52 protein-coding genes, 6 tRNA genes and 1 other RNA gene (2 of these 59 running past the window's edge) are annotated in these 55,839 nt (G+C 66.3%); 47 read left to right on the forward strand and 12 right to left on the reverse strand.

Annotated elements, in window-relative coordinates:
• The 7 genes from clpX to AC06DU_RS05255 form a co-directional block, all read left to right on the forward strand.
• Window positions 1-1,149, forward strand: the 3' portion of a protein-coding gene (gene clpX, locus AC06DU_RS05225; protein WP_003483788.1) for an ATP-dependent Clp protease ATP-binding subunit ClpX. The gene continues 138 nt to the left of window position 1, outside the view; 1,149 of the gene's 1,287 nt are visible here — the last part of the coding sequence; its start codon lies beyond the left edge, outside the window; it ends in the stop codon at window positions 1,147-1,149.
• 145 nt (window positions 1,150-1,294) lie between these two features.
• The gene (gene lon / locus AC06DU_RS05230; protein WP_104553644.1) at window positions 1,295-3,766 is read left to right on the forward strand and encodes an endopeptidase La; all 2,472 of its coding nucleotides are present in this window, start codon (window positions 1,295-1,297) and stop codon (window positions 3,764-3,766) included.
• Window positions 3,767-3,980: 214 nt separating this feature from the next.
• Window positions 3,981-4,253, forward strand: coding sequence for an HU family DNA-binding protein (locus AC06DU_RS05235; RefSeq protein WP_024938423.1), 273 nt, complete (start codon window positions 3,981-3,983; stop codon window positions 4,251-4,253).
• A gap of 11 nt (window positions 4,254-4,264) precedes the next feature.
• A tRNA-Val gene (locus AC06DU_RS05240) sits at window positions 4,265-4,339 on the forward strand.
• Window positions 4,340-4,367: 28 nt separating this feature from the next.
• A tRNA-Asp gene (locus AC06DU_RS05245) sits at window positions 4,368-4,444 on the forward strand.
• Between the two features lie 95 nt (window positions 4,445-4,539).
• Window positions 4,540-4,616: transfer RNA gene (locus tag AC06DU_RS05250), tRNA-Asp, on the forward strand.
• A gap of 165 nt (window positions 4,617-4,781) precedes the next feature.
• On the forward strand, window positions 4,782-6,752 hold the full coding sequence (locus AC06DU_RS05255) for a peptidyl-prolyl cis-trans isomerase (protein WP_478203719.1): 1,971 nt from the start codon (window positions 4,782-4,784) through the stop codon (window positions 6,750-6,752).
• 646 nt (window positions 6,753-7,398) lie between these two features.
• Here the strand turns inward: AC06DU_RS05255 and AC06DU_RS05260 are convergent.
• The gene (locus AC06DU_RS05260; protein WP_478203721.1) at window positions 7,399-8,583 is read right to left on the reverse strand and encodes a lytic transglycosylase domain-containing protein; all 1,185 of its coding nucleotides are present in this window, start codon (window positions 8,581-8,583) and stop codon (window positions 7,399-7,401) included.
• Complete coding sequence (gloB, locus tag AC06DU_RS05265; protein WP_024938426.1) at window positions 8,580-9,347, reverse strand: hydroxyacylglutathione hydrolase; 768 nt, start codon at window positions 9,345-9,347, stop codon at window positions 8,580-8,582. The genes AC06DU_RS05260 and gloB overlap by 4 nt, the downstream gene beginning before the upstream one ends.
• 12 nt (window positions 9,348-9,359) lie before the next feature.
• On the opposite strand from gloB, the gene AC06DU_RS05270 reads away from it, so the two are divergent.
• The 3 genes from AC06DU_RS05270 to dnaQ are packed head-to-tail and all read left to right on the forward strand — an operon-like array spanning window position 9,360 to window position 11,254.
• Window positions 9,360-10,016: a hypothetical protein gene (locus tag AC06DU_RS05270; protein WP_478203723.1), complete on the forward strand. Its 657-nt coding sequence runs from the start codon at window positions 9,360-9,362 to the stop codon at window positions 10,014-10,016.
• 31 nt (window positions 10,017-10,047) lie between these two features.
• A complete protein-coding gene (rnhA, locus tag AC06DU_RS05275) occupies window positions 10,048-10,500 on the forward strand; it encodes a ribonuclease HI (RefSeq protein WP_024938428.1) in 453 nt (150 codons plus the stop codon).
• Between the two features lie 19 nt (window positions 10,501-10,519).
• Window positions 10,520-11,254: a DNA polymerase III subunit epsilon gene (gene dnaQ / locus AC06DU_RS05280; RefSeq protein WP_024938429.1), complete on the forward strand. Its 735-nt coding sequence runs from the start codon at window positions 10,520-10,522 to the stop codon at window positions 11,252-11,254.
• Window positions 11,255-11,851: 597 nt separating this feature from the next.
• On the opposite strand, the gene AC06DU_RS05285 is transcribed toward dnaQ, so the two are convergent.
• Window positions 11,852-12,556: a PP2C family protein-serine/threonine phosphatase gene (locus tag AC06DU_RS05285; RefSeq protein WP_024938430.1), complete on the reverse strand. Its 705-nt coding sequence runs from the start codon at window positions 12,554-12,556 to the stop codon at window positions 11,852-11,854.
• A gap of 197 nt (window positions 12,557-12,753) precedes the next feature.
• Between AC06DU_RS05285 and AC06DU_RS05290 the strand changes: the two genes are divergently transcribed.
• Window positions 12,754-12,844, forward strand: a tRNA-Ser gene (locus AC06DU_RS05290).
• A gap of 258 nt (window positions 12,845-13,102) precedes the next feature.
• The gene (locus tag AC06DU_RS05295; RefSeq protein WP_102252645.1) at window positions 13,103-13,507 is read left to right on the forward strand and encodes a DUF6165 family protein; all 405 of its coding nucleotides are present in this window, start codon (window positions 13,103-13,105) and stop codon (window positions 13,505-13,507) included.
• Between the two features lie 238 nt (window positions 13,508-13,745).
• Here AC06DU_RS05295 and AC06DU_RS05300 read toward each other — a convergent pair whose 3' ends face one another.
• Window positions 13,746-14,795, reverse strand: a complete 1,050-nt coding sequence (locus AC06DU_RS05300; protein ID WP_024938432.1) for a glycosyltransferase family 9 protein — start codon at window positions 14,793-14,795, stop codon at window positions 13,746-13,748.
• A 20-nt stretch (window positions 14,796-14,815) separates the two neighbouring features.
• Between AC06DU_RS05300 and AC06DU_RS05305 the strand changes: the two genes are divergently transcribed.
• The 6 genes from AC06DU_RS05305 (at window position 14,816) to AC06DU_RS05330 (ending at window position 18,607) form a co-directional block, all read left to right on the forward strand.
• Window positions 14,816-15,565: a 3-deoxy-D-manno-octulosonic acid kinase gene (locus AC06DU_RS05305; protein ID WP_024938433.1), complete on the forward strand. Its 750-nt coding sequence runs from the start codon at window positions 14,816-14,818 to the stop codon at window positions 15,563-15,565.
• Window positions 15,565-16,314, forward strand: a complete 750-nt coding sequence (locus AC06DU_RS05310) for an MBL fold metallo-hydrolase (RefSeq protein WP_024938434.1) — start codon at window positions 15,565-15,567, stop codon at window positions 16,312-16,314. The genes AC06DU_RS05305 and AC06DU_RS05310 overlap by 1 nt, the downstream gene beginning before the upstream one ends.
• The gene (gene moaA, locus AC06DU_RS05315) at window positions 16,314-17,345 is read left to right on the forward strand and encodes a GTP 3',8-cyclase MoaA (protein ID WP_047128243.1); all 1,032 of its coding nucleotides are present in this window, start codon (window positions 16,314-16,316) and stop codon (window positions 17,343-17,345) included. The genes AC06DU_RS05310 and moaA overlap by 1 nt, the downstream gene beginning before the upstream one ends.
• A 76-nt stretch (window positions 17,346-17,421) precedes the next feature.
• Window positions 17,422-17,919, forward strand: a complete 498-nt coding sequence (moaC, locus tag AC06DU_RS05320) for a cyclic pyranopterin monophosphate synthase MoaC (protein WP_024938436.1) — start codon at window positions 17,422-17,424, stop codon at window positions 17,917-17,919.
• Entirely contained in the window at window positions 17,916-18,161 is a 246-nt protein-coding gene (locus tag AC06DU_RS05325) for a MoaD/ThiS family protein (protein ID WP_024938437.1), read from the forward strand. Before moaC ends, AC06DU_RS05325 begins: the two co-directional genes overlap by 4 nt.
• Window positions 18,158-18,607 (forward strand): molybdenum cofactor biosynthesis protein MoaE, encoded by a 450-nt coding sequence (locus AC06DU_RS05330; RefSeq protein ID WP_065031967.1) that lies wholly within the window; start codon window positions 18,158-18,160, stop codon window positions 18,605-18,607. Before AC06DU_RS05325 ends, AC06DU_RS05330 begins: the two co-directional genes overlap by 4 nt.
• Window positions 18,608-18,854: 247 nt before the next feature.
• Here the strand turns inward: AC06DU_RS05330 and ffs are convergent.
• Window positions 18,855-18,951, reverse strand: an RNA gene (ffs, locus tag AC06DU_RS05335) — signal recognition particle sRNA small type.
• Window positions 18,952-19,020: 69 nt separating this feature from the next.
• Window positions 19,021-19,113: transfer RNA gene (locus AC06DU_RS05340), tRNA-Ser, on the reverse strand.
• Window positions 19,114-19,348: 235 nt separating this feature from the next.
• Here AC06DU_RS05340 and dnaX point away from each other — a divergent pair.
• The 4 genes from dnaX (at window position 19,349) to AC06DU_RS05360 (ending at window position 22,854) form a co-directional block, all read left to right on the forward strand.
• On the forward strand, window positions 19,349-21,379 hold the full coding sequence (gene dnaX, locus AC06DU_RS05345; protein WP_478203724.1) for a DNA polymerase III subunit gamma/tau: 2,031 nt from the start codon (window positions 19,349-19,351) through the stop codon (window positions 21,377-21,379).
• Between the two features lie 6 nt (window positions 21,380-21,385).
• A complete protein-coding gene (locus tag AC06DU_RS05350) occupies window positions 21,386-21,706 on the forward strand; it encodes a YbaB/EbfC family nucleoid-associated protein (protein WP_005913896.1) in 321 nt (106 codons plus the stop codon).
• 97 nt (window positions 21,707-21,803) lie between these two features.
• Window positions 21,804-22,397: a recombination mediator RecR gene (gene recR, locus AC06DU_RS05355; protein WP_016902529.1), complete on the forward strand. Its 594-nt coding sequence runs from the start codon at window positions 21,804-21,806 to the stop codon at window positions 22,395-22,397.
• 106 nt (window positions 22,398-22,503) lie between these two features.
• The gene (locus AC06DU_RS05360; RefSeq protein WP_016902528.1) at window positions 22,504-22,854 is read left to right on the forward strand and encodes a histidine triad nucleotide-binding protein; all 351 of its coding nucleotides are present in this window, start codon (window positions 22,504-22,506) and stop codon (window positions 22,852-22,854) included.
• 110 nt (window positions 22,855-22,964) lie between these two features.
• On the opposite strand, the gene AC06DU_RS05365 is transcribed toward AC06DU_RS05360, so the two are convergent.
• Genes AC06DU_RS05365 through AC06DU_RS05380 form a run of 4 tightly spaced genes read right to left on the reverse strand, consistent with a single transcriptional unit; the run spans window position 22,965 to window position 27,355 of the window.
• Complete coding sequence (locus tag AC06DU_RS05365) at window positions 22,965-23,498, reverse strand: Slp family lipoprotein (protein ID WP_016902527.1); 534 nt, start codon at window positions 23,496-23,498, stop codon at window positions 22,965-22,967.
• The gene (locus AC06DU_RS05370) at window positions 23,495-25,447 is read right to left on the reverse strand and encodes a transglutaminase TgpA family protein (protein ID WP_478203725.1); all 1,953 of its coding nucleotides are present in this window, start codon (window positions 25,445-25,447) and stop codon (window positions 23,495-23,497) included. The genes AC06DU_RS05365 and AC06DU_RS05370 overlap by 4 nt, the downstream gene beginning before the upstream one ends.
• Window positions 25,440-26,396: a DUF58 domain-containing protein gene (locus tag AC06DU_RS05375; protein ID WP_478203726.1), complete on the reverse strand. Its 957-nt coding sequence runs from the start codon at window positions 26,394-26,396 to the stop codon at window positions 25,440-25,442. Before AC06DU_RS05375 ends, AC06DU_RS05370 begins: the two co-directional genes overlap by 8 nt.
• A 5-nt stretch (window positions 26,397-26,401) precedes the next feature.
• Window positions 26,402-27,355, reverse strand: a complete 954-nt coding sequence (locus AC06DU_RS05380) for an AAA family ATPase (protein WP_016902524.1) — start codon at window positions 27,353-27,355, stop codon at window positions 26,402-26,404.
• A gap of 36 nt (window positions 27,356-27,391) precedes the next feature.
• On the opposite strand from AC06DU_RS05380, the gene AC06DU_RS05385 reads away from it, so the two are divergent.
• From AC06DU_RS05385 to AC06DU_RS05395, 3 genes are all read left to right on the forward strand, one after another.
• Window positions 27,392-29,233 carry a glycosyltransferase family 39 protein gene (locus AC06DU_RS05385; RefSeq protein WP_478203728.1) on the forward strand — a complete coding sequence of 614 codons (1,842 nt, stop codon included), beginning with the start codon at window positions 27,392-27,394 and terminating at the stop codon, window positions 29,231-29,233.
• A 63-nt stretch (window positions 29,234-29,296) separates the two neighbouring features.
• Window positions 29,297-30,235, forward strand: a complete 939-nt coding sequence (locus AC06DU_RS05390) for a glycosyltransferase (RefSeq protein WP_478203729.1) — start codon at window positions 29,297-29,299, stop codon at window positions 30,233-30,235.
• Entirely contained in the window at window positions 30,235-32,067 is a 1,833-nt protein-coding gene (locus AC06DU_RS05395) for a hypothetical protein (RefSeq protein WP_478203731.1), read from the forward strand. Before AC06DU_RS05390 ends, AC06DU_RS05395 begins: the two co-directional genes overlap by 1 nt.
• 135 nt (window positions 32,068-32,202) lie before the next feature.
• Here the strand turns inward: AC06DU_RS05395 and AC06DU_RS05400 are convergent, their stop codons facing one another.
• Entirely contained in the window at window positions 32,203-32,778 is a 576-nt protein-coding gene (locus AC06DU_RS05400) for a Maf family protein (RefSeq protein WP_054590838.1), read from the reverse strand.
• A 110-nt stretch (window positions 32,779-32,888) separates the two neighbouring features.
• Between AC06DU_RS05400 and AC06DU_RS05405 the strand changes: the two genes are divergently transcribed.
• The 14 genes from AC06DU_RS05405 to AC06DU_RS05470 all read left to right on the forward strand — a co-directional run bounded on the left by AC06DU_RS05405 (window position 32,889) and on the right by AC06DU_RS05470 (window position 44,165).
• Window positions 32,889-33,398 (forward strand): YceD family protein, encoded by a 510-nt coding sequence (locus AC06DU_RS05405; protein ID WP_046341941.1) that lies wholly within the window; start codon window positions 32,889-32,891, stop codon window positions 33,396-33,398.
• Between the two features lie 97 nt (window positions 33,399-33,495).
• Window positions 33,496-33,690 carry a 50S ribosomal protein L32 gene (gene rpmF, locus AC06DU_RS05410; RefSeq protein ID WP_003483870.1) on the forward strand — a complete coding sequence of 65 codons (195 nt, stop codon included), beginning with the start codon at window positions 33,496-33,498 and terminating at the stop codon, window positions 33,688-33,690.
• 90 nt (window positions 33,691-33,780) lie between these two features.
• Entirely contained in the window at window positions 33,781-34,758 is a 978-nt protein-coding gene (locus AC06DU_RS05415; protein WP_024938452.1) for a beta-ketoacyl-ACP synthase III, read from the forward strand.
• 60 nt (window positions 34,759-34,818) lie between these two features.
• Window positions 34,819-35,601, forward strand: coding sequence for a BUD32 family EKC/KEOPS complex subunit (locus AC06DU_RS05420; RefSeq protein WP_016902517.1), 783 nt, complete (start codon window positions 34,819-34,821; stop codon window positions 35,599-35,601).
• A gap of 104 nt (window positions 35,602-35,705) precedes the next feature.
• A complete protein-coding gene (fabD, locus tag AC06DU_RS05425; RefSeq protein ID WP_039523903.1) occupies window positions 35,706-36,650 on the forward strand; it encodes an ACP S-malonyltransferase in 945 nt (314 codons plus the stop codon).
• Between the two features lie 82 nt (window positions 36,651-36,732).
• Complete coding sequence (gene fabG, locus AC06DU_RS05430; RefSeq protein ID WP_448121191.1) at window positions 36,733-37,476, forward strand: 3-oxoacyl-ACP reductase FabG; 744 nt, start codon at window positions 36,733-36,735, stop codon at window positions 37,474-37,476.
• 155 nt (window positions 37,477-37,631) lie between these two features.
• Window positions 37,632-37,871: an acyl carrier protein gene (gene acpP, locus AC06DU_RS05435; protein WP_002814322.1), complete on the forward strand. Its 240-nt coding sequence runs from the start codon at window positions 37,632-37,634 to the stop codon at window positions 37,869-37,871.
• Between the two features lie 141 nt (window positions 37,872-38,012).
• A complete protein-coding gene (fabF, locus tag AC06DU_RS05440) occupies window positions 38,013-39,248 on the forward strand; it encodes a beta-ketoacyl-ACP synthase II (RefSeq protein WP_104582330.1) in 1,236 nt (411 codons plus the stop codon).
• A 181-nt stretch (window positions 39,249-39,429) separates the two neighbouring features.
• On the forward strand, window positions 39,430-40,785 hold the full coding sequence (locus AC06DU_RS05445) for an aminodeoxychorismate synthase component I (RefSeq protein WP_478203732.1): 1,356 nt from the start codon (window positions 39,430-39,432) through the stop codon (window positions 40,783-40,785).
• A gap of 60 nt (window positions 40,786-40,845) precedes the next feature.
• Window positions 40,846-41,910, forward strand: coding sequence for an endolytic transglycosylase MltG (gene mltG / locus AC06DU_RS05450; protein ID WP_478203734.1), 1,065 nt, complete (start codon window positions 40,846-40,848; stop codon window positions 41,908-41,910).
• Window positions 41,907-42,866, forward strand: coding sequence for a DNA polymerase III subunit delta' (locus AC06DU_RS05455; protein WP_039523908.1), 960 nt, complete (start codon window positions 41,907-41,909; stop codon window positions 42,864-42,866). The genes mltG and AC06DU_RS05455 overlap by 4 nt, the downstream gene beginning before the upstream one ends.
• Window positions 42,863-43,216 carry a PilZ domain-containing protein gene (locus AC06DU_RS05460; RefSeq protein WP_024938459.1) on the forward strand — a complete coding sequence of 118 codons (354 nt, stop codon included), beginning with the start codon at window positions 42,863-42,865 and terminating at the stop codon, window positions 43,214-43,216. The genes AC06DU_RS05455 and AC06DU_RS05460 overlap by 4 nt, the downstream gene beginning before the upstream one ends.
• Before the next feature lie 241 nt (window positions 43,217-43,457).
• Window positions 43,458-43,532: transfer RNA gene (locus AC06DU_RS05465), tRNA-Val, on the forward strand.
• Window positions 43,533-43,838: 306 nt separating this feature from the next.
• Window positions 43,839-44,165 carry a hypothetical protein gene (locus AC06DU_RS05470; protein ID WP_039523911.1) on the forward strand — a complete coding sequence of 109 codons (327 nt, stop codon included), beginning with the start codon at window positions 43,839-43,841 and terminating at the stop codon, window positions 44,163-44,165.
• Between the two features lie 205 nt (window positions 44,166-44,370).
• Here the strand turns inward: AC06DU_RS05470 and prpR are convergent, their stop codons facing one another.
• Window positions 44,371-45,972 carry a propionate catabolism operon regulatory protein PrpR gene (prpR, locus tag AC06DU_RS05475; protein WP_478203735.1) on the reverse strand — a complete coding sequence of 534 codons (1,602 nt, stop codon included), beginning with the start codon at window positions 45,970-45,972 and terminating at the stop codon, window positions 44,371-44,373.
• A gap of 146 nt (window positions 45,973-46,118) precedes the next feature.
• Between prpR and prpB the strand changes: the two genes are divergently transcribed.
• From prpB to AC06DU_RS05515, 8 genes are all read left to right on the forward strand, one after another.
• Window positions 46,119-47,015, forward strand: coding sequence for a methylisocitrate lyase (gene prpB, locus AC06DU_RS05480; protein ID WP_478203737.1), 897 nt, complete (start codon window positions 46,119-46,121; stop codon window positions 47,013-47,015).
• A gap of 75 nt (window positions 47,016-47,090) precedes the next feature.
• The gene (gene prpC / locus AC06DU_RS05485; protein WP_102256895.1) at window positions 47,091-48,245 is read left to right on the forward strand and encodes a bifunctional 2-methylcitrate synthase/citrate synthase; all 1,155 of its coding nucleotides are present in this window, start codon (window positions 47,091-47,093) and stop codon (window positions 48,243-48,245) included.
• 175 nt (window positions 48,246-48,420) lie between these two features.
• Window positions 48,421-51,012, forward strand: coding sequence for a Fe/S-dependent 2-methylisocitrate dehydratase AcnD (gene acnD, locus AC06DU_RS05490; RefSeq protein ID WP_478203738.1), 2,592 nt, complete (start codon window positions 48,421-48,423; stop codon window positions 51,010-51,012).
• 91 nt (window positions 51,013-51,103) lie between these two features.
• Entirely contained in the window at window positions 51,104-51,346 is a 243-nt protein-coding gene (locus AC06DU_RS05495) for a type II toxin-antitoxin system ParD family antitoxin (RefSeq protein ID WP_029220676.1), read from the forward strand.
• Between the two features lie 20 nt (window positions 51,347-51,366).
• The gene (locus tag AC06DU_RS05500; RefSeq protein ID WP_221434536.1) at window positions 51,367-51,660 is read left to right on the forward strand and encodes a type II toxin-antitoxin system RelE/ParE family toxin; all 294 of its coding nucleotides are present in this window, start codon (window positions 51,367-51,369) and stop codon (window positions 51,658-51,660) included.
• Window positions 51,661-51,753: 93 nt separating this feature from the next.
• The gene (prpF, locus tag AC06DU_RS05505) at window positions 51,754-52,953 is read left to right on the forward strand and encodes a 2-methylaconitate cis-trans isomerase PrpF (protein WP_478203740.1); all 1,200 of its coding nucleotides are present in this window, start codon (window positions 51,754-51,756) and stop codon (window positions 52,951-52,953) included.
• 188 nt (window positions 52,954-53,141) lie between these two features.
• Window positions 53,142-55,358 carry a TonB-dependent receptor gene (locus AC06DU_RS05510; RefSeq protein WP_039523923.1) on the forward strand — a complete coding sequence of 739 codons (2,217 nt, stop codon included), beginning with the start codon at window positions 53,142-53,144 and terminating at the stop codon, window positions 55,356-55,358.
• 107 nt (window positions 55,359-55,465) lie between these two features.
• Window positions 55,466-55,839: the 5' portion of a nucleoside hydrolase gene (locus AC06DU_RS05515; protein WP_478204366.1), read on the forward strand. The gene runs 604 nt beyond the window's last position; the window shows 374 of its 978 coding nt (coding positions 1-374); it begins with the start codon at window positions 55,466-55,468; its stop codon lies off the right edge, out of view.

A 55,839-nucleotide genomic window follows, 5' to 3' on the forward strand; every position in this document is an offset into this window, starting at 1 on the left:
TGCAACGACATCATCCGCGAGGAACTCGAAGAGAAGGCGCAGTCGGCACGCTCCAGTCTGCCCAAGCCGCGCGAGATTCTTGAGGTGCTGGATCAATACGTGATCGGGCAGTTGCGCGCCAAGCGCACGCTCGCCGTGGCGGTGTACAACCACTACAAGCGTATCGAGAGCCGCAGCAAGAACGATGACGTCGAGCTGGCGAAATCCAACATCCTGCTGGTCGGTCCGACCGGCTCGGGCAAGACGCTGCTGGCCGAAACGCTGGCGCGCCTGCTCAATGTGCCGTTCACGATCGCCGATGCCACCACGCTGACCGAAGCCGGCTATGTCGGCGAGGACGTGGAAAACATCATCCAGAAGCTGCTGCAGAAGTGCGATTACGACGTCGAGAAGGCCCAGCAGGGCATCGTCTACATCGACGAAATCGACAAGATCTCGCGCAAGAGCGAGAACCCGTCGATTACCCGCGACGTGTCCGGCGAAGGCGTGCAGCAGGCGCTGCTGAAGCTGATCGAAGGCACGGTGGCCTCGGTGCCGCCGCAGGGCGGTCGCAAGCATCCGCAGCAGGAATTCCTGCAGGTCGACACCAAGAACATCCTGTTCATCTGCGGCGGCGCGTTCGCCGGGCTGGACAAGGTGATCCAGCAGCGTTCCAACGATGCTGGCGGTATCGGCTTCGGCGCCAAGGTCAAGAGCAGTGAGCGCAAGCAGGAAGTCGGCAAGATCCTGGCCGAGGTCGAGCCGGAAGATCTGATCAAGTTCGGCCTGATCCCCGAGTTCGTCGGCCGCCTGCCGGTGGTCGCCACGCTCGAGGAACTGGACGAGCCGGCGCTGATCAAGATCCTGACCGAGCCCAAGAACGCCATCACCAAGCAGTTCAAGAAGCTGTTCGACATGGAAGGCGTGGAGCTGGAGTTCCGCCCCGATGCGCTGTCGGCGATCGCCAAGAAGGCGCTCAAGCGCAAGACCGGCGCGCGAGGTCTGCGCACCATCGTCGAATCGGTGCTGCTGGATACGATGTACGAGTTGCCCTCGCAGGAAAATGTCAGCAAGGTGGTGGTGGACGAGTCGGTGATCGAGCACAAATCCGAGCCGTATCTGATCTACCAGGCGCAACCGGCGCCGGCCAAGGCCGCGTCCGGCGACTGAGGCCTGGATGCCGTCGCGCCGGGCCCCGGCCTCGCTCGCGGATAAAGGGTTTCCGAACGCTACTTGCAACACCTGGCCGATGGCCCCATAACGGGGCCATCGGCTTTTTTTACGCCCCAAAACCCCCATTCCTGCGGAGCGCCCCATGGCCCAGTCCCAACCAGAAGTTCTCGATCTGCCGGTGTTGCCGCTGCGCGACGTGGTGGTGTTTCCGCACATGGTGATTCCGCTGTTCGTCGGCCGTGACAAGTCGATGCGCGCGCTGGAAAAAGCCATGGAGGCGGACAAGCGCATCCTGCTGGTTGCGCAGAAGTCGGCCGAAACCGACGACCCGACCGCCAGCGACCTCTATACCGTCGGCACGCTCGCGCAGGTGCTGCAACTGCTCAAGTTGCCCGACGGCACCATCAAGGTGCTGGTCGAAGGTCTGTCGCGGGTCACCGTCGACAAGGTCGTCGAGCTGGATGGCGCACTGCAGGGCCAGGGCATCGAGATCGAAGCCAGCGACGCGCGCGAGCCGCGCGAAGTGGAGGCCATCGCGCGTTCGCTGATGTCGCTGTTCGAGCAGTACGTCAAGACCAACCGCAAGCTGCCGCCGGAGCTGCTGCAGACCCTGGCCGGCATCGACGAGCCGGGGCGTCTGGCCGACACCATCGCCGCGCACATTGGCGTGCGCCTGGCCGACAAGCAGCGCCTGCTGGAAATCACCGAGATCGGCGAGCGGCTGGAGCTGCTGGTCGGGCTGGTGGACGGCGAGATCGATGTGCAGCAGCTGGAAAAGCGCATCCGCGGCCGCGTCAAGTCGCAGATGGAAAAGAGCCAGCGCGAGTACTACCTCAACGAGCAGATGAAGGCGATCCAGAAGGAGCTGGGCGATCTGGACGATGCGCCGGGCGAGCTGGAGGAACTGGCGCGCAAGATCGCCGAGGCGGGCATGCCCAAGCCGGTCGAGACCAAGGCCAAGGCCGAGCTCAACAAGCTCAAGCAGATGTCGCCGATGTCGGCCGAAGCGGCCGTGGTGCGCAACTATCTGGACTGGCTGCTGGGCGTGCCGTGGAAGAAGCGCACCAAGGTCCGCAAGGACCTGAAGGTCGCAGAGGACACCCTGGACGCCGATCACTACGGCCTGGACAAGGTCAAGGAACGCATCCTCGAGTATCTGGCGGTGCAGTCGCGCGTGAAGCAGATGAAGGGCCCGATCCTGTGCCTGGTCGGGCCGCCGGGCGTGGGCAAGACCTCGCTCGGGCAGTCGATCGCCAAGGCGACCAACCGCAAGTTCGTGCGCATGAGCCTGGGCGGTATCCGCGATGAGGCCGAGATCCGTGGCCATCGCCGGACCTATGTCGGTTCGATGCCCGGCCGCCTGGTGCAGAACCTCAACAAGGTCGGCAGCAAGAACCCGCTGTTCCTGTTGGACGAGATCGACAAGATGTCGATGGACTTCCGTGGCGACCCGTCCTCGGCGCTGCTGGAGGTGCTCGATCCGGAGCAGAACAACTCCTTCAACGACCACTACCTGGAAGTGGACCTGGACCTGTCGGAGGTGATGTTCGTCGCTACCTCCAACTCGCTCAACATTCCCGGTCCGTTGCTGGACCGCATGGAAGTCATCCGCATCCCCGGCTACACCGAGGATGAGAAGCTCAACATCGCCATGCGTTATCTGGTGCCCAAGCAGATCAAGGCCAACGGCCTGAAGCCGGAAGAGATCGAGATCGGCAGCGATGCGATCCAGGACATCGTGCGTTACTACACGCGCGAATCGGGCGTGCGTAACCTCGAGCGTGAAGTGGCCAAGATCTGCCGCAAGGTGGTCAAGGAGATCGCGCTTGCCGGCCCGCAGCCGGATGCCAAGAAGGTGGTCGCCAAGAAGGGCAAGCCCAAGGCCCTGGTCACGGTCAACGCGAAGAATCTCGACAAGTATCTGGGCGTGCGTCGCTTCGATTTCGGCCGTGCCGAAGAAGAGAACGAAATCGGCCTGGTCACCGGTCTGGCCTGGACCGAAGTCGGCGGCGAGCTGCTGCAGGTCGAGTCCACGCTGGTGCCGGGCAAGGGCAACCTGATCCTGACCGGTCAGCTCGGCAACGTCATGAAGGAATCGGCATCGGCCGCCTTGTCGGTGGTGCGTTCGCGCGCCGAGCGACTCGGCATCGACGTGGATTTCCTGCAGAAGCAGGACGTGCACGTGCATGTGCCCGATGGCGCGACACCGAAGGATGGCCCGAGCGCCGGTATCGCGATGGTGACCTCGCTGGTGTCGGTGTTGACCAAGGTGCCGATCCGCGCCGATGTGGCGATGACCGGCGAGATCACCTTGCGTGGTCGCGTGTCGGCGATTGGCGGCCTGAAGGAGAAGTTGTTGGCAGCGTTGCGCGGTGGCATCCGCACCGTGCTGATCCCCGACGAGAACCGCAAGGATCTTGCTGACATCCCGGCCAACGTCACGCGCGATCTGAAGATCGTGCCGGTCAAGTGGATCGACGAAGTGCTGGATCTCGCGTTGGAACGTCCGTTGGCACCGAAGAAGGTGGGCAAGGAAAAGGCCCGCAAGACGGCTTCGCGGGTTGCGGTCCGCGGCAAGTCGCGCACTACTCCCGGTACCCGCGTCAAGCACTAAAACCGCTTGTCTAAACCCAGGCAAAACAAGCCAAAACCCGCGTCGTTATTGGGTTTTGGCTTGCGTGCGGTTGGGGGCGCTGGTATAAATGCACGACTCGTGGGCGCGGCAAATTGTGATGCGTCATGCGATACCACTTGTGTCGGGTTCTTCGCTAACGGCAAGAGCGCCGATTGTCGATTCCGCGGCATCTGCCGCAAAGGGAGTTTCAAGAATGAATAAAACCGAATTGATCGATGGCGTTGCCGCTGCCGCTGACATCTCCAAGGCTGAGGCCGGCCGTGCTGTTGACGCGGTTGTGAGCGAAATCACCAAGGCGCTGAAGAAGGGCGATGCCGTCACCCTCGTCGGCTTCGGCACCTTCCAGGTCCGCGCGCGCGCTGAGCGTACCGGCCGCAATCCGAAGACCGGCGACAGCATCAAGATCGCTGCTTCGAAGAATCCTGCATTCAAGGCTGGCAAAGCCCTGAAGGATGCAGTAAACTAATCGACTCGCTAGGGTGCTTAGCTCAGCGGTAGAGCGTCTCCCTTACACGGAGAGGGTCGGGGGTTCGAAACCCTCAGCACCCACCATTAAGCACCAGGCAAATGTTTCAAGCGCGGAGCGGTAGTTCAGCTGGTTAGAATGCTGGCCTGTCACGCCGGAGGTCGCGGGTTCGAGTCCCGTCCGCTCCGCCAGTTATACCGAAGCCCCTGAGCGATTGGGGGCTTCGTTTTCTCCACCGGATTCGCATTGCGGAAATGGTGGAGAAGCAGCAGTCCAAGTTTAAAGCGGAGCGGTAGTTCAGCTGGTTAGAATGCTGGCCTGTCACGCCGGAGGTCGCGGGTTCGAGTCCCGTCCGCTCCGCCAGTTATACAAAGCCCTCGGCTCCGTGCCGGGGGCTTTTTTTTGGCCGCTATGGCGGCAATTGCGCGCCCAAAGCCATGTCGGATCCGGTGCGGTGCGGGATTGGGCTGGGTGCCCGGCGTCAGGCGCGTTACACTGCGCGGCTCGCCCACAGGCCGTGATTTGCCAATGCTGCAGAAACTTCGCGACAAGACGTCAGGCTGGATCGCTACCGCCATCCTGGGGTTGCTGATGATTCCGTTCCTGTTCGTCATCGACAACAGCTACCTCGGCGGCATTGGCGCCAATAACGTGGCCAAGGTGCAGGCACCGCCGACATGGTGGAAATCGGCACCGTCGTGGTGGCCGGTCTCGCTGCTGTGGCAGCACCATGAAATCAGTACCCAGGATTTCCGCGTCCGCTTCGAGCAGGCACGCATGCAGGAGCGGCAGCGCCAGGGCGAGAATTTCGATCCGCGCACGTTCGAATCCCGCGAAAACAAATTGCAGGTGCTCGACCAGTTGGTCGACGAGCAAGTGGTGCGTCTGGGGGCCGAAGATGCCGGCATCGTGATCGGCGATGCGACGGTGCGCGATTACATCGCCGGCATTCAGGCGTTCCAGGTCGACGGCAAATTCAGCCCCGACCAGTACCGCGCTGCACTTGCGCAGGGCACGCCGCCGCGCACGCCGGCGCAGTTCGATGCGTTGGTGCGCGACAGCCTGCAGCAGTCGGTGATTCCGCAGGCGATTGCCGAGTCGGGCTTTGCGACCAAGGCCGAGTTCGAGCGCTTGCTCAAGCTGATGGGCGAAACGCGTGACGTGCAGCTGGCCATGCTGCCGCCACCGGCCGCCGATACCGCGCCGGTCAGCGATGCACAGATCAAGCAGTGGTACGACGGGCATACCCAGGATTTCCGTCAGCCGGAGACGGTGACGATCGAGTATGTCGAACTCGATGCCGCCAAGTTGCCGCCGGCAACCGCCGCTGACGAGGCGACGCTGCGCAAGCGCTACGACGAAGAGAAGGCGCGTTTTGTCGAGCCGGATCAACGTCTGGCGTCGCACATCCTGATCACCGCCGGTAGCGATCCTGCTGCGCAGAAAGCCGCCGAGGAAAAAGCGGCCAAGCTGGCTGCGGAAGCCAAGCAGCCCGGTGCCGATTTCGCCGCATTGGCCAAGGCCAATTCGCAGGACCCCGGTTCCAAGGGCGCTGGTGGCGATCTTGGCTGGGTCGAGAAGGGCACGATGGTCAAGCCGTTTGAAGATGCCTTGTTCTCGATGAAGGCTGGCGAGGTGGTCGGCCCGATCAAGAGCGAGTTCGGTTACCACGTGATCCAGCTGCGCGAGGTCAAGGGCGGCCAGGGCAAGTCGTTCGAGCAGGTGCGCGATCAGCTCGCCGCCGAGCAGCTCAAGGCCGATGCCGACAAGGCATTTACGGATGTGAGCGGCAAGCTGGTGGATCAGGTCTACAAGAATCCCACCGCGCTGGAGCCGGCAGCCAAGCAGGTCGGTCTGCCGGTGCAGACGTTGGGTCCGTTCTCGCGCGCCGATGCCAGCGGTATTGCGGCCAATCCGGCGGTGCTGCGTTCGGCATTCTCCGAAACGCTGGTGCAGGACGGCACGGTGAGCGATCCGATCACCATCGGTCCGAACCACAGCGTGGTGTTGCGTGTGACCAACCACACCGCCGAGGCGGCCCTGCCGTTGGACAAGGTGCGCGAGAAGGTGATCGCCGCCGTCCGCGCGGACCGCACCGAGAAGGCCGCCGCAGCGGCTGCCGACGCGTTGCTGGCACGTGTGCAGAAAGGCGAGACCCTGCAGGCGCTGGCCGCCAGCGAGAAGTTGCAGGTGCAGCCGATCCCGGGCTTGCCGCGCACCGCGCCGATTCCGACGCCGGCGGCAAACCGCGCTATCTTCAGCGCGCCGCGTCCGGCCGACGGCAAGCCGTCGGTGGGCAAGGTGGAGCTGGATGGCGGGCGCTTTGCGGTATTCGTCATCAGCAAGGCGACTCCGGGCGACCTGAAGCAGATGCCGGCCGAGCAGCAGACCATGCTGCGCGAGCAGCTGAGCCAGATCGACGGCAACAATGCGGCGCAGGCGTACGTCAAGGAAATGCGCAAGCGCTACAAGATCCAGATCGAAGAGGCGCAGCTGTAACCGCTGCTGTTCGACTGGTGGAGAAAGAGCCCGGGGAACCGGGCTTTTTCTTTGGCCGATGCCGTCGTGGGCAGGTGCCAGCGTTCGTGTGGAGTATCCCGCCGCTGGCGCTGCGGCGAGTCTGTGGTTGCGTGGACCAGGCACTGCGATGGCCCGCCGCAACTGATCTGGCGTCGTGCGCATTGCCATCCGTTTGGGATAGGTCTGCCGGGGTTGCGGATTTCGCGCGTCAGGATTGCAGGCGTGCGGTTGCGAAGACGTGCGTCATTCAACGTGCTGATCTGCCGGGCCAATCTGCCAGGCCAGAAAAGCCAGCGTCGGGTTGCGCGTTTGGTGCGCCTACGGGTGGCTGCCTGTCGGTTGGCGGCAGATGCTGCAAGCGCGCTCAATCAACTGCGATGTCGGTCGGCTTGCAACGATAGCGGGCCAATCGGCTGCGAGTACGCCCGTTTCCGATTCCACCCGTGTCCGATTCCATACGGCGTCGCTAGCAGCGCACGCAAAAGGTAAGTGTCAGGCGCTCTCTTCGAAGCCGACCTACGCCTGCGCAGCGCGGTGCTCAACTTCCCCATGCACAACATCGGCGAAAAGCATGCCGCTGCAGTGTCAGCAGCGCCGGAACAGCGCCGGACGCAGGCGACTTAGGTCAGGGTGTGTCTTCGAACGACAACACCATGCCGGGCTTCAGCACGGCACGCTTGTCCAGGCCATTGCTGGTCAGCAGTGCCGTGACTGTCACGCCGTAGCGGCGTGCGATGGCCCAGGCGGATTCGCCGTTGCGGACCGTATGCGTGGTGCGCGCCTGTGGCCTGGAGGCATCCGTCGTCGCGGCGGCAACGACCGTGGGAGCGGCAGCGTTGTTGTCCGCAGTGCTGCCCGTGTCGGCAGATGCGACCGCGGCACCTGTCGCACCTGGCTGCGCAGGGGCGATCGGGGCGAGCACATGCACGCCCCGCGGTGCGGCGCGCGCGCTGGCCAGCGCCGGATTCAGCCGGGCCAGCAGCTGCGGCTCGATGTCGCGTTGTCCCGCAAAGGCGTTGAGACTGGTGCCGGCCGGCAATGCATGTTCGGTGAGTACCGGTACCGGGCGGTCGAGCGAGGTCAGCAGATTGCCCTGCTGCTGCGCATGGTCCAGCACACAGGCGAGCGCGTGCAGCTTTTCCACGTACTCGTAGGTGACCTTGGACATGCCGGGCAATTCGGACGGGCGAGCGTTCTGCGCGTTCATGCCGGCCGTGCGCATGGCCTGCAGCACGCGATACTCGCCCGCGTTGTAGGCCATCAGCGCCAGGCGCCAATCGCCGCCGAACATGCCATACAGCGTCTTGAGATAACGCACCGCCGCGGTGGTGGAGTCCACTGCCGAGAGGCGTCCGTCGTATTGCGCGCCAACCGGCACATGGTGGTTGCGCGCAGTGGTAGCGATGAACTGCCAGAGGCCGGCGGGGCCACTGCCGTTGCGGGCGCCCGGGCGATAACCGCTCTCGACGAACGGAATCAGCGCAAATTCGGTCGGCATGTCGGCTTCGCGCAATTCATCGACCACGTAGCCGAACAGCGGCAAGACATCCTGTGCGTCGTCTGCCAGACGGGCCGGCGCGCGCGAGAAATGTTGTTCCCAGCGGGTGTCGCTATGTTCGCTGTCGCAGCCAGGATCGGCGCGACCGTCCAGGAACGACGAAAAGATCTCCCGACCGTTGCGCACCTGGGGTGTGGCGGTCTGGGCGATCGAGCTCTCTGCGGGTTTGGAGCGGCTTGCGTCGTTGGACGATGCGGCTGCGGGTGCGATGACCGCCGATGCGGTCAGCACTGCCAGAAGCAGGCGCCTCATGCGCGAAATTCGTCTTTCCAGCGCCGAAGTTCGGCGAAAACGTCAACTTCAGAGGAAATTGCCCCACCTGCGCGAGATGCCACGGCAGCGCGGATTTCGGGACTGCTGGTGCGTAAGAACGGATTGGTGGCCAGTTCACTCTTGAGCGAAATCGGCAGGGTAGGACGGGCTGCATGACGCATGGCCTGGGCTTCCTGTTGACGGCGCTGCAAGGCAGCGTTGGTGGGATCGACGTGCAGCGCAAAGGCCGCATTGGCCAAGGTGTATTCATGGCCGCAACACACGAGCGTTTCGCCAGGCAGGGAGGCCAGGCGCTGCAACGCGTCGAACATCTGAGGAGCGGTACCTTCGAACATCCGCCCACAGCCTAGGCTGAACAGGGTATCACCGCTGAACAGATGGCGTTCGGTCACGAAGGCGATATGGCTGCGGGTATGGCCGGGCACTTCCAGCACATCGAAGCTGTTGCCAAGCAGGCTCAAGCGATCACCCTGGCCCACCCGGTGGGCGTCTGCCGGGATGCGTTCGTCGGCCGGACCGTACAGCGCAAGGTCCGGCCAACGCTGCTGCAGCGCTGCCACGCCGCCAATGTGGTCGGCATGGTGGTGGGTCAGCAGGACGGCGCTGGGGCTGAAGCCTTCGCGCTCTGCGGCGGCGAACACCGGCTCGGCTTGGCCCGGATCGACGATGACTGCGCGGCCATCGCTGGCGACCAGCGCCCAGATGTAGTTGTCGTCGAATGCGGGCAGGGCGGTCAGTCGCATAGAATTGGGACCATGCCTGCCACGCCATTCTCCCGTCAAGCTGGCGTCTCATCCTGGTTTGAAACAGGTGCAGGGCGCAGCCTGCTCCTGCTGGAGCGCAAATTGGCGCTTGCGGCGTTGCAGACGCGTCCGTCGCAGCCCTGGCTGTGGCTGACGCCGACGCCCGAGTTGCCGCCGCGCGAGCTGCTGCAAGGGCGCGGACTGCGGCTGTCTCGCAGCGCTGGCCGCTTTGCGGGCGACGCGCGTTGCGCCATGCCGTTTCCGTTGCCGACCGAAAGCCTGCAGGCCATCGTGGTGCAGCATGCGGTGGTGGGCGGCGCGGCGGAATTCCTGGCCGAAAGCGAGCGGTTGCTGATGCCGGGCGGGCGGCTATGGCTGTTCACGCTCAATCCGCTGAGCCCGTACCGCTTTCGCTGGGCGCGGCGCGGTCCGGTGGCGCTGCGGCCGGATCGCTGGCGGTTGCTGGCGCAGCGTGCGGGGCTGCAATGCGTGGAGACCGAACGCTACCTGGGGCCGATCTGGCGCACCGGGCGTGGCGTTACCGGCACCGATCGCGCACCCTGGCGCGCGGTGTATCTGCTCGAAGTGGAAAAGCGCGCCGCCGCTTCGATCGGGCCGACCCCGATCGCGATGCCCTCGCGCTGGCCGCAGCCTGTAGCCACGATCTGACGACCGACCACTTTCCAAACACCAGAAGCTGATGAAATCCATTGAAGTGCATACCGACGGCTCCTGCCTCGGCAATCCCGGGCCGGGCGGTTGGGCGGCCCTGTTGCGTTACAACGGCCGCGAGAAGGAGTTGTCCGGCGGCGAAGCCACATCCACCAACAACCGCATGGAGTTGATGGCGGCAATCATGGCGCTGGAAACGCTCACCGAGCCATGCCAGATCGTGCTGCATACCGACTCGCAATACGTGCGCCAGGGCATCACCGAGTGGATGTCCGGCTGGGTGCGCCGCGGTTGGAAAACCGCCGGCGGCGACCCGGTCAAGAACCGTGAACTGTGGGAGCGGCTGCATGCGGCCACGCAACGCCACAGCATCGATTGGCGTTGGGTGAAAGGCCACAATGGCGACCCGGACAACGAGCGCGTCGACGTGCTCGCCCGCAATCAGGCCATCGCCCAGCGCGGTGGCAGCGCAACCGCGTAAGCAATCAGCAAGAGGATTCATGCGTCAGATCATTCTCGATACCGAAACCACCGGCCTGGAATGGCGCAAGGGCAACCGCGTTGTCGAAATCGGTGCGGTGGAGCTACTGGAGCGGCGCCCGAGCGGCAACAACTTCCATCGCTACCTGAAGCCCGATTGCGATTTCGAACCGGGTGCGCAGGAAGTGACCGGGTTGACCCTGGAGTTCCTGGCCGACAAGCCGCTGTTTGCCGATGTGGTCGAGGAGTTCCTGGCCTACATCGACGGCGCGGAGCTGATCATCCACAACGCCGCGTTCGATCTGGGCTTCCTGGACAACGAGCTGTCGCTGCTGGGCGACAACTACGGCCGTATCGTCGAGCGTGCCACCGTGGTGGATACCCTGATGATGGCGCGTGAGCGCTATCCGGGGCAGCGCAACTCGCTGGATGCCTTGTGCAAGCGCCTGGGCGTGGACAACTCGCATCGCCAGTTGCATGGCGCCTTGCTCGATGCGCAGATCCTGGCCGATGTGTACATCGCGCTGACCTCGGGCCAGGAAGAGATCGGCTTTGCCAGCGCCGATACCGGCCAGCGCAGCGAGCATGGCGAGGGCATGATCACCTTCGATCCGGCGCTGCTGTTGCCGCGCGCGCGAGTGGTGGTGACCGCGTCGGAGTCGCAGGCGCACGAGGCGCGTCTGGCATACCTGCGCAAGAAGGCCGGGCGCGCGCTGTGGGATGCGCCGGTCGAAGAGGTGGCTGCTGCCGGGTAGTGCGGCTTTCGCAACGGGTGTCCGGCTGTCGCGCGGGGCGGCGATGTAGTGGGAGTGCAGTGCGTAGTTGGTGCCCGGCGAGGCCGCGAATTGCGCGCCCGGAATGGCTACCGCGCGGGTTCGATGCCCGAGCTTGGCTTTGCCAACAAAGCGATGTCTCTCTGGTCTAGTGCGGAGCGGGATGATGTTGCTCTTCGCTGCAGGCCGGTGATCTGCGGCTTGGCTGCAGGGCCCTTGCCCGCCCACCATCGCGGGACACGCCGCAAGTACGTCCGTGTAGGCTCTTACGCGGCATCCATGCCGCGTCAGGTCCCGCGACGGTGGGCGGGCAAGGACTTGTCGAGATGGTCGGTGTGCATGGTATTCAACTAGGCAGCCGACTCACGCTCTGGTGCAGTGCTCTCGACGCCTCCGGGATCCTTGGCGGCCTGGATGCCGCCAGGGAGTCTTCAGGGCTAGATTGACGGCGTGGTCCGCAGGCGGTGAGGACATCGCGCCCTCGACCGACCAGGCGTTTGTCTGCATCCAACCATATGCGGCCAACGAAATTCTGCGCTCACCGCCAGCCGGGCGCTCGCTAGGTCTTGTTGGCCGCTTTCAGTAGCTGCGCACCAGGATCGCAGTGATGTTGTCCGAGCCGCCGCCATCGAGTGCGGCGGCGACCAGGCATTCGACACATTCCTGCGCGCTGCAATCGGCCTGCGACAGGGTCGCGGCGATCGCGGCATCGTCGACTTCTTCGGTGAGACCGTCGCTGCACAGCAGCAGTTGCATGCCGGATTTGAGCTCACCCTGCATGGTGGCGACATTGAGGTGGACCGGATCGGTGACGCCCAGCGCCTGGGTCACCACGTTGCGATGCGGATGCGCGCGTGCCTGCTCGCTGGTCAGCGTGCCCTGGGCGATCAGTTCCTGCACATAGCTATGGTCCTGGCTCAGCTGCGCCAGCCGGCCGTCGCGCCACAGATATGCGCGGCTGTCGCCGACCCAGGCCACTTCGAAGCGCTGGCCCAGCACGCGCGCGGCGACGACGGTGGTGCCCATCGGCAAGGTGTCGTTGCAGCGACGCGAGGTCTTGATGATCTCTTCGTCGGCGATGCGTACCGCCTGGGCCAGCGGGGTGCCGGCGCGCACCTCGCGCACGATGGTTTCGCGCGCCAGGGCGCTGGCCACCTCGCCACAGGCATGCCCACCCATACCATCGGCCACCAGCCACAGCCCCAGTTCGCTGTCGCCGTAGTACGTGTCCTCGTTGAGGTCACGGCGCAGGCCGACATGGGTAAGGTGTCCGAATTCGAGCATGGGGGCGGGTCGCCAAGGAGGGAGGTGCGTGACCATCATCGCGGCGCGGCCGGCCCGCAGCAACACGCCGATCGCCGGTGCCGCAGGGCGGGTTCACGCCCGGACCTTCGATCGTGCCGGCGATGCCGGCCCGGGCCGCTTGTAGCTGGGCGCCGGTGCCCGTATGATGCACGGCCCCAGGACACTGGGGACCATCTGGAGAGGTGGCAGAGCGGTTGAATGTACCTGACTCGAAATCAGGCAGGCGTTTATAGCGCCTCGGGGGTTCGAATCCCCCCCTCTCCGCCAGATTGAGGCGAGCAGTTGTGCCAGTGCCGCGTGAGTTTCGCCGGCGGCATTGGGGGGTGAGAAGCCCCGGGTTCGACAGACAGCAGCGCTGTCTGCACGGCGAAGCCGCCCGCAGGGCGAAGGCACGGAGTGCCGAGTGAATCCCCCCCCTCTCCGCCAGATTCGCATCAGCCCCCGCAAGGGGGCTTTTGTTTATGTGTCGCCGCCGCGCGCTGCTGTGCTGGCTACAATCCGCCCGATATCCGTTGGAGGCCTGTCATGTCCGAGATCCTGGTGCCCGTGTCCTTTGGTGAGCTGCTCGACAAGATCGCGATCCTGCAGATCAAGTCCGAGCGCATGAGCGACCCCGTCAAGTTGGCCAACGTGCGCAGCGAGCTGTCCGCGCTGGAGACCAGCTGGATGGCGCATCCGGCCGCCGGCCACGACATCGTGCGTCTGCGTGCTGCGCTCAAGGCCGTCAACGAGCGGCTATGGGTGATCGAGGACGACATCCGGCTCAAGGAGCAGGCGCAGACCTTCGACGACGGCTTCGTGCAGCTGGCGCGCAGCGTCTATATCGAAAACGACGAACGTGCGCGCATCAAGAAAGAGATCAACCTGGCGCTGGGTTCGTCGTACGTGGAAGAGAAGTCGTATCAGGACTACCGCGCTAGCGGTGTCTGAGAGCCGCTGACTGCAGGTCTGCGTAACCGATAGACGTGGTGGTCGGTGGGTGCGCGGCGCTTTCTGGTGCGCCGCCACACTTCGAGTCGGCCGGCACCGCGGTGATTGGCTGCCGCGCGCGTGAGTCGGCGGTGTTTCGCTCTTGTGTTCCCGGCTGTCCTGGGCGTCTGCGCCACGGCGCAGCGCGCAGCTGCGCCGCGATCGAACGCCTGTTCGAGTGCCGATCCGACGCTGATCTTCAGTGCGGATGATCGCTGCGATAACGCTCGAATGCGGCGATCGCATCGTCCACGGTGATCAGCGCCATCACCTGGTCGAACTCGATCTTGGTGCCCCATTTCAGCTGGTCGGCCGGCTTGCCTAGGTATTTGCGGGCGGCCGCGTCGTAACGGTCTACGCAATAGCGCACGTCCGAGTAAGGGCCGCTGCGCAGCGGGTTGCTGGCCGCATGCAGGCCGAGCACCTTGGTGCCCATCGCGTTGGCGATGTGCATCGGCCCGGAATCGGGGGTGACCACCAGCTCTGCGCGGGCGAGCAGGGCGGGGAGTTGTTTGAGCGTGTCCTTGCCGACCAGGTCCAGCAACGGCGTGCGCGCGGCTGCGACGATGGCATCGGCGGTGCTGCGTTCCAGCTCGCTACGGCCACCGCACAGCACGACGCGCCAGCCTTGCGCTGCAGCGTGGTCGGCCAGCGCGGCATGGCGGTCGGGATACCAGTTGCGGCGTGCGTGGCTGGAGCACGGCGAAATCATCAGCACCGGGCGGCCATCGTCGTCCCATTGCGCGCGTGCCCAGCGATGCGCCTCGTCGGGGACCGGCAAGTCCCAGCGCACCTGGGTCTGGGTCAGGCCGAGCGGCTGCGCGAAGCTGCCGATGGCGTCGAGCACGTGGATGCCGGGGCGGTCGGCGATGCGCTCGTTGACGAACAGGCCGTGCAGGTCCTTGGAACGGCTGCGGTCATAGCCGATCCGCCGCCGCGCCGGCACGAAGGCCGACAGCACATTGGCGCGCAAGGCCACCTGCATCTGCAGCAGCGCATCGAAGCGACCCAATGGCGCCAGCGAGCGGCGGAGCGCGCGCATGCCGGCCACGCCGGTGCGCTTGTCGTAGGCATGGAACTGCACGCCAGGCAGGCCGTCGAGCAATTTCAGCCCGGCCTTGTCGATGATCCAGTGCAGCTGGCTTGCCGGAAACCCCGCCTGCAGGGTGCGCACCAGCGGCACCACATGGGTGACGTCACCCAGGGCGGACAGGCGCAGCAGGCATAACGAGGCGGGCGTAGAAGCCATGGTGTTGTTAGACTCGATAGATGGTTTCTTTCGACGCCACTGAAGCGCTGGCGCCGTACCGCGAAGGCCGCGGCTATGGCGCCATTCTGTTCGACCGCGAACGGCTGCGGCAAGCCGATGCCGGGCTGTTTTCGCCGCAACGCTGGGGCGACAGGGCGCGGCCGGTCGACGAAGGCGGGCGGGGTGGGGCGTGGTTCGTGGATGCGCCGTTCGGTCACAGCGTGTTGCGACAGTACCTGCGCGGCGGCATGGCCGCGCGCGTGAGCCGCGATCACTATCTGTGGAAGGGCGCCGGGCGCACGCGCAGCTTTGCCGAGTTCCGGCTGATGCGCGAACTGCTCAAGCGCAAGTTGCCGGTGCCGCGCCCGTTGGCGGCTTGCTACTTGCGCGAGGGGCTGAGCTATCGCGCTGCATTGTTGATGGAGCGCCTGGAGAACGTGCGCTCGCTCGCCGATCATGCGCAGGTCGCCGGGCGCGGTGCGCCGTGGGAAGAAACCGGGCGGCTGATCGCGCGCTTTCATCGCGCTGGCCTGGATCATGCCGATCTCAACGCGCACAACATCCTGTTCGATGCCGGCGGGCATGGCTGGTTGATCGATTTCGACCGCGGCGTGTTGCGCATTCCGGCTACGCGCTGGCGCGAACGCAATCTCAAGCGCCTGCATCGCTCGCTGCTGAAGTTGCGCGGCAACCGCAGCCGCGAAGAGGTCGACAAGGATTACGAACGCCTGCACCGCGCGTACGAACTGGCCTGGGGCCGGGGCTACTGATGAACTGGGCGTTGCGGGTGCAAGGGGTCGGCAATGCGTCGGCGGTGGCGCTCGGTTCGCCGATGGCCACCATCGAGCGCGCCGGCGCGCCGTGGCTGACCATCGATTGCGGCAGCGAAGGGCTGACTACCTACCAGGCACAGTACGGTCATCTGCCGCAGGCGGTCTTCATCACCCATGTGCACCTGGACCACGTCGGCGGGCTGGAACGGCTGTTCGTGGACAGCTATTTCTCCCAACGCCGCGGCCGCACGCGCCTGTACGTGCCGGCGCCGGTGGTGCCGTTGCTGCAGCGGCGGATCGCCGACTACCCCAACGTGCTGGCCGAGGGCGGCGCGAACTTCTGGGACGCGTTCCAGCTGGTGCCGGTCGGCGACGCGTTCTGGCACGACGGGGTGCGGCTGGAAGTGTTCCCGGCGCGCCACCACTGGCCGGAGACCGCCTACGGGCTGCGGCTGAAGGGGGCGCTGGTCTGGAGCGGCGACACCCGGCCGATCCCGGAAGTGCTGGCCCGTTATGCCGATGACAGCGAGCTCATCGCGCATGACTGCGGCGTTCACGGCAACCCGTCGCATACTGGGGTGGACGATTTGGAGCGGGAATACCCGCAGGACCTGTTGAGCCGCATGCTGCTGTACCACTACGCCAGCGACGCCGACGGCGACGTGCTCCGCGCACGCGGCCATCGCGTGGCCGTGCCTGGTCAACATCTGCCGCTGGCGGAGCCGACTGCCGCCATGGTGCCCTGATGGGCGCCCTGCTGTTGCCGAACCTGACCGCCGCGCCGATGCAGGACCGCTATGGCCGGCCGCTGCGCGACCTGCGCCTGTCGGTCATCGAGGCCTGCAATTTCCGCTGCGGTTACTGCATGCCGGCCGATCGCGTGCCCGACGATTACGGATTCGATGCGCAGCAGCGCCTGAGCTTCGATCAGCTGGAAACGCTGGTGCGTGCCTTCGTCTCGGTCGGCGTCACCAAGGTGCGCCTGACCGGTGGCGAGCCGCTGTTGCGGCGCGATCTGCCCAGCCTGATTGCGCGCCTGACCACGATCGAGGGCATCGAGGATCTGGCGCTGACCACCAACGGCACCTTGCTCGCCCGTCAGGCGGTGGCGCTGCGCCAGGCCGGGCTGCGCCGGATCACGGTGAGCATGGACGCGCTGGATCCGGAGCTGTTCAGACGCATGAGTGGCAACCGCGGCGAGATCGCGCAGGTGCTGGCCGGTATCGCCGCTGCCGAGCAGGCCGGCTTCCAGCGCCTGAAGATCAACTGCGTGGTGCAGCGTGGCGTCAACGAAGATCAGGTGCTGCCCCTGGTGGAGCACTTCCGTGGCAGCGGCCATGTGCTGCGCTTCATCGAGTTCATGGATGTGGGCAGTTGCAATGGCTGGACCGCCGATGCGGTGGTGACTTCGGCGCAACTGCACGCGCGCATCCACGCGCGCTGGCCATTGCTGCCGCTGGATGCCAATTACACCGGCGAAGTGGCGCAGCGGCATGCATTTGCCGATGGCGCCGGCGAGGTGGGTTTTGTCAGTTCGGTCAGCGTGCCGTTCTGCGGCGATTGCCAGCGCGCACGCGTGTCGGCCGACGGGCAGTTGTACACCTGCCTGTTCGCCAGCCAGGGCCATGACCTCAAGCCGGCCCTGGCCGAGGGCGAGCATGGATTGTCCGAGCATCTACGTGCGCGCTGGAGCATACGTGGCGACCGCTACAGCGAGGTGCGCGCATCGACACCGCGCCGTGGCAAGCCGGTGGAGATGTTCCTGATCGGCGGGTAAGGCACTGCTGTTCCATCCAGGCGCCCCGTTCACCGAGAATGTCGCATCCTGAGCGCCTGTCATCGTGTCGTTTCCCATGCCTGCAAAATCCCGTTCCGCACGCCTGACCCACCTGGACGATTCCGGACTGCCCACGATGGTGGATGTCTCGGACAAGGCGGTCACCGCGCGCAGCGCCACCGCGCAAAGCCGGGTGCGTTTTCCGGCCGCCGTCGCCGCGCAGTTGCGCGCCAACGGCTTGCGCAGCGCCAAGGGCGGCATCGTGGAAACCGCGGTGATCGCCGGCACCATGGCGGTCAAACGCACGCACGAGTTGATTCCCTTCTGCCATCCGTTGCCGATCGACGCGTGTCGGTTCGAGATCGACTGGGCGGGCGAGCAGCTGCTGGACATCCGTTGCACGGTGCGCTGCGTGCATCGCACCGGTGTGGAAATGGAAGCGCTTACCGGCGCCAGCGTGGCGGCCCTGACGGTCTACGACATGTGCAAGGCGTTGTCGCACAGCATGAGCATCGGCCCGACCAGGTTGGTGTCCAAACGTGGTGGCAAGCGCGATATCGGAGCAAGCCAATGAGCACGACAGTGACAGTGCTGTATTTCGCCAGCCTGCGCGAGGCAGCGGGCATTGCCAGCGAGCAGGTGCAATCGCAGGCGCAGGACCTGCGCGCGCTCTATGCCGAACTCGATACGCGCCATGGCCTGCGCTGGACACCGGCGCAGCTGCGCGTGGCGGTGGATGGCGCGTTTGCGCGCTGGGAGGACGGCGTGCGCGATGGCAGTGAAATCGTGTTTATTCCGCCGGTGTCGGGAGGTTGAGCATGAGCGAGCAGACTTCCGTCCTCTTTGCGCTTTCCGACGTGCCTTTGCCGGTCGACAGCTTGCGCGCTGCGCTGGAGCACCCGCATGCCGGCGCATTCGCCAGTTTCGAAGGCTGGGTACGCGACCACAATGAGGGCCGCAGCGTGGCCGGGCTGCGTTACGAGGCCTACGCCGCACTGGCGCAGGCCGAAGGCCAGCGCGTGCTCGACGAGGCAATGGGTCGGTTTGCCATCGTCAACGCCTACTGCGTGCACCGCGTGGGCGAGCTGCGCATCGGCGACATGGCAGTGTGGGTCGGCGTCAGCGCGGCGCATCGCGGCGCCGCATTCGATGCCTGCCGCTTCATCATCGACGAGGTCAAGGCGCGCGTGCCGATCTGGAAGCACGAACATTACCTGGAAGGCGATGCCGGCTGGCTGCATCCGGAGTCGCAGACGCAGTAGTGCGCTCGCAGGCCACGCGCTGCGGGAACATCAAAAGATCAGGTTGGTGTTCCGCCGGTTGAGCGCGCCGGAAAGCGCCTGACGCTGCGCGTATTTCCGAGCCGTCGCCACGGCGCTGCAAATCACTGGCCAGCTTTGAGCATGGCCGCGAAGTGCCGCGTCGCAGTGGCGGCTTCACACCGTCAGTATTACGCGCCGAATGCGTGCGGCATCTGTCGATGCGCCATCAGTCTGGGTTGGGGTGGTGTCCCCGCCGGTTGACCTCGGCGCCCGCATCAATCGATACCGTTGCTGCCTTCCGGCCCTGGCGGGATTTTCGATCTAGCGTCGCGAGGGACCGACGGGGCCACCATAAGACGTGGGTCACTGGCGTGACCCTGGATCCATGCAATCGCATTGCAGGATCATGAAACTGGCGGAGAGAGGGGGATTCGAACCCCCGAAGCGCGGTTTAGACGCTTACACACTTTCCAGGCGTGCTCCTTCAACCACTCGGACACCTCTCCGTACCTGCCGTGCGACCGGGTCGTCGGCAGGAGCGGGATTCTAGCCGCCACGGGCGCCATTAACAAGGTAAAGGATCTGCCGGTCCGGCATGACGGCGTCAGCGCAGGTGCCTGGCCGGCCGCCGACGCTGCCGGCAGTCCTCCGGTGGGTGGCAACGCCTGGGTACCACGGCCGCTGAACGAACCACTTGACGCGCCATGGCACAATATCGGTTCAGAGGAAGCTGGTTGCCCGATGTCTTATCTTGTTCTCGCCCGCAAGTGGCGCCCGAAGCGTTTTGCCGAACTCGTAGGCCAGGAACACGTGGTCCGCGCGCTCAGTAACGCGCTCGACAGTGGGCGTGTGCACCACGCATTTCTGTTCACCGGCACCCGCGGCGTGGGTAAGACCACAATCGCGCGCATTTTCGCCAAATCGCTGAACTGCGAGACCGGCACCAGTGCCGATCCGTGCGGCCAGTGCCCGGCCTGCCTGGATATCGACGCCGGCCGCTACATCGACCTGCTGGAAATCGACGCCGCGTCCAACACCGGCGTGGACGATGTGCGCGAGGTGATCGAGAACGCCCAGTACATGCCCTCGCGCGGCAAGTTCAAGGTCTATCTGATCGACGAAGTACACATGCTCTCCAAGGCCGCGTTCAATGCGCTGCTGAAGACGCTGGAAGAGCCGCCCGAGCACGTGAAGTTCCTGCTGGCCACCACCGACCCGCAGAAACTGCCGGTGACCGTGCTGTCGCGCTGCCTGCAGTTCAATCTCAAGCGGCTGGACGAAGACCAGATCCAGGGCCAAATGACTCGGATCCTGGCCGCCGAGCAGATCGAATCGGATCCATCGGCGATCGTGCAGCTGTCCAAGGCCGCCGACGGCTCGCTGCGCGACGGTCTGTCGCTGCTCGATCAGGCCATTGCCTATGCCGGCGGCGCGCTGCGCGAGGACGTGGTGCGTACCATGCTCGGCACGGTCGATCGCACCCAGGTCGGCGCGATGCTGCAGTCGCTGGCCGACGGCGATGGCGCGCGCCTGATGCAGGTGGTCGCCGCGCTGGCCGAGTTCTCGCCCGACTGGAGCGGCGTGCTGGAGGCGCTGGCCGAGGCCTTGCACCGCATCCAGGTGCAGCAGTTGGTGCCGTCGGTGGCATTCGTCGGCGATGGCATCGACCCGACCGCCTATGCCGCGCAGCTGCGGCCGGAAGTGGTGCAGCTGTGGTACCAGATGGCGCTCAACGGCCGTCGCGATCTGTATCTGGCGCCGAGTCCGCGCGCCGGTTTCGAGATGGCGGTGCTGCGCATGCTGGCCTTCCGCCCAGCGGCGGCAGTACCGGCTGGCGGCAGCGACGATGGACGTGGTGCCAGTGCCGGGGGGCATGCGCGTTCTGCGGGAACTGGCGTGCAGGCCGCCGCACCGGTGGCAGCCGCGCCCGCACCCGCAGCGGTGGCGAAACCGGCCGACCTGGAGGCCGCGCCTGCTGCCGTGGCTGCGGTCGCCGCGCCGGCGCCGGTCGCTGCTGCGCCCGCGCCTGTCGTGGTGCTGCCCGCTGCGCAGGCATCGACCGATAGCCGCCCATCGACAGCTCCCGCGCGCAGCGACGACACGCCGCCCTGGGCGATGGACGATGCGCCGGTGCGCGCCAACGCTGCCCCCGTCGCTGCGGCGACGCCCGTGCTGGCGCCGGAAGCGGCAATGGCGCCACCCGCAGCAGTCGATGCGGCGTTGCCGGCCGCGGTCGCGCCCGAAGCGGCAGTGGCAGTTGCCGCAGCGGCTGAGGTACCTGCATCTGCAGCGGCGGTGCTGTCGATGCCATCGGTTGCCGCACCCTCCATATCGGCACCGGCACAGACAACCGATCCATCGCCCCTGCTCGACAATGGCCACATCGACGATGCCGAGCAGTGGCTGGATCTGGTCACCCGCAGCGGCTTGAACGGCCCCTCGCGACAGCTCGCCGCCAATGCGGCCTTCATCGGCCATCGCGACGGCGTGCTGCGCCTGGCGCTGGCACCGGGCTTCGAATACCTCAATTCCGAGCGTTCCATCGCCAACCTTGCGCAGGCACTCGCGCCCGAGTTGGGAAATACGCCGCGCATCGTCATCGAGACCGGCAACGCCGATGTCGAGACCCTGCACGAGCGGGCCAGTCGCCAGAAAGGCGAGCGCCAGAGCGCGGCCGAAACAGCGTTCATGAACGACCCGAACGTGCAGCAGCTGATTCAGCAGCAAGGCGCGCGGGTCGTCCCCGATTCCATCCGCCCTTACGACGAGTAACGACACATGCGTGGGAACATTGCCCAATTGATGCAGCAGGCGCAGAAGATGCAGGAAAACCTGCAGCGCGCCCAGGAAGAACTGGCCAAGCTGGAAGTCACCGGCACCGCCGGCGGCGGCATGGTCAGCGTGACGCTGACCGGCGCCAAGGAGTGCCGCAAGGTCCGCATCGACCCGAGCATCCTCTCCGACCAGGAAATGGCCGAGGACCTGATCGCCGCCGCCTTCAACGACGCTTCCAACAAGATCGACGCCGAATCCAAGGACCGCATGGGCTCGGCCACTGCCGGCATGCAGCTGCCGCCGGGCATGAAGTTGCCGTTCTGAGAGGCGGGGAATCGGGAGTGGGGAATCGGGAATCGTAAGAGCGAGGTTGTCCTTGGCTTCTGCGATTCCCCAATCCCGATTCCCGATTCCCGACCCAATGTCCTCTCTTCTCGAACAACTGATCGAGGCCTTCCGGGTATTGCCGGGTGTGGGCCAGAAATCGGCCCAGCGCATGGCCTACCACGTGCTCGAACGCGAGCGCGAGGGGGGCCGCCGCCTGGCTGCGGCGCTTGCCAATGCGGTGGAAAAGGTTGGCCATTGCGTGCAATGCCGCGACTTCACCGAGGCGGAGATCTGCGCGATCTGTGCCAGCAGTAGCCGCGACCGGCAGCAGCTGTGCGTGGTGGAATCGCCGGCCGATCGTTTGGCGATCGAACACGCCACCGGCTACCGCGGGCTGTACTTCATCCTGCAGGGCCGGCTGTCGCCGCTGGACGGCATCGGCCCGCGCGAGCTGGGCCTGGACCGGCTCGGCGAGCGTCTGGCCACCGGCGAGGTCACCGAAATGATCATCGCCACCAATGCCACCGTGGAAGGCGAGGCAACCGCGCATTACCTGGCCCAGCTTGCCCGCCAGCATGCGGTGCGCCCGAGCCGGCTCGCGCAGGGCATGCCGTTGGGCGGCGAGCTGGAATACGTCGATCGCGGCACCTTGTCGCATGCCTTTGGCACCCGGGGTGAGGTGCTTTGAGGGCGGGGAATCGGGATTGGGGAATCGGAAATCGGAGAAGCGAAAAGCGGTGGCGCGCGCGGTAAGCTCTTGCGATTCCCCATTCCCGACTCCCGATTCCCCATCCATGACCGACACCATCTTCGGCAAGATCATTCGTCGCGAAATCCCGGCCAACATCGTCTATGAAGACGACGAGGTGCTGGGCTTTCAGGACATCGCACCGCAGGCGCCGGTGCATGTGCTGTTCATTCCCAAGCAGCATGCCATTCCCACGCTGGACGACGTGCCGCCGGAGCAGGCGCTGTTGGTGGGCAGGCTCGCACTCGCTGCAGCGTCGTATGCACGCGAGCAGGGGTTGGCGCAGGACGGCTATCGCATCGTGATGAACTGCCGCGAGCATGCCGGCCAGACGGTGTTCCACATCCATCTGCATCTGCTGGCCGGTGCGCCGTTGGGACGGTTCGGCACGCCCTGACCTGGTTACACGATCGAGCGCATCAGCGCCTGTTCGAGCAGCCGTATCGCATAAACAAAAACGCCGCTCCCTGCGAGCGGCGTTTTGCGTGTCACTGACTCAGCGGTCGATTACCACCAGCCGCGGCCCCAGCCCCAGCCGCCGCCCCAACGCGGACCCCACGGGTCGCCCCAAGGGCCGTACGGATAGGCCGGCACCACATCCACCTCGCGCACGACCGGCCACAGGTAGACCACGTCGGCATTCACCTTGGGCAGCTTGTAGTCGTACTCGCCGATCTTGGTGGTTTCGTAGCCTTCGATCTTGCCGATGAAGGTCACTTCGCGGCCGGGCTCGAACACGGCCGGGTCGTAAAAGCCCGAGCGGCAAGCCAGGAAGCGGCCATCGCTGGCGTCCACGGCGTTGCGGTCCGGACGGCCACTGGCATTGAGCGGACGCGAGATCAGCTCGAAGCAGGTCTGGCCCTGCCCGGGTTTGGTCTGGATGATCTTGCCGCCCCAGCGCACCGACGTGCCGACCTGGGCGCTGGCGGTGGAATCGCTCGGACTGACCGTAGGGAACTGACCCTGCAGCGGCTTGGGCGCGGTCGCGCAGGCGGCGAGCCCGAGCGCGGCGACAATGGGAAGAAGAAAGCGGGTACTCATGAGGAAGCTCCGGTTCGCGGGCGATGCTGCTGCAGATCTTTGAGGAGTGAGGCGCTGTCCGAATCAGCGCCAGCGTAGCGCGCGGCAGCGAAACGTTGGCTGAGTGCCAACAATGCCGGATTCGGGTGTGAACGGGCGACACGTTGCGCCCAGGCGATGGCCGGTTCGTGCGGTTCGCGGGCCAGGCCGAGCTTGTCGTAGCGGCGGCCCAGGCGATGCCAGGCGCGTAGCAGCGGGTCGCGCTCACGCTCGCCGCGCGCCAGCAGCCAACCCATCCAAGCCAGCGCGCTGACCGCAAACATGCCGAAGATGGCGGCCAGCTGCGAGCTGTCCAGGCGATCGATGCCGAAGGGTTGCAGCAGCCGTTGCTGGCGGTCGGCATCGAAGGACAGCACCAGATCGTTCCAGCCGCGGCGCAGCAGGTCGCTGACCTGGCCCAGGCTGGCCCACATGCCGAGCTGGGCGAAATTGTTGCCCGCGCCGACCTGCACGCGGTCTTCCAGCGTGTCGTAGATGCGTTCCGGCGCCACCGCCGCGGTGGGATCCACCCGCACCCAGCCGCGCCCGGCCAGCCAGACTTCGGTCCAGGCATGCGCATCCATGCGCCGCACCACCCAGTAATTGCCGAAGCCGTTGTAGGTGCCGCCGGCATACCCGGTGACCACGCGCGCGGGGATGCCGGCCGCTCGCATCAGCACCACGAACGAAGAGCTGAAGTGCTCGCAGAACCCGGCCTTCTGCTGGAACAGGAATTCGTCGACGCTGTTGCGGCCCAGCAGGGGGGTATCCAGGGTGTAGGCGAAGTCGCGGGTGATCCACTGCAGCGCGCGCTGCACCACGGCATCGTCGTTGCTGCCGGCTTCCGCGCGCCATTGCCGTGCCAGCGCGAGCGTACGTGGATTGAAGCCCGGCGGCAGGGCGAGGGCGCGCTTGCGCAACTGGTTGGGCAGGTCGGTGTCGAAGCGTGCCGGTGGCGCCGATTGCAGCTCCCAGCGGGTCAACGCACTCAATGGCCGCTGCGCGAACAGTTCGTAGTCGGGTGACAGCTCGGCATTGGCCACCGCCTGCGTGGGCAGGTCCAACGACACCAGCTGGCGACGATCGGTGGGCTCGTAGTCCAGGCGATAGCGATAGCGCTGCGGCCCGGCGGTGACCGAGGCGGGTTGGCCGCGGCCGGTCCAGCGCGCGCGCTGCCAGGTCCGGCCATCGAAGTCCCACATCACCGGCCCGCGCCAGTAGCGTTGCTGCGGCGGTGGCGCGTTGCCGGTGAACTGCACGCGCAGCGCCGGGCTGTCGTCGGCCATCAGGTCGATCCATTCGCCCGGCGACATGTTGTCCGACAGGCCGGGCCGTGACAGCGCGCGCTCGGGCACGCCCCACAGCGGCGAGCTCAGGCGCGGCAGCAGCCAGAACGTGGCCAGGGCCAGCGGCACGCCGATGGCGACCAGCTTGCCGATGCCGCGCAACTGCATCCGCAGCGCAGGCGTGGCGGTGCGGTGTTCCTCGTCGGCCAGCCGCTGCATGCTCAGCAGCGCGCTCACCACCGCCAGCAGCGCCAGCCCCATCGTCGCCGGCCCCTGGTCGAGCAGAAACGCCGCGAACGGGGCGAACAACGCAAAGCCGAGCAGGCTGCGCGCATCGCGCAAGGTGCGCAGCTCGGAGGCCTTGATCGCCAGCATCGCGGCCAGCACCGCGCAGCCGGTGTCGCGGCCGAAGCGCATGCCGATCTGCCAGTACACCGCGCCCAGCATTGCCACCACCAGCAACAGCCGCACCGGTGCCATCACGGTGCCGCGCCAGCTCAGCACCCCGACCAGCACGGCGGCCACGGCAATGGTGCCGGCGAGCAGGCCGGGCAGCTGCAACAGCAACGGCGCCAGCGCCAGCCAGCTGGTGACCAGCACCCAGGCGCGGCTGGCCTGGGTGATCGGGACGGACGGCTCAGTCATGGGGAAGCAGGGCCAGGGCGCGCAGACACAGGTGATGATGCGCCGGACCTTGTGCAGGCCCCAGCGGCGGTTGGCCCGGCAACAGCAAGCGGTAGCGCCGCCCGTCGCGCTCGGCCAGGTTGACCCAGCGGGCAAGCCGCGCGATACGGCGCTCGTACGGCAACGCGTTGAGCGTGCGCCAGTCCAGCGTGACTTCGATGCCCAGCGGCTGCTCGTATTCGCGCACCAGCAGGCTGTCGCGGCGTGCCGAGTGCTTCCAGGAAATCGTGCGTGGCGCATCGCCGGCGCGATACGGGCGCAGTTGGTGCAGTTCCTCGCCTTGCGGGTGCAGGCGGGTCTGGTTGGGCGAACCGGCGCCCTCGGGCAATGCCGGCCCCTGTTCCTCGGGCCTGGGATAGGCCAGCAGCGGTGTCTCCGGCCAGACCCACGACCAGGCGCGCACCAGCCCCAGTGGCTGGGTGCCGGACAGGCGGATGCGTTCGATGTCCTGCCAGCCGCGCCGCTCGGTGGGCACCGGCAGGTCGACCTCGGCCATGTCGTGCTCGAGCAACGCACAGAAACCGCTGCTGTCCAGATGATCCAGGCGCAGCCCACGCCGTGCGCGGCTGTCGCGACGCGCCAGCGACACCCGCATGCGCAACGGTTCGCCGGCGACCACCGGTTCGGCCGACACCGCCTCGACGCGCAGTGCCGACAACTGCAGGTGCGCCATGATGCTGCTGGCAATCCCGGCGGTGGCCAGCAACAGCGCCAGCAGCAGGGCCGGGTTGTTGTTGTAGTTCAAGGCGCCCAGCAGCATCGCCAGCAGCAAGGCGGTGACGAACAGCCCGAAGCGCGTCGGCAGCACGTAGATGCGCCGCCGATCCAGCACGATCGGCAACGCCTCCGCGCCCCGCGGACGCGCCAGCAGGCTGAGTCGGCGACCGATGCCGCGCACGTGCGCACGCACCTGGGTCAGTCCACCGGCACGCTGTGCAGCAGCGCCTTGGCCAGCGCCGGCCCGGACGAGGATTCGGCCTCCGGCACCAGCCGGTGCCCGGCCACCGCCACGAACAACGCCTGCACGTCTTCCGGCAGCACGTGCTCGCGCCCGAGCAGCAGCGCGTAGGCCTTGGCCGCGCGCAGCAGCGCGATGCCGGCGCGCGGCGACAGCCCCACGCGCACCCCGGCGTGCTGGCGGCTGCGCAGCAGCAAGGCCTGCACATAGCCGATCAGCGCATCGCTGGTATGGATCTGGCCCACCACCGTGCGCAGCGCCACCACGTCGGCGTCGCTGAGCTGCGGTGCGGCCTGGGCGATCAGCTCGCGTCGATCCACGCCCGACAGCAACGCGCGCTCGGCGTCGGCGCTGGGGTAGCCCAGGCTGAGCCGCAGCAGGAAGCGATCCAGTTGCGAGTCCGGCAGCGGAAAGGTGCCGGACAGGTCGACCGGGTTCTGCGTGGCGATCACGAAGAACGGCTCCGGCAACGCATGGGTGACGCCGTCGAGCGTGACCTGCTGTTCGGCCATGGCCTCCAGCAGCGAGCTTTGCGTACGCGGCGGCGCGCGGTTGATTTCGTCGGCCAGCAGCACGTTGGTGAACACCGGGCCGGGATGGAACTGGAACTGGCGCGAGGCGGCGTCGTAGACCGATACGCCCAGCACGTCTGCCGGCAGCAGGTCGGAGGTGAACTGCACGCGCTGGAAGCCCAGCCCCAGGCTGGAGGCCATCGCGTGGGCGAGGGTGGTCTTGCCCAGGCCGGGCAGGTCTTCGATCAGCAGATGGCCGCCGGACAGCAGTGCCACGAACGCCAGGCGCACTTCCTGCGCCTTGCCCAGCAGCAGCGAATTGACCTGGTCCTGTGCGCGCCGCAGCGATTGGCGCAGCGCATCGGTTAGCATTTCCGTGGAACGCAGCGGTGTCGACATCACAATTCCGTAGGTGGAAGAAGAGTGCACAGGGCAATGCAAGGGGACCAACGCGCACATCGCACCTTCGTGATCCTGTGGACACTGGCGACGGCCGTCAAGCTGTTGATCGCCGCGCGGCTGCCGCTGTTCGTCGACGAGGCGTTCTACTGGCAGGAAGGCCAGCATCTGGCCGCCGCGTATTCGGATCTGCCGGGCATGACCGCCTGGCTGGCGCGGCTGGGCGTGGAACTGGGCGGGCATCATCTGCTGGCGCTGCGCCTGCCGTTTCTGGCCATTGCCGCGCTGATTCCCTGGTTGATCGCGCATATCGCCACGCGCTGGTTCGGCTCCACGCTGGGCTGGCAGGCCGGCAGCCTGACCCTGCTGATGCCGTTGTCGGCAACGCTCGGCATCCTGGCGGTGCCGGATGTGCCGATGGCGCTGGCGGCGGTGCTGTGCATGGATGCCGGCGCGCGGCTGCTGCGCGAGGTCGATGCCACCAGTGCGCTCGAGCTCGCCATCGGCCTGGTGATCGGCGCGCTCAGTCATTACCGCTTTGCCGGGGTGATCGGGGTGGGCTGCATCGCGCTGCTGTGCATTCCGCAGGGGCGCGCGGTCATGCGCGACCCGCGCATCTGGATGGCGCTGACGGTGGGCGCGGTGAGCTGGCTGCCGCTGCTGTTCTGGAATACCGAGCATGACGAGGCCGGGCTGCGCTTCCAGCTGGTCGACCGGCATCCCTGGCGCTTTCAGATCACCGGGCTGTGGTTCTTGCTGATACAGGCGGTGCTGGTGACCCCGCTGCTGGCCTGGGCGATGCTCAAGGTCGGCCTGGCCGGCACGCGCGCCGGTGGCGGTTCGCGTGCGCAATGGCGGTATTTCGGCCTGCTGGGCGGGATTTCGACCGTGGCGATCTTCGTGCTCGGCTTCTTCAGCGATGCCGAGCGGATCAGCTTCCACTGGCCGCTGCCGGGCTACCTGGCCTTGCTGGTGGCGGTGCCGGTGATCCTGATGCGTTGGCCGCATACGCTGCGTCGCGCGGCCTGGGCGATTGCGCTGCTCGGCACCCTGGGTGCGTACGGCTATTACCTGGCCGTGTCGGTGCCCTCGATTCGCGCGCATGCGGCCGGCGAAAAATACTATCCGCGCAACTTTGCCGGGTGGAAGGACCTGGCGCGCGCGGTCGAGCTCCGGCTCGCGCAGATTCCGCCGGGCACGCGCGTGCTGGCGGAAAACTTCAAGGTCGGTGCCGAGCTGGGCTTTCAACTGCACGATGCCAACGTGGAAGTGCTGCGCGCGGAGTTGAACGACAAGCACGGACGCAGCGCGCAGTTGCAGCAGTGGGGGCTGCTCAGCGACGGCACGCGCGCCGGGCCGCGGCTGCTGGTGCTCTCGCCCAGCGATCAGCGGTATCGCGACCTGTTGAAGCGCTACCACGACATCTGCGAGATGGTCGGGCCGCTGCCGCCGCCTACCGTGGTGTCGACCGATCACGGTTACCAGCGCTTCCTGCTGTTCGCGCTGCCGGCGCAACGCCAGCCCGGGCCGTGCATCGCTCCGGCGATGGCCTGGATCGACACGCCGCTGCCGGACGTGCGCGTGGCCGGGCGGGTGCAGGTGCGCGGCTGGGCATTCAAGGACGGCGTCGGGCTGTCGCAGGTGGAACTGCTGCTGGACGGACGCCCGGTCGCGCAGGCCGAGTACGGCACGCCGCTGGATGTGCGCCCGTATTGGAAGATCTCCACCGACCCGCAGCACCCCAACGTCGGTTTCAACGCCACCTTCGACACGCATGCGCTGCCGCCGGGCACGCATTGGCTGGGACTGCGCCTGCATGGCCACGACGGCAGCGTCGAGGACTGGTGGGAACAGCCCATCACCGTTTCCGCACCTTAGATCACGCAATGACCGACGCCATGACTGTTGTCCCTCCCGTGCCTGTGCCCGGGATCCGAATCCGTGCTGGTGCCCTGCCATAACGAGGCGGCGACGGTCGCCTCGGTGGTCACTGCGTTTGCCGCTGCCTTGCCGGGCGCGGCGATCCATGTGCTGGACAACAATTCCAGCGATGCCACCGCGACGATCGCCGCAGCGGCAGGCGCGCAGGTGTGCCGCGTGGCGCTGCAGGGCAAGGGCAATGTGGTGCGGCGTGGATTTGCCGATGTGGAAGCGGACATCTATGTGCTGGTCGATGGCGATGCGACTTACGACGCGGCCGCCGCACCGGCGCTGGTGCGCAAGCTGATCGACGAAGGCCTGGACATGGTGGTCGGCGCGCGCCACGAGCAGCAGCAGGCTGCGTATCGGCCCGGTCATCGCGTCGGCAATGTGTTGCTGACGCGGTGCGCGGGGCTGCTGTTCGGCCGCAGTTTCGACGACATGCTGTCCGGCTATCGGGTGTTCTCGCGGCGCTATGTCAAATCCTTCGCTGCGCATGCGCAGGGATTCGAAACCGAAACCGAACTGGCCGTGCATGCATTGCAGCTGCGCATGCCGGTGGCCGAGGTCGAAACCGCCTACGGTGTGCGCCCGGAGGGCTCGCAAAGCAAGTTGAATACCTGGCGCGATGGCTGGCGCATCCTCACCACTATTGCCAAGTTGTTCAAGGCCGAGCGGCCGTTGTTGTTCTTCTCCATCGGCTTTGTGCTTAGCGCCACGTTGTCGATCGTGCTGGCGATTCCGTTGTTCGAAACCTATTTCCAGACCGGACTGGTGCCGCGGTTTCCCACGGCGATCCTGTGCGTGGCGCTGATGCTGCTGGGTTTCCTGCTGCTGGCGTGCGGGCTGATCCTGGACACGGTCACGCGCGGACGCGTCGAGGCCAAGCATCTGGCGTATCTGGCTGAGCCGGGCGTCGCCACTCTTGTGGCGCCGCGTGCGCCTGGAGCTACCCGCTGATGGCAGCCATCGCGACATCGACGCCGGTGGGCCGGCGGCAGCGGCTGTTGGGCTGGGCCGATCGCCATTTCGGCTTTCATTCGCCACGCCAGATCGCCGCGGCGGTGACGGCGGTCGTGCTGCTGGGCGCGCTGCTCTCGCTTGGGCTTGGCCAGGACGCCAACTGGGACCTGCGCAACTACCACCTCTATATCGGCGATGCCTGGGCGCACGACCGGCTGGGCGTGGATCTGGCGCCGGCGCAGATGCAGAGTTACTTCAGCCCATTGCTCGATGTGCTGCATGCCTGGTTGATGCTGCAGCTTCCCGGGCCGGTGGCCGGGCTGCTGCTGGGCGGCTTGCATGCGCTGGTGTTCGTTCCGGTGGCGGCAGTGGCATGGCGCGTATTGGCCGGGCAAACGCGGCGCGCGCAGGGGGCACCGCTGCTTGCAGTGGCCGGCATGTGCAGCGCGGTGTTTCTGTCCGAGCTCGGCGGCACCATGGGCGACACCGCCAGCGCGATCCCGGTGCTGGCCGCGCTGGCGCTGGTGTTGTCGGCGCAGGCGCGGGCGCGGCAGGGCGCGCATGCGGTGCATCGATGGGCCATCGCCGGCGCACTGATCGGCCTGGCCGTCTCGCTTAAGCTCACCAATGCGCTCTACGCGTTGGCGCTGGTGCCGGCGGTCCTGTGCGATGGCGGGCGCCTGCGCTCACGCGTGCTGGGCCTCGGCGTGCTTTCCGGCGTTGCGGCGCTGGTGGTGGTGCTGGTGGCCGGGCCCTGGTATTGGCAGGTCTGGCAACACCTGGGCAATCCGCTGTTTCCGCAGTTCAACGGAGTCTTCAAATCGCCGCTGGCGCAGCCGGTGTCGATCGCCGATGTGCGGTGGTTGCCACGCAATCTCGGCGAGCAGCTGATCTGGCCACTGCTGTTTACCTTCAAGCCGCAGCGGATCGGCGATCTCGGTCTGGTGCAGGCCGGTTGGGCGGTGCTGTATGCGGTGACGCTGGTCGCTGCAGGGCGCAGGTTGCTGCGCCGGCCCGTGCGACAGGTCGGGCTGGATCGCTCGGCCGTGGTCCTGCTGGTGTTCTTCGGCGTTGCGTACGCGCTGTGGCAGGCCATTTTCAGCATTCATCGCTATCTGGTGGTGCTGGAGCTACTTGCGCCGCTGGTGCTCTGGATCGTGTGCCGGCACGCATTTGCCGCACGCGCCGATCGCAAGGCGGCCTGGTTGATCGGGCTATGTGCCCTGGTCGCGGTGGTCGGGTGGAAGGATTGGGGGCATGAAGCCTGGGCACGCGACAGCTTCCAGGTGCAGCAACCGGCGATGGGCGAACCTGCCGCCTCCACGGTGTTGCTGGTCGGCGACGAGCCGCAATCCTGGCGGGTGCCGCTGCTTCCGCGGCAGGCGCGTTACATCGGTGTGGCGACGAATATCGCCGAGACCGACCAGTACCGGCAGCGCGTGCGCACGCTGATTGCCGGGCGGCCGCAGCTCTACGCCGTGCTGGGCGCGGCGCGCGACAAGCAGCAGCTGCGGATCGACCGGATGAATCGCTGGGCGCAGCAACTGGGCTGGAGCGTGCAACCGCAATGCACGCGCCTGCGCTGGTTGATCGCGCGCGGCCTGCGTGCCGAACTGGATGCATCGCAGCCGGGCCGCTGCGTGCTCAACATTGCCAAGGGTGGGGCGCTGGACATCGCCGCCGCCGACCGTGCCGTGCGCGAGGCCGCGCAGCAGCGCCTGGCCGCGTACGGGCTGACGCTGGACCCTGCACGCTGCCGCACGCTGTCCTCGCGCGTGGGGCAGGCTGATTATCCGTATCAGTTCTGTGAGTTGACTCAGCCCGGTTAGGGCTGCGTGCCTGGTGCAGGGATTGGGGATTGGGGATTGGGGATTCGAGATTCGAGATTCGAGATTGGGGAGTTTTGCTTGTGCCCGATCTTTTCCGTGCGTGCGCGGCCTTCACTCCTGGTCGCACGGCAATTCTTACGGAATCTCGAACCCCGCCTGGCGCAGCAGCCGTGCCAGCGCGATCAGCGGCAGACCGACCAGGGCAGTGGGGTCCTGCGAGCGAATGGCGTCGAACAGGCTGATCCCGAAGCCCTCGCACTTGAAGCTGCCGGCGCAATCCAGCGCTGGCTCGGCGGCCAGGTAGCGGTCGATTTCGGCGGGCATCAGCGGGCGCAGCTGCACCTCGGTCAGGTCCAGCGCGTGCGCGGTGCGGCCAGGGCCGACCAGGCTCACTGCCGTATGGAAGCGCACCACGCGGCCGGACATCGCGGTCAGCTGCGCATGCGCCCGCTCCAGCGTGCCTGGTTTGCCCAGGGCCAGGCCATCCAGGTCGGCGACCTGGTCCGAACCGATCACCCAGGCGTCGGGCGCCTGCGCAGCCACCGCTGCTGCCTTTTCGGCAGCCAGCCGGCTGGCCAGCGCGTCCGGGCGCTCCCCAGGCTGCGCCTGCTCGTCGACCTCCGGCCGGGCGGTGCTGAACTCCAGGCGCAGCCGGCCGAGCAGCTCGCGTCGATAGACAGAGGTGGAGGCAAGAATCAGGCGTGGCATCATGGGGCGCTGCACAGGACGGGCAGGGAAGTCTGCCAGCGTTGGCGCCTTGCGAGGCGCGTGAATAGGGGTATTTGACAGGGCGTCGGCGGGTCTTTAACATTCTGCGGCTTATGTCCGCGAACGTACCCGAAATGCTGGATGCTTGGCGGATGGTCGTAGCGCGCAGGCGCTTCGATGGCCGCATCCCGCTCTCTGCGATGACCCGCCTGCAAGGGAGCTTGGTCGATACCGAGGGCGAGTGTGTCTATTCGCTCCAATTCGATCATGACGACCTGTTGAAGGTCGCCTATGTCGAACTCAGTGTCGATGTCGAGCTTCCGCTGGCCTGCCAGCGCAGCCTGCAGCGTTTTCTGTATCCGGTGCAAATCAGACAGCGTCTTGGTTTGATCCGTGACGAAGCCGACGAAGCTGCGTTGCCGGCCGAGTACGAGGCCTTGCTGGTGCCGGAAGATGGCATGCTGCGGGCCGCGGATCTGGTCGAGGACGAACTTGTCCTGTCGATACCGGTGGTGCCGATGGCGCCGGGCAGCGAAGCCGTCGAGGCCGAGTGGGTTCCGACCCAGGAAGAGCAAGACAAGGCCAGTCCGTTCGCGGCGCTGGCAGCGTTCAAAAAACAGTAACCGCCGCTGTGAAGGGCGGAAAGACAGGTCGGCGCGGGCGTGAAGCGTCCTGTTCGACTCGACAGACAAGTTATCGAACTTAAGTTGGAGCAATCCCATGGCTGTGCAGAAATCCCGAGTTACCCCGTCGCGTCGCGGCCAGCGTCGTTCGCACGACGCCCTGACCGCCAAGCAGCTGTCGACCGATCCGACCAGCGGCGAGATCCATCTGCGCCACCACATCACCGCTGACGGTTACTACCGTGGCAAGAAGGTGATTGCGACCAAGTCGTCGGCCGTCCAAGAAGATTGATTCGTGGCACCCGGCGCGTTCGACGCTGCCGGGTGACCCTCGCTTCTTCCGGAGCCGCCGACCACCGCGGCTCTTGCAACAGGGAACAGTATGAGCAAGCGGATCTATTCCAGGATCGCGGGCACGGGTAGCTATTTGCCCGAAAAGGTGTTGACCAACGACGACATGTCCAAGATCGTCGACACCAGCGATGAATGGATCTTCTCGCGCACTGGTATCCGTGAGCGTCACATCGTCGCCGACGACCAGACCACCAGCGACCTGGCGTATTTCGCCTCGCTGAAGGCGATGGAAGCGGCCGGCGTCACCGCCGACGAGCTCGATCTGATCGTCGTCGGCACCACCACTCCGGACCTGATCTTCCCGTCCACTGCCTGCCTGTTGCAGGCGCGGCTGGGCAATGTCGGGTGTGGCGCGATGGACGTCAACGCCGCCTGCTCGGGCTTTGTCTATGCGCTCAGCGTGGCCGACAAGTTCGTGCGAAGCGGCGATGCCAAGACCGTGCTGGTGGTGGGCGCAGAAACCCTGACCCGTATCGTCGACTGGACCGACCGCACCACCTGCGTGCTGTTCGGCGATGGCGCTGGCGCGGTCGTGCTCAAGGCCGACGAAGACACCGGCATCCTCAGCACCCATCTGCATGCCGATGGCAGCAAGAAAGAGCTGCTGTGGGATCCGGTCGGCGTGTCGGTGGGCTTCGGCGAAGGCAAGAACGGCGGCGGCGCCTTGCTGATGAAGGGCAACGACGTATTCAAGTACGCGGTCAAGGCGCTGGATTCGGTGGTCGACGAGACCCTGGCCGCCAATGGCTACGACAAGCACGACCTGGACTGGCTGATTCCGCACCAGGCCAACCTGCGCATTATTGAAGCCACCGCCAAGCGGCTGGATCTGCCGATGGAGCAGGTGGTCGTCACCGTGGATCGCCACGGCAATACCTCCTCGGCCTCGGTGCCGCTGGCACTGGACGAAGCGGTACGCTCCGGCCGCGTGCAGCGGGGTCAATTGCTGCTGCTGGAAGCGTTCGGTGGTGGATTTACCTGGGGCTCGGCGCTGCTGCGCTACTGAGTTCCGCAGGCAGCGCCGCGTCCGCCGGCGATGCCTGACAGCGTCAGGGACGGACCCGTTATGGCAGAACCCATCGTCATCGCCGGACAGCGCGTCTGGCTGAAGCAGTACCGCCGTGACAGCCGGGCGGTCTCGCTCGGAGCACTCAACTTCGTCGCCCGCCGCTGGGGCCTGGACGCCTTGCGCCCACCGCCGCACCGTGGCGGCGATGCCGCGCGCGATCTGGAAGCGCGCCGGCTCGGCGAACTGCAGGCGCAGGCGGTGAATGTGCCGCGCGTGGTCGGTTGCGGGCAGGCGGCCCTGGTGCTCAGCGACAACGGCCGTTCCTTTGCCAGCTGCCTGCGCGAGGCCGACGCGCCCGAGCGCGACCGCCTGATCGCGCTGGCGGTGGCGGCCATTGCCGCTGCCCATCGCGATGGCGCGTATTTCGGCCAGCCGCTTCCGCGCAACATGACCTTCGACGGGCAGGCGGTCGGCTTCATCGATTTCGAAGAAGACCCGCTGGAAGTGATGGACCTGGCCCAGGCCCAGGCGCGCGACTGGCTGGTGTTCGGCTACGGCGTGGCCAAGTATTACCGCGGCCGCCGCGAAGTGCTGCAGCGGTTGATGACGGGCGCCTTCGATGCGGCCGGCCCGGCGGTGGCGGCGCATGCGCACGTGGTGACCGGGCGCCTGCAGCGGTTTGCGCAGCTCACCGGTCGCCTGGGGCGCTCGGCCGGGGCGCTGGCGCGCGCCATCCTGGCCATCCACGCGGCGACCTCCCTGGCCGTGGTGCTGGTACTGGTGATGTGCGTGGACTGGCTCGCCGATGGCGAAATGGACCTGCTCAACGCCTTGCTGTAAGTGTGTCGGCGGTCGCGCCGGACGGGCCTTGCATACGCGGCAGTACAGACGCCGGGGCGATTTCGCACGTATCATCCCGGCTCGATTTTTGTAGGCAGCAACGCGTGACCGAATCCACTCTCGCCTTCGTGTTCCCCGGCCAGGGCTCGCAGTCCCTGGGCATGCTGGCTGAACTGTCCGAGCTGCATCCGCAGATCCGCGAAACCTTCGCCGAAGCCTCCGAAGGCGCCGGCGTCGACCTGTGGGCGCTGTCCCAGGGCGGCCCGGAAGAGATGCTCAACCGCACCGAATACACCCAGCCGGCCTTGCTGGCCGCCGGCGTGGCGGTGTGGCGGCTGTGGAATGCGCAGCGCGGGCAGCGCCCGGCGGTCCTGGCCGGGCACAGCCTGGGCGAATACACCGCGCTGGTCGCTGCCGGCGCGCTGTCGCTGCACGACGGTGCGCACCTGGTGCGGCTGCGCGGCCAGTTCATGCAGGCCGCCGCGCCGGCCGGTGTCGGTGCGATGGCGGCTGTGCTGGGCGCCGAGGATGCGCTGGTGCTGGAGGTCTGTGCCGAGGCGGCCGGCAGCCAGGTGGTGGTGCCGGCCAATTTCAACTCGCCCGGTCAGATCGTGATCGGCGGCGATGCGGCGGCGGTGGATCGCGCGCTGGCCCTGCTGGCCGAGCGCGGCGTGCGCAAGGCGGTCAAACTGGCGGTGAGCGTGCCCTCGCATACCCCGTTGATGCGCGATGCCGCCAACCAGCTCGCCGAAGCGATGGCCGGACTGAGCTGGCACGCGCCGCAGATTCCGGTGGTGCAGAACGTCGATGCGCGCGTGCACACCGGCAGCGATGCGATCCGCCAGGCGCTGGCCGAGCAGCTGTACCTGCCGGTGCAGTGGACCGGCTGCGTGCAGGCGCTGGCCGCCCAGGGCATCACCCGGGTCGCCGAATGCGGCCCCGGCAAGGTGCTGAGCGGGCTGATCAAGCGCATCGACAAGAGCCTGGACGCCCGTCCGCTGGCCACGCCTGGCGATTACGCCGGCGCGCTCGAGGCGTGGACGCACTGATTCGACGCACCTGCCGGCGCTGCCGGCAGCCCTCACCGTTCGCGGCTGCGGTCGCGAGCTCCCCACTCGAGGAACAGCATTCATGAGCAAGCCTCTGCAGGGCGAGATCGCCCTCGTTACCGGTGCCAGTCGCGGCATCGGCGCGGCCATCGCCGACACGCTGGCCGCCCAGGGCGCCACCGTGATCGGCACCGCGACCTCGGCCTCCGGCGCTGCGGCGATCGGCGCGCGCCTGGCTGCCCAGGGCGGCCACGGCCGCGAGCTCAACGTTACCGACGCCGCGGCGGTCGATGGCCTGATCGATGCGATCGGCAAGGAATTCGGCGCGATCTCGATCCTGGTCAACAACGCCGGCATCACCCGCGACAACCTGTTGATGCGGATGAAGGACGATGACTGGCAGGCGATCATCGACACCAACCTGACCAGCGTGTTCCGCACCTCCAAGGCGGTGATGCGCGGCATGATGAAGGCGCGCAAGGGCCGCATCGTCAACATCGCCTCGGTGGTGGGTGTGACCGGCAACCCCGGCCAGACCAACTACGCTGCGGCCAAGGCCGGCATCATCGCGTTCTCCAAGTCGCTGGCCAAGGAAATCGGCTCGCGCGGGGTCACCGTGAATGTGGTGGCGCCCGGCTTCATCGATACCGACATGACCAAGGCGCTGCCGGGGGAGGCCAAGGCCGCCCTGCTGCAGCAGATCGCGCTCGGGCATCTGGGCGCGCCGGAAGACATTGCCAACGCGGTGGCATTCCTGGCCGGCCCGAGCGCCGGTTACATCACCGGTGAGACCCTGCACGTCAACGGCGGCATGTACATGCCGTGAGCGTGCGGCGCCGGGAGGCGCTAAGTGGCTGATCGGCCGGGACTTGTGATGCAATGCAAGGCTCGGTCGCTTCCACTACACTATCCAACGCGGCCATCGCAGCCCGATGGCGTTTTTTTCGTACCACCACTACTCCATCTGGAGCGATATCCCCAATGAGCACCATCGAAGAACGCGTCAAGAAAATCGTCGTCGAACAACTCGGCGTCAAGGAAGAGGAAGTCACCACCAGCGCATCGTTCGTCGATGACCTGGGTGCCGACTCGCTGGACACCGTCGAGCTGGTGATGGCGCTGGAAGAAGAGTTCGAGTGCGAGATCCCGGACGAAGAGGCTGAGAAGATCACCTCGGTCCAGCAGGCGATCGATTACGTCAAGGCTCACGTCAAGAGCTGATGCGTTGTTCCTGACGGCGGTGGCGTGCGTCAAGCCGCTGCTGCGTCAGACATTCCATGGGGCCGCTGATGCGGCCCTGTGTTTTTCAAGCGTCATCCGCAAACTGCAAGCACCGTCCGTTCCGTGGTGAGGAGATCTGCAATGAGTCGTCGTGTTGTCGTTACCGGCATGGGCATGGTGTCGCCGCTGGGCAATGATCTGGCCACCAGCTGGGATGGAATCATCCACGGGCGCTCAGGCATCGGCCCGATCACGCAGATCGATGCCTCGCAGTTCACCACCAAGATCGCCGGCGAGATCAAGAATTTCGACCCCACGCTTTTTGTGTCCGCCAAGGACGTCAAGAAGATGGATTCGTTCATCCATTACGGTGTCGGCGCCTCGTTCATGGCGCTGGACGACTCCGGCCTGGAAATCGACGAAAGCAATGCCGAACGCGTTGGCGCCATTCTCGGCTCCGGCATCGGCGGGCTGCTCGGTATCGAAGAGCAGACCATCAAATTCCATGAGGGCGGCGCGCGAAAGATTTCGCCGTTCTATGTGCCCAGCACCATCATCAACATGCTGCCGGGCCAAGTCAGCCTGATCAAGGGCCTGAAAGGCCCGACCTTCTCGGCCGTATCGGCCTGCGCCACCTCCAACCATTCGATCGGCACCGCGATGCGCATGATCCAGCATGGCGACGCCGATGTGATGCTGGCCGGCGGCGCCGAGCGCGGCTCCTCGCCGAGTTCGGTGGGCGGCTTCTGCGCGATGAAGGCCATGTCCACCCGCAACGACGACCCGACCGGCGCCTCGCGTCCGTGGGACAAGCAGCGCGATGGCTTCGTGCTGGGCGACGGTGCCGGCGTGCTGGTGCTGGAAGAGTACGAACACGCCAAGGCGCGTGGCGCACGCATCTATGCAGAACTGGTCGGCTTTGGCGCCAGCTCCGACGCCTTCCACATGACTGCACCCAGCGAAGACGGCGAGGGTGCGGCGCGCAGCATGGCCGCGGCGATGCGCGATGCCAAGCTCAATCCCGAGCAGATCGGCTACCTCAACGCGCACGGCACCTCCACGCCGCTGGGCGATCTGGCCGAAACCCTGGCGATGAAGCGCGCGCTGGGCGACCACGCCTACAAGACCATGGTCAGCTCGACCAAGTCGATGACCGGCCACCTGCTCGGCGCGGCCGGCGGCGTGGAAGCGATCTTCTCGGTGATGGCGCTGCATACCGGCATCATTCCGCCGACCATCAATCTGGAAGAGCCCAGCGAAGGCTGCGACCTGGATTACGTGCCGAACGTGGCGCGCGAGGTGCAGGTGGATGCGGTGATGTCCAACGGCTTCGGCTTTGGCGGCACCAACGGCACGCTGGTGTTCAAGCGCATCTGACGTCCCGGCGTTGGTGTACCGCGAACAATGCTTCGCGGTACACGCCGCACGCAGGTTACGGCGGTCGGGCAGGGCGCGTGTACGCGGCCGAACGTCGCTCCGCGAGCTGATCCTTCTCTTCATGTGTGCCCTGCCTCTCTCGCAGGGCGGCGCCTCTTAGCACCCCACGCCCAACCGGCCGATGACGCTCACCAGACCCCTGCACGCCGACATCGACCTGCTGGCGCTGCATCGGCTGGCGCCGCAGCGGTATCCGGCACTGCTCGAATCCACCGCCTCCGGCACCGCGCACGGTCGCTGGGATGTGCTGCTGCTTGCAGACGGCGCACGCCTGCGGCTGGATGCCGATGGGCGCACGCGCGACGGCGATGGACGCGTGCTGGACGGCGGCTTTCTGCAGGCATTGGATGCGGCCTGGCAGGCCGAGCGCGTGCCGCACGATGCGACCAGCCCCTGGCCGTTTCGCGGCGGCTGGGCGGTATTGCTGGACTACGAACTGGCCGCGCAGGTCGAACCGATTCTGCAGTTGCCCACGCGCAGCGATGGCTTGCCGAGCGCACTGGCCTTGCGCGCGCCTGCCGCGGTGCTGCGCGACCGGGTGCAAGGCCGCTGCATCGCGTTGGCCGAGCCGGGCCGCGAGGATCTGCTGACCCGCATCGTCGAGGACATCGCCGCCTGCGCCGCATTGCCACCATTGCCCGGCTGGGTCGGGCCGCTGGCTGTTGATGAGGACGCGCCGGAGTGCTTCACCGATGCAGTGGAGCGCGTGCTCGATTATCTGCGCGCCGGCGATGTGTTCCAGGCCAATATCTCGCGCGCCTGGCATGCGAGGTTCGCCGCTGCGGTCGATCCGGCGGCGTTACATGCGCGCCTGCGCGCGGCCAATCCCGCCCCGTTTGCCGGGCTGTTCGTCGCCGCAGGACGCGCGGTGGTGAGTTCTTCGCCGGAGCGGCTGGTGTCGGTGCAGGGCGATGTGGTGCAGACGCGCCCGATCGCCGGCACGCGCGCGCGCTTTGTTGGCGACGACGATGCCGCACGCATCCGCGAGCTGGTCGGCCATCCGAAGGAGCGCGCCGAGCACGTCATGCTGATCGACCTGGAGCGCAACGACCTGGGACGCATCTGCGCGCCCGGCACGGTGGAGGTGGACGAGCTGATGGGCGTGGAAAGCTACGCGCATGTGCACCACATCGTCAGCAATGTACGCGGCCGTCTGCGCGCCGACGTCACTCCGGGCGAGGCGATCGCCGCGGTGTTTCCCGGCGGCACCATCACCGGTTGCCCGAAGGTGCGCTGCATGCAGATCATCGCCGAGCTCGAATGCACCGCGCGGGGCGCCTACACCGGCGCATTCGGCTGGCTCAATCGCGACGGCGATATGGATCTGAACATCCTGATCCGCACCGCCGAGGTGGCCGGGGAGCAGGTGCATTTCCGCACCGGCGCCGGGATCGTGGTGGATTCGGACCCGCAGCGCGAACTGGACGAGACCCGCGCCAAGGCGCGCGGCGTGCTGCGCGCCTTCGACCAGGCATGAGCGCTTCAACGGGACATCACCGGCGCGCGGTATCCTGCGCGGCGCTGGGGCAATGACGAGGTGCGTGTGGCGGTGACTGGCAAACGTGGATGTCTGGCTGTGCTGGGCACGGCCCTGTTGCTCGTGGCGCTGCTGGCGATTGCGGCGCTGGTGGCGTGGCGGCATTACCTGCACTTTGCCGAGACACCGGTGAGCGCGAGCGCGCCCAGCGTGGTGATCGCGCCCGGCGATTCGCTCAAGGCCACGTTGCGCAAGTTGCGCGACGCCGGCGTGGCGCAGGGCACCGATCTGGAATGGCAGTTGCTCGCGCGCCAGGTCGATGCGGCCGGCAAACTCAAGGTGGGCGAATACGCGCTGGCGCCGGCGCTGTCGCCGCGCGAGCTGCTCGAACGCATGCGCCAGGGCCGGGTGATCCAGTACCGCTTCACCATCGTGGAAGGCTGGAACTTCCGCCAGCTGCGCGCCGCGATCGCCACCGCCATGCCGCTGCAGCAATCCATCGCTGCGCTGGACGATGCGGCGTTGATGGCGCGGCTGGGGTTCGCCAACCAGCACCCGGAAGGGCGCTTCCTGCCGGAAACCTATCTCTACCAGCGCGGCGACAGCGATCTGGACGTGCTCAAGCGTGCCCACCTGGCCATGGACAAGGCGCTGGCGCAGGCCTGGGAGCAGCGTGTTCCGGATCTGCCGCTCGGCTCGCCGGAACAGGCGTTGATCCTGGCCTCGATCATCGAAAAGGAAACCGCGCTGGGCTCGGAGCGTCCGCTGATTGCCGGCGTGTTCCTGCGCCGCCTGCAGCTGGGCATGAAGCTGCAAACCGACCCCACCGTGATCTACGGCATCGGCAGCAGCTACGACGGCAATATCCGCCGCCGCGACCTGACCACCGATACGCCGTACAACACCTACACGCGCACCGGCCTGACCCCGACGCCGATCGCCATGCCCGGCCGTGAGGCCTTGCTGGCGGCGGTGCGTCCGGCGCCGGGGAACGCCCTGTACTTCGTCGCGGTCGGCGATGGCACCGGCGCGCATGCGTTCTCGGCCACCCTGGCCGAACACAATGCCGCGGTCGCGCGTTACCTGCAGCGCCGTCGCCTGCCGCAACCGGAGCCCACTCCATGACCACTGCGTTTTCACCCTGGCAGCAGCGCGCCTACGACCAGACGCTGGCGGCACTGGACGCCGGCCGGCTCGGGCACGGCCTGCTGATCTGCGGGCCGGATGGCCTGGGCAAGCGTGCGGTGGCGCTGGCGCTGGCCGAGCACGTGCTGGCCAGCTCGCCGGACCCGGCGCTGGCGCAGCGCAGCCGGCAGCTGATCGCGGCCGGAACCCACCCGGACCTGCAGCTGATCTCGTTCATTCCCAACCGCACCGGCGACAAGCTGCGCACCGAGATCGTGATCGAGCAGGTACGCGAGATTTCGCAAAAGCTGTCGCTGACCCCGCAATACGGCATCGCCCAGATCGTGATCGTCGACCCGGCCGATGCGATCAATCGCGCCGCCTGCAACGCCTTGCTCAAGACGCTGGAAGAACCCTCGCCGGGGCGTTACCTGTGGTTGATCAGCGCGCAGCCGGCGCGCCTGCCGGCGACCATCCGCAGCCGCTGCCAGCGCCTGGAATTCAAGCTGCCGCCCGCGCACGAGGCGCTGGCCTGGCTGCTGTCGCAAGGTGTCGACGAGCGGGCTGCACAGGAAGCGCTGGATGCCGCACGCGGTCATCCGGGGCTTGCGGCACAGTGGCTGCGCGAGGATGGCCTGGCGGTGCGCCGCGCGGTGGCCCAGGACCTGGAGCAGATCGCCGCCGGGCGCGCCAGCGCAGTGGATATCGCGCAGCGCTGGACCAACGACGGCCAGGCCGACCAACGTCTGCGCCACGCGGCAGACCTTGCACTGGCACAGGCATCGGCCGGCTTGACCGATCCATCGCGGTTGCACAAGCTGGCAACCTGGTTCGACGCCGCCAATCGCACCCGCGATCTGCTGCGCACCACCGTCCGCGCCGATCTGGCTGTGACGGAATTGTTGCTGGCCTGGCGCGAGGGAGAGCGTCCGGCACGTTCTAGGGGAACTCGATGAGTGCAATGAATGCACGCCAGGGCATCTTGTCGCTGGCGTTAAAGGACAAGCCGGCGCTCTACAGCGCCTACATGCCGTTCGTGAAAGGCGGCGGCATCTTCGTGCCCACGCCCAAGCGCTACATGCTCGGCGACGAAGTCTTCCTGCTGCTGACCCTGCCGGACTCCAGCGAACGCCTGCCGGTGGCCGGCAAGGTGGTCTGGACCACCCCGGCCGGCGCGCAGGGCAACCGCGCCGCCGGCATCGGCGTGCAGTTCCCGGACGGCCCGGAAGGCGAAGGCGTGCGCAACAAGATCGAGATGTTGCTGGCGGGCCTGACGACCTCGGACAAGCCGACGCATACGATGTGAGGTCATGCGGTGTGAGGCGGGTGCGGGTGCGCGCGATCGCAACCGTGTTGGATGCGGGACATCGAAGCTGCGCATCGGGCGTTTGAACGGCGCCGAATCGAACGCCGCGTCATCGCTGCCAGCTAGCGCGAATGCCGCGCCCGGTCACCGGAACGCGGCGTTTTCGACCGCATCATCATCGCAGTGGATGAACCTGTTGACGATCGCCGCAGCTGCCCTATAATGTGCGGCTCGCGTCATCGGGCGGTTAGCTCAGCGGTAGAGCATTGCCTTCACACGGCAAGGGTCACAAGTTCGAACCTTGTACCGCCCACCATCGAAGCCCAGCAACAGCAAGGGTTTCAGCGCGAGAAGAAGAGCCGGCCATGCGCCGGCTTTTTTGTTGTCCTGCAGTGTCCTGCAAAGCCTGGGCGCCTGGCTCGGTTGAAGTGCTGGTATGGACGTGGCCGATGCCGTCGAATCGTCGTTGTCGCCGACATCCGTGCGAGTCGAGTGCAGAGCCCGTTGATTCAGTGGTTTGTTCAAGTCGCTGACAGCCGTGTTCATCCGGTTGTGCCTGCTTGTTGCAGGCTCGGGAACGAATCGCCATCCTGCAATCCCCCGCGTTGAAGAAGGAGTGGCGATGAAGGCGCTGCTTGGAAGTGCTCTGGTTGCAATGATGCTGCTGGCGGGCTGTGCCCGTGACGTGGGCGAGCAGTACGTGGGCAAGTGGGTCAACATGAAGTCGGAGAAGAACGTGCTCAGCATTGAGCACAACGGCGAGAGCTTCATCATTCGAGACACCACGCCGGAGCTGCTGGGCGGTGGCGTCAAGACCAGGAATCATCCGGCGATCTTGAACAAGGGCGTGCTGCAGGTATCCAACGCCGATGGCACCGTCAACTACGCAATCGACCAGGCGACCGGGCACCTGAGCACGGGCGATACCGAATACACGCGGGTCAAGTGATCGCTGCGCGCTCGCTCACTAGGTGAGTGCTGGGTGGCGTGCTGCATCTGCGGCGGGATCGCATCACCAACGTCGCGCCGACCCTGTCGTGTGATCGTGTCGCATGACCGGTCGCCACGGACCGCCAGTCTTGCGTGCTGACGACTCGCCGACCAACATCTGCGCTTGCGGCCCGAGCGCGCAAGCCAAAGCCCGCAGTTGCATCTCAAGCAGGCGATGCCGACGCGTGCGCCTGCATCCAGCGCCACAACGTCGTGCGCGAGACGCCGAGCGCCTGGGCGGCGAGGGCGCGATTGCCGTTTGCGCGATCGAGCGCGGCGCGGACCGCTGCGGCAGTGAGTTGCATGCGCGAGGTTGCAAGATCGCTGTATTCGGGGGCCGCCACGCTGTCGCCAGTACGCATGTCGAACAGCTCGGGTGCCCAGCGTTGCAATTGATCCAGGTCCAGGCTGTCGTGCGGTTGGGCCTTCCAGTGGATGCACAGGCGTTCGACCAGGTTGCGTAGTTCGCGCACGTTGCCCGGCCAGGTGTGCTGTTGCAGCCGCTGCAGCGCTGCTGGAGACAATGGCGACGGCAGCGCGCCGAGTTGCTGGAAGTAATGTGCCAGCAACAAGGCGATCTCGTGGGGGCGATGACGTAGCGGCGGCAGGGCGATGCGTAACGCTGCCAGGCGATAAAAAAGGTCGCGGCGGAAGCGCCCCTGTTCGACCAGGGCCTGCAATGGCTGCAGGCTGGCGGCGATGACGCGTACGTCGACGGCGACCGGCAGTGTGGCGCCGACACGCAGCACTTCGCGCTCTTCCAGCACGCGCAACAGGCGTGTCTGCAGCGGCATCGGCAGTTCGCCGATCTCGTCGAGAAACAGCGTGCCGTCCTGCGCGGCTTCGATCAGGCCGACATGGCCGCCGCGGCGTGCGCCGGTAAAGGCGCCGTCGCTGTAGCCGAACAATTCCGCTTCCAGCAGCGATTCGCTGATGGCGCCGCAGTTGATGGCGACGAAACGGCCGCGTCGTCGGCTGCCGGCATGCAACTGGCGTGCGACCAGTTCCTTGCCGGTGCCGGTCTCGCCGCTGATCAATACGGTGCCCGGATGGGGGGCGTACAGCTGCACCAGCTCGCGCACATGCGCGATTGCGGCGTCTTCGCCAAGTAATGCGTCGGTGCGCCGCACCCGGCGCGTGCCGGTGCGGCTGCCGCCGCGCTCGTTGCCGGGTGCGGTACCCAGCGCGATGGCGTGTTCGAGCGCCAGGCGGACCGAATCTGCCGAGTACAGCAGCACGCCGGGCAGACCGGCCTGCTCGGCGAAATCGATCGCCATGCCGGTGCCGACGATGACCTGGATGCCGCTGGCGCGCAGGTCGGCAATGCAGTCGCGCGCGTCTTCGGCGGTGACGAAGCGGCGGTGCTCGATGTCGAGGTCGAAGCTGTCCTGGAAGGCGCGGAACGAGGGCACGTCGGTGGCATGGGTGACCACGCCGATGCGCGGTGCGATGCGGCGTGCGCGCGCCAGCGCTTCCATCAGATCGAACCCGGTGGCCTGGATCGGCGCCAGTGGCAGTGCGAGCCGGCTACGCAGATAGGCGGCATTGGAGCCGCCGGCGACCAGTACGTCGCAGCGCTCGCGGCGCAGGCGCTGGCCGATGACCTCCACCGCCTCGGCAAAACCGAGGTTGACCTGCTCGATGCGCGCGCGCTGGTCGAACTCGGGGATGACGTCGGCCAGCAGGCCGGTCAGGCGAGAGACGCTGACGGTCCAGATGACCGGTGGAGAGGGCTCCATCGGCTCGGTAAACCTGGGGCTGCGCATCGTTGGTGCCGCGTTGCAAAGATGTTGCATGCTGCGCGTTGCGTTGCAGCTTTGCAACATATGGGTAGTTCTGGCCAAATCGAATCAATGACTTGGCGTTGGCATGCCATTTGCGCCTAATCCCGTATCCCAACCCTGGAATCGCCATGACGTCCTCACCCACCGCTTCCGCCGGCATGCGCTTCCGCGCTGCGCTGGCTGCCGAATCGCCGCTGCAGGTGATCGGTGCGATCAATGCCAACCATGCGCTGCTGGCGCAGCGTGCCGGCTACCAGGCCATCTACCTGTCTGGCGGCGGTGTGGCGGCCGGTTCGCTGGGGCTGCCGGACCTGGGCATCAATACGCTGGAAGACGTGCTGATCGACGTGCGCCGCATCACCGATGTCTGCGAGCTGCCGCTGCTGGTGGATGTGGACACCGGCTTCGGGCCGAGCGCGTTCAATATCGAGCGCACCATCAAGTCGCTGATCAAGGCGGGCGCAGCCGGCTGCCATATCGAGGACCAGGTCGGCGCCAAGCGTTGCGGGCATCGGCCGGGCAAGGAGATCGTCAGCCAGGCCGAGATGGTCGACCGGGTCAAGGCGGCGGCCGATGCCAAGACCGATGCGGCGTTCTTCTTGATTGCGCGCACCGATGCGATCCAGATGGAAGGCGTGGATGCGGCGATCGAACGTGCGATCGCCTGCGTGGAAGCCGGTGCCGACGGCATCTTTGCCGAAGCCGCGTACGACCTGGACACCTACAAGCGTTTTGTCGATGCAGTGGGCGTGCCGGTGCTGGCCAACATCACCGAATTTGGCAAGACACCGCTGTTTACGCGCGACCAGCTTGCGCAGGCCGGCGTGGCGATCCAGCTGTTTCCGCTGTCGGCATTCCGTGCGGCCAACAAGGCGGCCGAGGCAGTCTATACCGCGATTCGGCGCGATGGTCATCAGCAGGCCGTGCTGGACACCATGCAGACGCGCGAAGAGCTGTACGAGCGCATCGGCTACCACGGCTACGAGCAGCGCTTGGACGCGTTGTTTGCACGCAAAGTCGCATGATCGCGCCTTGCTGCGTGCAGGTTCCGCAACTTCATCCGTGACACCGCAACACGACACCGTTTGGGAGCGCATCGCATGAACGACACCGTCAATCCCGGCTTCAAGCCGAAGAAATCCGTCGCACTGTCCGGCACTGCTGCAGGCAACACCGCGCTGTGCACGGTGGGCCGCAGCGGCAACGATCTGCATTACCGTGGCTACGACATCCTGGATCTGGCCACCACCAGCGAGTTCGAGGAAATTGCCTATCTGCTTGTGCACGGCAAGCTGCCCAACGACGGCGAACTGCGCGGCTACAAGGCCAAGCTGCGTTCGCTGCGCGGCGTGCCGGCGGCAGTGAAAACCGCACTGGAGCAGCTGCCGCCGTCGGCGCATCCGATGGACGTGATGCGCACCGGGGTGTCGGTGCTGGGCTGCCTGCAGCCGGAAAAAGACGATCACAATCATCCCGGCGCGCGCGATATCGCCGACAAGCTGATGGCCTCGCTGGGCTCAATGCTGCTGTACTGGTACCACTACAGCCACAACGGCAAGCGCATCGAGGTGGAAACCGACGACGACTCGATCGGCGGGCACTTCCTGCATCTGCTGCACGGGTTTGCGCCGAAGGACTCGTGGGTGCGTGCGATGCACACCAGCCTGATCCTGTACGCCGAGCACGAGTTCAATGCCTCCACGTTTGCAAGCCGGGTGATCGCCGGCACCGGCAGCGACATGTACAGCGCCATCGCCGGCGGCATCGGCGCGTTGCGCGGGCCCAAGCATGGCGGCGCCAACGAGGTGGCCTTCGAGGTGCAGAAGCGCTACGACACCCCGGACGAGGCCGAGGCCGACATCAAGGCGCGTGTGGAACGCAAGGAAGTGGTGATCGGCTTCGGGCACCCGGTCTACACCGTGTCCGATCCGCGCAACAAGGTGATCAAGGACGTGGCGCGCGAACTCTCCGACGAGCAGGGCAGCCGCAAGATGTACGACATCGCCGAGCGCCTGGAGACGGTGATGTGGGACATCAAGAAGATGTTCCCGAACCTGGATTGGTTCAGTGCGGTCAGCTACCACATGATGGGCGTGCCGACGGCGATGTTTACGCCGCTGTTCGTGCTGGCGCGCACTGCCGGGTGGAGCGCGCACATCATCGAGCAGCGCATGGACGGCAAGATCATTCGTCCCTCGGCCAATTACACCGGCCCGGAAGATCAGGTCTTCGTACCGCTGGATCAACGCTCCTGAGGACGCGCCAGCGGTTGGATTAATCTGCCGATCGCCTTCGCTCAACGAAGGCGATCAGACGATGGCAACCGCAACAAGAGATGGCAGTCCCCCACACGCCGGAAATCCTGAATCCGATTCCCGAATCCCGAATCCCGAATCCCGAATACCCCCGCCCGCTTCGATATCGCCAGCCATGAACACCCAGTACCGCAAGCCCTTGCCGGGCACCTCGTTGGACTACTTCGATGCACGCGCCGCCGTGGATGCGCTGCAACCCGGCGCCTACGCAACGCTGCCGTACACCGCACGTGTGCATGCGGAGAATATGGTGCGGCGCGCCGAACCGCAGATGCTGGATGCGTACCTGCGCCAGCTGATCGAGCGCAAGCGCGACCTGGATTTTCCGTGGTTTCCGGCGCGGGTGGTCTGTCACGACATCCTGGGCCAGACCGCGCTGGTCGACCTGGCCGGGCTGCGCGATGCGATCGCCGAGCAGGGTGGCGACCCGGCGCAGGTCAACCCGGTGGTGCCGGTGCAGCTGATCGTCGATCACTCGCTGGCGGTGGAATACGCCGGTTTCGACAAGCAGGCCTTCGCCAAGAATCGCAGCGTGGAAGATCGCCGCAACGCCGACCGCTTCCACTTCATCGAGTGGACCAAGCGCGCATTCGAAAACATGGAAGTGATTCCGCCGGGCAACGGGATCATGCATCAGATCAATCTGGAGAAGATGTCGCCGGTGATCTACACGCTCGATGGCGTGGCGTTCCCCGATACCTGCGTAGGCACCGACAGCCACACCCCGCATGTGGATGCGCTGGGTGTGATCGCGGTGGGCGTGGGCGGGCTGGAAGCGGAAAACGTGATGCTGGGGCGCGCCTCGTGGATGCGGCTGCCCGACATCATCGGTGTGGAACTGCTGGGCCGGCCGGCGCCCGGCATTACCGCCACCGACATCGTGCTGGCCCTGACCGAGTTCCTGCGGCAGCAACGTGTGGTCGGTGCCTATCTGGAGTTCTACGGGGCCGGCGCCAGCGCGCTGACCATCGGCGATCGCGCGACCATCTCCAACATGACGCCGGAGTTCGGTGCCACTGCGGCGATGTTCTATATCGACCAGCAGACGTTGGATTACCTGCGCCTGACCGGGCGCGAGGACGCACAGATCGCCTTAGTGGAGACCTACGCACGCCACACCGGCCTGTGGGCGGATGACCTGGTCACAGCGCAGTACGAGCGTGTGCTGCAGTTCGACCTGTCGAGCGTGGTGCGCAACATGGCCGGGCCATCCAATCCGCACAAACGCGTGGCCACCAGCGAGCTGGCCGAGCGCGGCATTGCCGGCGTCTGGGATGCCGTGCCGGGCCAGATGCCCGATGGCGCGGTGATCATCGCGGCAATCACCTCATGCACCAATACCTCCAACCCACGCAATGTCATTGCCGCGGGCTTGCTGGCGCGCAATGCGAATGCACGCGGATTGACGCGCAAACCCTGGGTGAAAAGTTCGCTGGCGCCGGGTTCCAAGGCGGTGCAGTTGTACCTGGAAGAGGCCGAGTTGCTGGGCGAACTGGAACAACTGGGTTTCGGCATCGTCGCGTTTGCCTGCACCACCTGTAATGGCATGAGCGGCGCGCTGGACCCTGCGATCCAGCAGGAGATCATCGACCGCGATCTGTATGCCACCGCAGTGTTGTCGGGCAACCGCAATTTCGACGGGCGCATCCATCCGTATGCGAAGCAGGCGTTTCTGGCATCGCCGCCGTTGGTGATTGCCTATGCCATCGCCGGCACGGTGCGCTTCGATATCGAAAAGGATGTGCTGGGCATCGATGCCGATGGCGTGCCGGTGACGCTCAAGGACCTGTGGCCGAGCGATGCGGAGATCGATGCGGTGGTGGCGCGCAGCGTCAAGCCGGAGCACTTCCGCAGCGTCTACGACCCGATGTTCAAGCGCAGCGTGGGGCAGGGCATCCAGGTGAGCCCGTTGTACGACTGGCGGCCGGCCAGTACCTACATCCGGCGCCCGCCGTACTGGGAAGGCGCGCTCGCCGGTGCACGCAGCTTGCGGGGCCTGCGCCCGTTGGCGGTGCTGGGCGATAACATCACCACCGACCATCTGTCGCCGTCGAATGCGATCCTGGCCGGCAGCGCGGCAGGCGAATACCTGGCGCGGATGGGCGTGCCGGAGGAAGACTTCAATTCCTACGCCACCCATCGCGGCGATCACCTCACCGCGCAGCGCGCCACCTTCGCCAACCCCAAACTGGTCAACGAAATGGCGGTGGTCGATGGACAGGTCACCGCCGGTTCGCTGACGCGGCTGGAACCGGAAGGGCAGGTGCTGCGCATGTGGGAGGCGATCGAAACCTACATGATGCGCAAGCAGCCGCTGATCATCATTGCCGGTGCCGATTACGGGCAGGGCTCCTCGCGCGACTGGGCGGCCAAGGGCGTGCGTCTGGCCGGGGTGGAGGTGATCGTGGCCGAAGGCTTCGAGCGGATCCACCGCACCAACCTGATCGGCATGGGCGTGTTGCCGCTGGAGTTCAAGCCGGGCACCGACCGCAAGACGCTGGGCATCGATGGCAGCGAAACCTTCGATGTGGTCGGCGAGCGCACGCCGGGCGCCACGCTGACGCTGTCGATCCATCGGCGCAACGGCGAGCAGGTGCAGGTGCCGGTCACCTGCCGCCTGGACACCGCCGAGGAAGTGTCCATCTACGAGGCGGGCGGCGTGCTGCAACGGTTTGCGCAGGATTTTCTTGAGGCCTCGGCAGCCTGATTGCTTCGACGCCCGAGGACGCCAGTTCTCGCGCTTGCACCCACCCGTGCAGGCGCGCACACTTTGGCAATCTTTGCCATCAGGAGGTTGCGTGGCCACGATGAATATCTCTTTGCCCGACGAGCTCAAGCAGTTCGTCGATCAGCAAGTCCAGGAGCATGCCTACGGTTCCAGCAGCGAGTACCTGCGCGAACTGATCCGCAAGCAACGTGATGTGGAACAGCTGCGTGGGTTGCTGCTGGATGGGGCCAACTCCGGGCCGGCCGTGGCAACGGAGCCTGATTTCTTCGACAAGATGCGTGAGCGCGCGCAGGCACGCGCTGCCAGCAAGTGAAGCCGGCGCGCTGGCGCCCATTGGCGCTGCGTGACGTCGACGAAGCCGCTGCGTGGTATGGCGAACAAGCCGGGCTAGCGCTGGAACTGGCGTTTACCGACGCGCTGGAGTCGGCGGTCAAGATGCTGATGCAACACCCGGGTGTCGGTTCCAGCCGACATGCGGTGCTTTTGAAGCTGCAGGACCTGCGGGTGTGGCCACTCAAGGGATTTCCCTATTTGATTTTCTACATCGAACGCGACACGGACATCGTCATCTGGCGTGTGCTGCAGATGCAGCGCGACATTCCTGCGTGGATGAGCGGCGACGCCTGAGCGGTTCGACGCCAGTTTTGCCTCAACTCTACGGCAGCGCCGCAGTCAGTGCGTCTTCGCTGTGATCACGATCAACCGAGATAGACCAAGCCCATGACCCCGCTCCCCCAACTCCGCATCCCGGCCACCTACATGCGTGGCGGCACCAGCAAGGGCGTGTTCTTTCGCCTGCAGGATCTGCCCGCTGCCGCGCAGCAGCCCGGGCCTGCGCGCGATGCGTTGCTGCTGCGGGTGATCGGCAGCCCCGATCCCTACGGCAAGCAGATCGATGGCATGGGCGGGGCGACCTCCAGCACCAGCAAGAGCGTGATCGTGTCGGCCAGTACCCGTGCCGGGCACGATGTGGACTACCTGTTCGGGCAGGTGTCCATCGACAGCGCGTTCGTGGACTGGAGCGGCAACTGCGGCAACCTGTCGGCGGCGGTGGGGCCGTTTGCGATCGCCAATGGCCTGGTCGATGCCGCGCGGGTGCCGCGCGACGGCTTGGCAACGGTGCGGATCTGGCAGGCCAATATCGGCAAGACCATCGTGGCGCATGTGCCGATGACCGATGGCCAGGTGCAGGAAACCGGCGACTTCGAACTGGATGGGGTGACCTTTCCTGCCGCCGAAGTGCAGCTGGAATTTCTCGACCCGGCCGACGATGCCGAAGGCGAGGGCGGGGCGATGTTCCCCACCGGCCAGCTGATCGATCAGCTGGAGATTCCCGGCCTGGGCACGATCGCCGCAACGCTGATCAATGCCGGCATTCCGACCATCTTCGTCAACGCGCGCGACCTGGGCTATACCGGTACCGAGCTGCAGGAAGCGATCAATGGCGACCCGCGTGCATTGACGATGTTCGAGACCCTGCGTGCGCACGGCGCGGTGCGGATGGGCTTGATTGCGAAGGTGGAAGACGCAGCGACGCGGCAGCACACGCCGAAGGTGGCGTTCGTGGCGCCGCCGGCCGATTACACCGCCTCCAGCGGCAAACCGGTACATGCCGCCGAGCTCGATCTGCTGGTGCGCGCGATGTCGATGGGCAAGTTGCATCACGCCATGATGGGCACCGCCGCGGTGGCGATCGGCACCGCGGCCGCGGTGCCCGGCACCCTGGTCAATCTGGCGGCGGGCGGCGCGGCGCGTTCTGCGGTGCGTTTCGGGCATCCCTCCGGGACCTTGCGCGTCGGCGCCGAGGCGCAGCTGGTGGACGGCCAGTGGCAGGTAACCAAGGCGCTGATGAGTCGTAGTGCGCGGGTGCTGATGGAAGGCTGGGTGCGGGTGCCGGTCGACGCCGCCGGGGGCGGCTGATCGCCCGCTGAGACCGGGCAGGCCCCAACGCACAAATTGCATGCGCGTGTTGCATTAATTCGAACGCATCTTCGAATTCGGAAAACTTTTTCGCACGCGCTCTGCCAAATTTGTGTAAATCGTGTTAATTCTGTTGCAACGCGGCATGCAGATCAGGCCGCTCCGCCAACCGAATTCGGAGTCTTCCCATGTCCGCCAGCCGGTCGCTCAAGATCAGCGCGCTCGCCGTTGCCGTTGCTTCCCTTCTCCCGCTCCATGCTGCTGCCCAGCAGGCGCCCGGCGACGACGGTGTCGTGCGCCTGGACGCGGTCAAGGTCACGGTCGAGCGCCGCTCGGAAGATTCCAAGGACGTGCCGGTCTCGGCATCGGTGCTGCGTCCGGAGTTCCTGGACGCCATCTCCACCAGCGGCTCGGATATCCGCGTGCTCGCGGGCAAGGCGCCCAGCCTCAACATCGAATCGTCCAACGGCCGTGTGTTCCCGCGCGTGTACATCCGCGGCTACGGCAACACCGACTTCAACACCTATGCCTCGCAGCCGGTGTCGCTGATCTATGACGACGTGGTGCAGGAAAACGCATTCCTGAAGGGCTTCCCGATCTTCGATCTGGAAGGCCTGGAAGTGCTGCGCGGCCCGCAGGGCACGCTGTTCGGCCGCAACACGCCGGCCGGCGTGGTCAAGTTCAACTCGGTCAAGCCGGCCATCGGCGCCAATGACGGCTACGCCAGCCTGTCCTACGGCACCTACGGCACCATGACCCTGGAAAGCGGCCTGAGCATCGCCATGGGCGACCATTGGGCGGCGCGTCTGTCCACGCTGGGCCAGCGCCGCGACGACTGGGTGGAAAACCGCGATGGCCGCGATCTGGAAGGCTATACCGACTCGGCCGTGCGCCTGCAGCTGCTGTACCAAGCCAGCGACGATTTCAGCGCCTTGTTCAACGCGCATGCGCGTCACCTGGACGGCACCGCACGCTTGTTCCGCGCCAACATCATCCAGCCCGGCACCAACCAGCTGGTGGACGGCTTCGACGAAGAGAAGTCCTTCATCGACGGCGCCAACAACCAGGAACTGCAGACCTACGGCGGCAGCGCCAATCTGACCTGGGACCTGGGCGACATCGCGCTGCACTCGATCACTGCCTACGAAGGCATCGGCAAGTACTACAGCCGCGGCGATATCGACGGCGGCTTCGGCGCGGTGTTCGCACCGCCGTCCGGCCCGGGCGTGATTCCGTTCCCGGTGGAAACCGCCGGCGGCATCAAGAGCCTGGACCAGTACAGCCAGGAACTGCGTGCCGAATCGCAATACGAAGGCCCGCTCAACTGGCAGGCCGGCCTGTACTACTTCCACGACGATGTGGAAGGCGAAAACTACACCTACAACACCTTCAGCGGCGGCGATCTGGCCAGCTACCAGCTGACCCGTCAGCGCAATACCTCGTGGGCAGCGTTCGGCTCGTTGAACTACGCGGCCACCGATCGCCTGAACCTGCGCGCCGGCATCCGCTACACCTACGACAAGAAGACCTTCGACGTGCTGGCGCTGGACCGCGTCACGCTGGTCGAGCCGTCCAGCGGCGAGACCGACAACTCCAAGGTCACCGGCGATCTGGCGGCCACCTTCGCCATCAACGACGACGTCAACGTGTACGCCCGTGCCGCACGCGGTTTCCGCGGCGCCAGCTTCGGCGTGCCTTCGGGCACCGCGCCGCTGACCGTGGCCGAGCCGGAGACGGTGGATTCGTTCGAGATCGGCATCAAGTCCGACCTGTTCGACAACCGCGCGCGTCTGAGCTTTGACATCTACGATTTCCGCGTCAAGAACCAGCAGCTCACCGCAGTGGGCGGCGTCTCCAACGACGTGCGCCTGCTCAACGCCGACAAGACCAAGGCGCGCGGCGCCGAGTTCGACTTCGAAGCGCTGCTCACCCAGAACCTGCGCGTCACCGCCGGCGGCGCCTACAACTGGACCCGCATCGACGACCCGACCCTGTCGGTGGGCGTGTGCCGCACCTGCACCGTGACCGACCCGCTCAATGCGGCCGGCAACGCCATCATCGACGGCAACGACCTGCCGCAGGCTGCCAAGTGGATGGCCAACGCCACCCTGCGTTACGGCATCCCGATGGGCAACGACGGCGAGCTGTTCTTCTACACCGACTGGTCCTACCGCAGCGAAGTGAACTTCTTCCTGTACGACTCCAAGGAGTTCACCGGCCAGCCGCTGGTCGAGGGCGGCGCCAAGATCGGCTACAACTGGGGCGCGGGCGCGTACGAGTTGTCGGTGTTCTGCCGCAACTGCACCAACCAGATCCGCGTGACCGGTGCGATCGACTTCAACAACCTCACCGGCTTCATCAACGACCCGCGCATCGTCGGTGCGCAGTTCCGCGCCAACTTCTGATCGGCGTCGTGGTGTAGCACTATCGAACCGCCGGCCAATATGCCGGCGGTTTTTTTTATGGTCGCAGGAGTGGATGCATGCAGCGGAGATGGCGAAACATGTGGTGGATGCTGGGGCTGTGGTGTGCGTCGGCAGTGGCATGGGCGCAGACGCCTGCCGCCACTGCCGCGCAGCCAACGCCCACATCGACGTCGACGTCCCCCGAGTTGCTGGTGGTCTCCACCGATATCGGCGACGACATCGACGATGCGTTTGCGCTCGGGTTGTTGCTGCGTAGCCCGCAGCTGCATGTGCTGGGCATCGCATCGGCCTGGGGCGACACCAGCGTGCGTGCGCAGTTGCTGCAGCGCCTGTTGCAGCAGGCCGGGCGCAGCGAGATTCCGTTGGCGGTGGGCGCACGCACCACCAGCGCGATCCCCTTCAGCCAGGCGCGCTGGGCCGCCAGGGGACAGTTGCCCGGCAAGCTGCCGGATGCGGCGGC

Source organism: Xanthomonas sp. NCPPB 3200 (assembly GCF_056393585.1).

Excerpts from the sequence above, each read along its gene's own strand:
- gloB (WP_024938426.1), bottom strand. The coding sequence starts at position 9,347 with ATGCGACTGACCGCCCTGCCCGCATTCGACGACAACTACATCTGGGCG.
- AC06DU_RS05415 (WP_024938452.1), top strand. The coding sequence starts at position 33,781 with ATGAGCAAGCGGATCTATTCCAGGATCGCGGGCACGGGTAGCTATTTG.
- AC06DU_RS05445 (WP_478203732.1), top strand. The coding sequence starts at position 39,430 with ATGACGCTCACCAGACCCCTGCACGCCGACATCGACCTGCTGGCGCTG.
- AC06DU_RS05400 (WP_054590838.1), bottom strand. The coding sequence starts at position 32,778 with ATGATGCCACGCCTGATTCTTGCCTCCACCTCTGTCTATCGACGCGAG.
- prpR (WP_478203735.1), bottom strand. The coding sequence starts at position 45,972 with ATGCGCAGCCCCAGGTTTACCGAGCCGATGGAGCCCTCTCCACCGGTC.
- AC06DU_RS05310 (WP_024938434.1), top strand. The coding sequence starts at position 15,565 with ATGAACTGGGCGTTGCGGGTGCAAGGGGTCGGCAATGCGTCGGCGGTG.
- AC06DU_RS05295 (WP_102252645.1), top strand. The coding sequence starts at position 13,103 with ATGTCCGAGATCCTGGTGCCCGTGTCCTTTGGTGAGCTGCTCGACAAG.
- AC06DU_RS05420 (WP_016902517.1), top strand. The coding sequence starts at position 34,819 with ATGGCAGAACCCATCGTCATCGCCGGACAGCGCGTCTGGCTGAAGCAG.
- fabG (WP_448121191.1), top strand. The coding sequence starts at position 36,733 with ATGAGCAAGCCTCTGCAGGGCGAGATCGCCCTCGTTACCGGTGCCAGT.
- rnhA (WP_024938428.1), top strand. The coding sequence starts at position 10,048 with ATGAAATCCATTGAAGTGCATACCGACGGCTCCTGCCTCGGCAATCCC.
- AC06DU_RS05405 (WP_046341941.1), top strand. The coding sequence starts at position 32,889 with ATGTCCGCGAACGTACCCGAAATGCTGGATGCTTGGCGGATGGTCGTA.
- prpC (WP_102256895.1), top strand. The coding sequence starts at position 47,091 with ATGAACGACACCGTCAATCCCGGCTTCAAGCCGAAGAAATCCGTCGCA.
- AC06DU_RS05365 (WP_016902527.1), bottom strand. The coding sequence starts at position 23,498 with ATGAGTACCCGCTTTCTTCTTCCCATTGTCGCCGCGCTCGGGCTCGCC.
- AC06DU_RS05285 (WP_024938430.1), bottom strand. The coding sequence starts at position 12,556 with ATGCTCGAATTCGGACACCTTACCCATGTCGGCCTGCGCCGTGACCTC.
- prpF (WP_478203740.1), top strand. The coding sequence starts at position 51,754 with ATGACCCCGCTCCCCCAACTCCGCATCCCGGCCACCTACATGCGTGGC.
- AC06DU_RS05305 (WP_024938433.1), top strand. The coding sequence starts at position 14,816 with ATGGTTTCTTTCGACGCCACTGAAGCGCTGGCGCCGTACCGCGAAGGC.
- AC06DU_RS05255 (WP_478203719.1), top strand. The coding sequence starts at position 4,782 with ATGCTGCAGAAACTTCGCGACAAGACGTCAGGCTGGATCGCTACCGCC.
- AC06DU_RS05380 (WP_016902524.1), bottom strand. The coding sequence starts at position 27,355 with ATGTCGACACCGCTGCGTTCCACGGAAATGCTAACCGATGCGCTGCGC.
- AC06DU_RS05470 (WP_039523911.1), top strand. The coding sequence starts at position 43,839 with ATGAAGGCGCTGCTTGGAAGTGCTCTGGTTGCAATGATGCTGCTGGCG.
- acnD (WP_478203738.1), top strand. The coding sequence starts at position 48,421 with ATGAACACCCAGTACCGCAAGCCCTTGCCGGGCACCTCGTTGGACTAC.
- AC06DU_RS05510 (WP_039523923.1), top strand. The coding sequence starts at position 53,142 with ATGTCCGCCAGCCGGTCGCTCAAGATCAGCGCGCTCGCCGTTGCCGTT.
- moaA (WP_047128243.1), top strand. The coding sequence starts at position 16,314 with ATGGGCGCCCTGCTGTTGCCGAACCTGACCGCCGCGCCGATGCAGGAC.
- moaC (WP_024938436.1), top strand. The coding sequence starts at position 17,422 with ATGCCTGCAAAATCCCGTTCCGCACGCCTGACCCACCTGGACGATTCC.
- dnaX (WP_478203724.1), top strand. The coding sequence starts at position 19,349 with ATGTCTTATCTTGTTCTCGCCCGCAAGTGGCGCCCGAAGCGTTTTGCC.
- AC06DU_RS05385 (WP_478203728.1), top strand. The coding sequence starts at position 27,392 with ATGCAAGGGGACCAACGCGCACATCGCACCTTCGTGATCCTGTGGACA.
- AC06DU_RS05455 (WP_039523908.1), top strand. The coding sequence starts at position 41,907 with ATGACCACTGCGTTTTCACCCTGGCAGCAGCGCGCCTACGACCAGACG.
- dnaQ (WP_024938429.1), top strand. The coding sequence starts at position 10,520 with ATGCGTCAGATCATTCTCGATACCGAAACCACCGGCCTGGAATGGCGC.
- acpP (WP_002814322.1), top strand. The coding sequence starts at position 37,632 with ATGAGCACCATCGAAGAACGCGTCAAGAAAATCGTCGTCGAACAACTC.
- AC06DU_RS05235 (WP_024938423.1), top strand. The coding sequence starts at position 3,981 with ATGAATAAAACCGAATTGATCGATGGCGTTGCCGCTGCCGCTGACATC.
- AC06DU_RS05260 (WP_478203721.1), bottom strand. The coding sequence starts at position 8,583 with ATGAGGCGCCTGCTTCTGGCAGTGCTGACCGCATCGGCGGTCATCGCA.
- AC06DU_RS05460 (WP_024938459.1), top strand. The coding sequence starts at position 42,863 with ATGAGTGCAATGAATGCACGCCAGGGCATCTTGTCGCTGGCGTTAAAG.
- AC06DU_RS05395 (WP_478203731.1), top strand. The coding sequence starts at position 30,235 with ATGGCAGCCATCGCGACATCGACGCCGGTGGGCCGGCGGCAGCGGCTG.
- recR (WP_016902529.1), top strand. The coding sequence starts at position 21,804 with ATGTCCTCTCTTCTCGAACAACTGATCGAGGCCTTCCGGGTATTGCCG.
- AC06DU_RS05370 (WP_478203725.1), bottom strand. The coding sequence starts at position 25,447 with ATGACTGAGCCGTCCGTCCCGATCACCCAGGCCAGCCGCGCCTGGGTG.
- lon (WP_104553644.1), top strand. The coding sequence starts at position 1,295 with ATGGCCCAGTCCCAACCAGAAGTTCTCGATCTGCCGGTGTTGCCGCTG.
- AC06DU_RS05300 (WP_024938432.1), bottom strand. The coding sequence starts at position 14,795 with ATGGCTTCTACGCCCGCCTCGTTATGCCTGCTGCGCCTGTCCGCCCTG.
- AC06DU_RS05360 (WP_016902528.1), top strand. The coding sequence starts at position 22,504 with ATGACCGACACCATCTTCGGCAAGATCATTCGTCGCGAAATCCCGGCC.
- prpB (WP_478203737.1), top strand. The coding sequence starts at position 46,119 with ATGACGTCCTCACCCACCGCTTCCGCCGGCATGCGCTTCCGCGCTGCG.
- AC06DU_RS05350 (WP_005913896.1), top strand. The coding sequence starts at position 21,386 with ATGCGTGGGAACATTGCCCAATTGATGCAGCAGGCGCAGAAGATGCAG.
- rpmF (WP_003483870.1), top strand. The coding sequence starts at position 33,496 with ATGGCTGTGCAGAAATCCCGAGTTACCCCGTCGCGTCGCGGCCAGCGT.
- AC06DU_RS05270 (WP_478203723.1), top strand. The coding sequence starts at position 9,360 with ATGCCTGCCACGCCATTCTCCCGTCAAGCTGGCGTCTCATCCTGGTTT.
- AC06DU_RS05325 (WP_024938437.1), top strand. The coding sequence starts at position 17,916 with ATGAGCACGACAGTGACAGTGCTGTATTTCGCCAGCCTGCGCGAGGCA.
- fabF (WP_104582330.1), top strand. The coding sequence starts at position 38,013 with ATGAGTCGTCGTGTTGTCGTTACCGGCATGGGCATGGTGTCGCCGCTG.